At 70.3% G+C, this 55,672-nt stretch carries 56 protein-coding genes, 2 tRNA genes, 1 other RNA gene and 1 pseudogene (2 of these 60 only partly in view); 19 read left to right on the forward strand and 41 right to left on the reverse strand.

The annotated features are described in order from the left end of the window. On the forward strand, window positions 1–75 hold the final stretch of the coding sequence (locus AB0C66_RS12975) for a metallophosphoesterase (RefSeq protein ID WP_362436498.1). It extends 855 nt beyond the left edge of the window; 75 of the gene's 930 nt are visible here — the last part of the coding sequence; its start codon lies off the left edge, out of view; it ends in the stop codon at window positions 73–75. 88 nt (window positions 76–163) lie between these two features. After that, window positions 164–237 (forward strand) — tRNA-Pro (locus AB0C66_RS12980). Between the two features lie 83 nt (window positions 238–320). Here AB0C66_RS12980 and AB0C66_RS12985 read toward each other — a convergent pair. From AB0C66_RS12985 to AB0C66_RS13050, 14 genes are all read right to left on the reverse strand, one after another. Then, complete coding sequence (locus tag AB0C66_RS12985) at window positions 321–1,526, reverse strand: site-specific integrase (protein ID WP_362436499.1); 1,206 nt, start codon at window positions 1,524–1,526, stop codon at window positions 321–323. Between the two features lie 74 nt (window positions 1,527–1,600). Then, complete coding sequence (locus AB0C66_RS12990; protein ID WP_362436501.1) at window positions 1,601–1,810, reverse strand: helix-turn-helix domain-containing protein; 210 nt, start codon at window positions 1,808–1,810, stop codon at window positions 1,601–1,603. 459 nt (window positions 1,811–2,269) lie between these two features. Next, complete coding sequence (locus AB0C66_RS12995; RefSeq protein WP_362436503.1) at window positions 2,270–3,745, reverse strand: ATP-binding protein; 1,476 nt, start codon at window positions 3,743–3,745, stop codon at window positions 2,270–2,272. Window positions 3,746–3,747: 2 nt separating this feature from the next. Next, window positions 3,748–4,593 carry a bifunctional DNA primase/polymerase gene (locus AB0C66_RS13000; protein ID WP_362436505.1) on the reverse strand — a complete coding sequence of 282 codons (846 nt, stop codon included), beginning with the start codon at window positions 4,591–4,593 and terminating at the stop codon, window positions 3,748–3,750. A 123-nt stretch (window positions 4,594–4,716) separates the two neighbouring features. Beyond that, complete coding sequence (locus AB0C66_RS13005; protein WP_362436507.1) at window positions 4,717–4,911, reverse strand: hypothetical protein; 195 nt, start codon at window positions 4,909–4,911, stop codon at window positions 4,717–4,719. A gap of 36 nt (window positions 4,912–4,947) precedes the next feature. Next, entirely contained in the window at window positions 4,948–5,190 is a 243-nt protein-coding gene (locus tag AB0C66_RS13010; RefSeq protein ID WP_362436509.1) for a hypothetical protein, read from the reverse strand. Window positions 5,191–5,340: 150 nt separating this feature from the next. Continuing rightward, window positions 5,341–7,443 carry a cell division protein FtsK gene (locus AB0C66_RS13015; protein ID WP_362436511.1) on the reverse strand — a complete coding sequence of 701 codons (2,103 nt, stop codon included), beginning with the start codon at window positions 7,441–7,443 and terminating at the stop codon, window positions 5,341–5,343. 55 nt (window positions 7,444–7,498) lie between these two features. Continuing rightward, a complete protein-coding gene (locus AB0C66_RS13020; protein WP_362436513.1) occupies window positions 7,499–7,669 on the reverse strand; it encodes a hypothetical protein in 171 nt (56 codons plus the stop codon). 81 nt (window positions 7,670–7,750) lie between these two features. Continuing rightward, window positions 7,751–8,083: a hypothetical protein gene (locus tag AB0C66_RS13025; RefSeq protein ID WP_362436515.1), complete on the reverse strand. Its 333-nt coding sequence runs from the start codon at window positions 8,081–8,083 to the stop codon at window positions 7,751–7,753. Between the two features lie 13 nt (window positions 8,084–8,096). After that, window positions 8,097–8,588: a hypothetical protein gene (locus tag AB0C66_RS13030; RefSeq protein WP_362436517.1), complete on the reverse strand. Its 492-nt coding sequence runs from the start codon at window positions 8,586–8,588 to the stop codon at window positions 8,097–8,099. Then, the gene (locus tag AB0C66_RS13035; protein WP_362436519.1) at window positions 8,585–9,454 is read right to left on the reverse strand and encodes a DUF2637 domain-containing protein; all 870 of its coding nucleotides are present in this window, start codon (window positions 9,452–9,454) and stop codon (window positions 8,585–8,587) included. The genes AB0C66_RS13030 and AB0C66_RS13035 overlap by 4 nt, the downstream gene beginning before the upstream one ends. After that, a complete protein-coding gene (locus tag AB0C66_RS13040) occupies window positions 9,451–9,756 on the reverse strand; it encodes a hypothetical protein (RefSeq protein WP_362436521.1) in 306 nt (101 codons plus the stop codon). Before AB0C66_RS13040 ends, AB0C66_RS13035 begins: the two co-directional genes overlap by 4 nt. Continuing rightward, window positions 9,753–10,022 (reverse strand): DUF6284 family protein, encoded by a 270-nt coding sequence (locus tag AB0C66_RS13045; protein WP_362436523.1) that lies wholly within the window; start codon window positions 10,020–10,022, stop codon window positions 9,753–9,755. The genes AB0C66_RS13040 and AB0C66_RS13045 overlap by 4 nt, the downstream gene beginning before the upstream one ends. Window positions 10,023–10,112: 90 nt before the next feature. Then, entirely contained in the window at window positions 10,113–10,589 is a 477-nt protein-coding gene (locus AB0C66_RS13050; protein ID WP_362436525.1) for a transcriptional regulator, read from the reverse strand. 624 nt (window positions 10,590–11,213) lie between these two features. On the opposite strand from AB0C66_RS13050, the gene AB0C66_RS13055 reads away from it, so the two are divergent. The 4 genes and pseudogenes from AB0C66_RS13055 to AB0C66_RS13070 all read left to right on the forward strand — a co-directional run. Continuing rightward, window positions 11,214–11,570, forward strand: a complete 357-nt coding sequence (locus AB0C66_RS13055; protein ID WP_362436684.1) for a GntR family transcriptional regulator — start codon at window positions 11,214–11,216, stop codon at window positions 11,568–11,570. Between the two features lie 233 nt (window positions 11,571–11,803). Continuing rightward, the gene (locus tag AB0C66_RS13060) at window positions 11,804–12,820 is read left to right on the forward strand and encodes an AAA family ATPase (protein WP_362436527.1); all 1,017 of its coding nucleotides are present in this window, start codon (window positions 11,804–11,806) and stop codon (window positions 12,818–12,820) included. Further along, a complete protein-coding gene (locus AB0C66_RS13065; RefSeq protein WP_362436529.1) occupies window positions 12,820–13,404 on the forward strand; it encodes a guanylate kinase in 585 nt (194 codons plus the stop codon). Before AB0C66_RS13060 ends, AB0C66_RS13065 begins: the two co-directional genes overlap by 1 nt. Continuing rightward, a pseudogene (locus tag AB0C66_RS13070) lies at window positions 13,395–14,252 on the forward strand (DUF1932 domain-containing protein); the annotation flags it as partial. The gene AB0C66_RS13065 and the pseudogene AB0C66_RS13070, both read left to right, overlap by 10 nt. On the opposite strand, the gene AB0C66_RS13075 reads toward AB0C66_RS13070, so the two are convergent. Further along, window positions 14,249–14,893, reverse strand: a complete 645-nt coding sequence (locus AB0C66_RS13075) for an HAD family hydrolase (protein WP_362436531.1) — start codon at window positions 14,891–14,893, stop codon at window positions 14,249–14,251. The pseudogene AB0C66_RS13070 and the gene AB0C66_RS13075 sit on opposite strands and share 4 nt — an antisense overlap. Window positions 14,894–15,358: 465 nt before the next feature. On the opposite strand from AB0C66_RS13075, the gene AB0C66_RS13080 reads away from it, so the two are divergent. Beyond that, window positions 15,359–16,192 (forward strand): PIG-L family deacetylase, encoded by an 834-nt coding sequence (locus AB0C66_RS13080; RefSeq protein WP_362436533.1) that lies wholly within the window; start codon window positions 15,359–15,361, stop codon window positions 16,190–16,192. Window positions 16,193–16,486: 294 nt separating this feature from the next. Here AB0C66_RS13080 and AB0C66_RS13085 read toward each other — a convergent pair whose 3' ends face one another. Continuing rightward, window positions 16,487–17,968, reverse strand: coding sequence for a membrane-associated oxidoreductase (locus AB0C66_RS13085; RefSeq protein WP_362436535.1), 1,482 nt, complete (start codon window positions 17,966–17,968; stop codon window positions 16,487–16,489). Window positions 17,969–18,062: 94 nt separating this feature from the next. Further along, complete coding sequence (locus AB0C66_RS13090) at window positions 18,063–18,476, reverse strand: hypothetical protein (protein ID WP_362436537.1); 414 nt, start codon at window positions 18,474–18,476, stop codon at window positions 18,063–18,065. Window positions 18,477–18,737: 261 nt separating this feature from the next. Between AB0C66_RS13090 and AB0C66_RS13095 the strand changes: the two genes are divergently transcribed. Beyond that, the gene (locus AB0C66_RS13095) at window positions 18,738–19,103 is read left to right on the forward strand and encodes a hypothetical protein (protein WP_362436539.1); all 366 of its coding nucleotides are present in this window, start codon (window positions 18,738–18,740) and stop codon (window positions 19,101–19,103) included. A gap of 12 nt (window positions 19,104–19,115) precedes the next feature. On the opposite strand, the gene AB0C66_RS13100 is transcribed toward AB0C66_RS13095, so the two are convergent. The 3 genes from AB0C66_RS13100 to AB0C66_RS13110 all read right to left on the reverse strand — a co-directional run bounded on the left by AB0C66_RS13100 (window position 19,116) and on the right by AB0C66_RS13110 (window position 21,360). Beyond that, window positions 19,116–19,520, reverse strand: coding sequence for a MazG nucleotide pyrophosphohydrolase domain-containing protein (locus AB0C66_RS13100; RefSeq protein ID WP_362436541.1), 405 nt, complete (start codon window positions 19,518–19,520; stop codon window positions 19,116–19,118). Window positions 19,521–19,641: 121 nt separating this feature from the next. Then, a complete protein-coding gene (locus tag AB0C66_RS13105; RefSeq protein WP_362436543.1) occupies window positions 19,642–20,886 on the reverse strand; it encodes a cation:proton antiporter in 1,245 nt (414 codons plus the stop codon). Between the two features lie 3 nt (window positions 20,887–20,889). Next, window positions 20,890–21,360 carry a TrkA C-terminal domain-containing protein gene (locus tag AB0C66_RS13110; RefSeq protein ID WP_362436686.1) on the reverse strand — a complete coding sequence of 157 codons (471 nt, stop codon included), beginning with the start codon at window positions 21,358–21,360 and terminating at the stop codon, window positions 20,890–20,892. Between the two features lie 307 nt (window positions 21,361–21,667). Between AB0C66_RS13110 and AB0C66_RS13115 the strand changes: the two genes are divergently transcribed. The 3 genes from AB0C66_RS13115 (at window position 21,668) to AB0C66_RS13125 (ending at window position 23,288) form a co-directional block, all read left to right on the forward strand. Beyond that, complete coding sequence (locus AB0C66_RS13115; protein ID WP_362436545.1) at window positions 21,668–22,090, forward strand: hypothetical protein; 423 nt, start codon at window positions 21,668–21,670, stop codon at window positions 22,088–22,090. A gap of 138 nt (window positions 22,091–22,228) precedes the next feature. Beyond that, window positions 22,229–22,651, forward strand: a complete 423-nt coding sequence (locus tag AB0C66_RS13120) for a TOBE domain-containing protein (RefSeq protein WP_362436547.1) — start codon at window positions 22,229–22,231, stop codon at window positions 22,649–22,651. A 196-nt stretch (window positions 22,652–22,847) separates the two neighbouring features. After that, the gene (locus tag AB0C66_RS13125) at window positions 22,848–23,288 is read left to right on the forward strand and encodes a DUF1992 domain-containing protein (RefSeq protein WP_362436549.1); all 441 of its coding nucleotides are present in this window, start codon (window positions 22,848–22,850) and stop codon (window positions 23,286–23,288) included. A gap of 19 nt (window positions 23,289–23,307) precedes the next feature. On the opposite strand, the gene AB0C66_RS13130 is transcribed toward AB0C66_RS13125, so the two are convergent. Continuing rightward, complete coding sequence (locus tag AB0C66_RS13130) at window positions 23,308–23,694, reverse strand: VOC family protein (protein WP_362436551.1); 387 nt, start codon at window positions 23,692–23,694, stop codon at window positions 23,308–23,310. Between the two features lie 302 nt (window positions 23,695–23,996). Here AB0C66_RS13130 and AB0C66_RS13135 point away from each other — a divergent pair, with 302 nt between their 5' ends. Both AB0C66_RS13135 and AB0C66_RS13140 read left to right on the forward strand, forming a co-directional pair. Continuing rightward, window positions 23,997–24,974, forward strand: a complete 978-nt coding sequence (locus AB0C66_RS13135) for an ATP-binding cassette domain-containing protein (protein WP_362436553.1) — start codon at window positions 23,997–23,999, stop codon at window positions 24,972–24,974. Further along, complete coding sequence (locus AB0C66_RS13140; RefSeq protein ID WP_362436555.1) at window positions 24,971–25,870, forward strand: ABC transporter permease; 900 nt, start codon at window positions 24,971–24,973, stop codon at window positions 25,868–25,870. Before AB0C66_RS13135 ends, AB0C66_RS13140 begins: the two co-directional genes overlap by 4 nt. A 35-nt stretch (window positions 25,871–25,905) precedes the next feature. Here AB0C66_RS13140 and AB0C66_RS13145 read toward each other — a convergent pair whose 3' ends face one another. After that, window positions 25,906–26,703 (reverse strand): VOC family protein, encoded by a 798-nt coding sequence (locus tag AB0C66_RS13145; protein WP_362436557.1) that lies wholly within the window; start codon window positions 26,701–26,703, stop codon window positions 25,906–25,908. A gap of 239 nt (window positions 26,704–26,942) precedes the next feature. On the opposite strand from AB0C66_RS13145, the gene AB0C66_RS13150 reads away from it, so the two are divergent. Next, window positions 26,943–28,220, forward strand: a complete 1,278-nt coding sequence (locus tag AB0C66_RS13150; protein WP_362436559.1) for a cytochrome P450 — start codon at window positions 26,943–26,945, stop codon at window positions 28,218–28,220. A gap of 58 nt (window positions 28,221–28,278) precedes the next feature. Here the strand turns inward: AB0C66_RS13150 and AB0C66_RS13155 are convergent, their stop codons facing one another. Further along, complete coding sequence (locus AB0C66_RS13155) at window positions 28,279–28,653, reverse strand: nuclear transport factor 2 family protein (protein ID WP_362436561.1); 375 nt, start codon at window positions 28,651–28,653, stop codon at window positions 28,279–28,281. Between the two features lie 127 nt (window positions 28,654–28,780). Here AB0C66_RS13155 and AB0C66_RS13160 point away from each other — a divergent pair, with 127 nt between their 5' ends. Further along, the gene (locus AB0C66_RS13160) at window positions 28,781–30,634 is read left to right on the forward strand and encodes a prolyl oligopeptidase family serine peptidase (protein ID WP_362436687.1); all 1,854 of its coding nucleotides are present in this window, start codon (window positions 28,781–28,783) and stop codon (window positions 30,632–30,634) included. On the opposite strand, the gene AB0C66_RS13165 is transcribed toward AB0C66_RS13160, so the two are convergent. From AB0C66_RS13165 to ffs, 10 genes are all read right to left on the reverse strand, one after another. Continuing rightward, on the reverse strand, window positions 30,631–31,527 hold the full coding sequence (locus tag AB0C66_RS13165; protein ID WP_362436563.1) for an SURF1 family protein: 897 nt from the start codon (window positions 31,525–31,527) through the stop codon (window positions 30,631–30,633). The genes AB0C66_RS13160 and AB0C66_RS13165 overlap by 4 nt on opposite strands. A gap of 68 nt (window positions 31,528–31,595) precedes the next feature. Next, complete coding sequence (locus AB0C66_RS13170) at window positions 31,596–32,834, reverse strand: hypothetical protein (protein ID WP_362436565.1); 1,239 nt, start codon at window positions 32,832–32,834, stop codon at window positions 31,596–31,598. Next, window positions 32,831–33,406, reverse strand: a complete 576-nt coding sequence (locus AB0C66_RS13175) for a SigE family RNA polymerase sigma factor (protein WP_362436567.1) — start codon at window positions 33,404–33,406, stop codon at window positions 32,831–32,833. The genes AB0C66_RS13170 and AB0C66_RS13175 overlap by 4 nt, the downstream gene beginning before the upstream one ends. A 509-nt stretch (window positions 33,407–33,915) precedes the next feature. Further along, a complete protein-coding gene (locus AB0C66_RS13180; protein ID WP_362436569.1) occupies window positions 33,916–34,995 on the reverse strand; it encodes an aspartate-semialdehyde dehydrogenase in 1,080 nt (359 codons plus the stop codon). Then, window positions 34,992–36,269 carry an aspartate kinase gene (locus tag AB0C66_RS13185; protein ID WP_362436571.1) on the reverse strand — a complete coding sequence of 426 codons (1,278 nt, stop codon included), beginning with the start codon at window positions 36,267–36,269 and terminating at the stop codon, window positions 34,992–34,994. The genes AB0C66_RS13180 and AB0C66_RS13185 overlap by 4 nt, the downstream gene beginning before the upstream one ends. Window positions 36,270–36,672: 403 nt before the next feature. Then, window positions 36,673–37,341 carry a DUF5063 domain-containing protein gene (locus AB0C66_RS13190; protein ID WP_362436573.1) on the reverse strand — a complete coding sequence of 223 codons (669 nt, stop codon included), beginning with the start codon at window positions 37,339–37,341 and terminating at the stop codon, window positions 36,673–36,675. Beyond that, on the reverse strand, window positions 37,334–37,933 hold the full coding sequence (recR, locus tag AB0C66_RS13195; protein ID WP_362436575.1) for a recombination mediator RecR: 600 nt from the start codon (window positions 37,931–37,933) through the stop codon (window positions 37,334–37,336). Before recR ends, AB0C66_RS13190 begins: the two co-directional genes overlap by 8 nt. Window positions 37,934–38,144: 211 nt before the next feature. After that, the gene (locus AB0C66_RS13200) at window positions 38,145–38,480 is read right to left on the reverse strand and encodes a YbaB/EbfC family nucleoid-associated protein (RefSeq protein ID WP_201870403.1); all 336 of its coding nucleotides are present in this window, start codon (window positions 38,478–38,480) and stop codon (window positions 38,145–38,147) included. 315 nt (window positions 38,481–38,795) lie between these two features. Then, the gene (locus tag AB0C66_RS13205) at window positions 38,796–41,183 is read right to left on the reverse strand and encodes a DNA polymerase III subunit gamma and tau (protein ID WP_362436578.1); all 2,388 of its coding nucleotides are present in this window, start codon (window positions 41,181–41,183) and stop codon (window positions 38,796–38,798) included. Between the two features lie 61 nt (window positions 41,184–41,244). Continuing rightward, window positions 41,245–41,341, reverse strand: an RNA gene (ffs, locus tag AB0C66_RS13210) — signal recognition particle sRNA small type. A gap of 73 nt (window positions 41,342–41,414) precedes the next feature. On the opposite strand from ffs, the gene AB0C66_RS13215 reads away from it, so the two are divergent. Further along, a tRNA-Ser gene (locus AB0C66_RS13215) sits at window positions 41,415–41,499 on the forward strand. Between the two features lie 626 nt (window positions 41,500–42,125). Beyond that, window positions 42,126–42,461, forward strand: a complete 336-nt coding sequence (locus AB0C66_RS13220) for a beta/gamma crystallin domain-containing protein (protein ID WP_362436580.1) — start codon at window positions 42,126–42,128, stop codon at window positions 42,459–42,461. Window positions 42,462–42,596: 135 nt separating this feature from the next. On the opposite strand, the gene AB0C66_RS13225 is transcribed toward AB0C66_RS13220, so the two are convergent. Then, complete coding sequence (locus tag AB0C66_RS13225; RefSeq protein WP_362436582.1) at window positions 42,597–43,550, reverse strand: hypothetical protein; 954 nt, start codon at window positions 43,548–43,550, stop codon at window positions 42,597–42,599. A gap of 93 nt (window positions 43,551–43,643) precedes the next feature. Continuing rightward, window positions 43,644–45,209 (reverse strand): amino acid permease, encoded by a 1,566-nt coding sequence (locus AB0C66_RS13230; protein WP_362436584.1) that lies wholly within the window; start codon window positions 45,207–45,209, stop codon window positions 43,644–43,646. Window positions 45,210–45,794: 585 nt separating this feature from the next. Between AB0C66_RS13230 and AB0C66_RS13235 the strand changes: the two genes are divergently transcribed. Further along, the gene (locus tag AB0C66_RS13235; protein WP_362436586.1) at window positions 45,795–47,195 is read left to right on the forward strand and encodes an NAD-binding protein; all 1,401 of its coding nucleotides are present in this window, start codon (window positions 45,795–45,797) and stop codon (window positions 47,193–47,195) included. Between the two features lie 323 nt (window positions 47,196–47,518). Here the strand turns inward: AB0C66_RS13235 and AB0C66_RS13240 are convergent, their stop codons facing one another. Together AB0C66_RS13240 and AB0C66_RS13245 are read right to left on the reverse strand one after the other, a co-directional pair. Beyond that, a complete protein-coding gene (locus tag AB0C66_RS13240; protein WP_362436588.1) occupies window positions 47,519–49,159 on the reverse strand; it encodes a helix-turn-helix domain-containing protein in 1,641 nt (546 codons plus the stop codon). A gap of 250 nt (window positions 49,160–49,409) precedes the next feature. Continuing rightward, complete coding sequence (locus tag AB0C66_RS13245) at window positions 49,410–50,123, reverse strand: TetR/AcrR family transcriptional regulator (protein WP_362436590.1); 714 nt, start codon at window positions 50,121–50,123, stop codon at window positions 49,410–49,412. 121 nt (window positions 50,124–50,244) lie between these two features. Between AB0C66_RS13245 and AB0C66_RS13250 the strand changes: the two genes are divergently transcribed. After that, the gene (locus tag AB0C66_RS13250; RefSeq protein ID WP_362436592.1) at window positions 50,245–51,015 is read left to right on the forward strand and encodes a siderophore-interacting protein; all 771 of its coding nucleotides are present in this window, start codon (window positions 50,245–50,247) and stop codon (window positions 51,013–51,015) included. Between the two features lie 29 nt (window positions 51,016–51,044). Here AB0C66_RS13250 and AB0C66_RS13255 read toward each other — a convergent pair whose 3' ends face one another. The 4 genes from AB0C66_RS13255 to AB0C66_RS13270 form a co-directional block, all read right to left on the reverse strand. Further along, window positions 51,045–52,160: a PP2C family protein-serine/threonine phosphatase gene (locus AB0C66_RS13255; RefSeq protein ID WP_362436594.1), complete on the reverse strand. Its 1,116-nt coding sequence runs from the start codon at window positions 52,158–52,160 to the stop codon at window positions 51,045–51,047. A 119-nt stretch (window positions 52,161–52,279) separates the two neighbouring features. Further along, window positions 52,280–53,062: an IclR family transcriptional regulator C-terminal domain-containing protein gene (locus tag AB0C66_RS13260; protein ID WP_362436596.1), complete on the reverse strand. Its 783-nt coding sequence runs from the start codon at window positions 53,060–53,062 to the stop codon at window positions 52,280–52,282. Window positions 53,063–53,146: 84 nt separating this feature from the next. Beyond that, the gene (locus tag AB0C66_RS13265) at window positions 53,147–55,414 is read right to left on the reverse strand and encodes a terpene synthase family protein (protein WP_362436598.1); all 2,268 of its coding nucleotides are present in this window, start codon (window positions 55,412–55,414) and stop codon (window positions 53,147–53,149) included. A 90-nt stretch (window positions 55,415–55,504) separates the two neighbouring features. Next, window positions 55,505–55,672, reverse strand: the final stretch of a protein-coding gene (locus AB0C66_RS13270; RefSeq protein WP_362436600.1) for an acyltransferase family protein. 954 nt of this gene lie beyond the right edge of the window; the window shows 168 of its 1,122 coding nt (coding positions 955–1,122); its start codon lies beyond the right edge, outside the window; the stop codon is at window positions 55,505–55,507.

Here is a 55,672-nt window from a genome sequence, read left to right on the forward strand (position 1 = left end):
AACCGCTACACCCCCGTCCGCTTCGCCTGCCCCCCGGAAGCCACCCTTCTCACCCTCACCCCCCAGACCCCCTGAAACCGGACACCCCCGCCCCCACCTGCGAGAGCCTCGAAACCGGATTTCGTCTCTGGCCAGCGGTCCGCTAAAGTAGAGCTCGTTGCTTCGGGGTGTAGCGCAGCTTGGCAGCGCGCTTCGTTCGGGACGAAGAGGTCGTGGGTTCAAATCCCGCCACCCCGACACAGGTCAGAGGGCCAATCGCATGAACGCGATTGGCCCTCTGTCATGCTCGGGGGGCCAAACAGGGGGCCAAACGAATTTGATCAGGCCACCGCGTCGCCCTCTTCCTGCTCCTCCGTGTCCTCCCCTTCCTGATCTTCGGCGAAGATGTCGTCCATCGCTTCAGCTCCCTGCGTGATCACCGGACGGAGCTGCTTGCGGTAGACCGCTTCTGTGGTCGCCTGGCTGCTGTGACCGACCAACAGCGCGATCCGCTCCAACGGGATGCCGTGATCTGAGAGCAGGGACACGAAGCTGTGCCGCAGCTCCCGCGGCGTCCACTCCGGCTTCAGCCCTGCCTTCTTCACGATGGCCTTGAAGTCGCGCCGGACGTTGGCCGCGTCAAGCGGCTCGCCGCTCCGCGTCGTGAAGACACAGCCGGTTGGGATCCACTCCATCCCATGGGATGCGCGCTCCTGCTTCTGCCACCTCACGTGCTCTTCGAGCACGTCGACTACCTGCTTCGGCAGTGCAATGGTCCGGCGGCTCTTCCTGGTCTTGGTCTCGCCGTGCTTGCGCACCGAGCGCCACACGGCGACGTACGGCGGAATGCCGTCCTTCGGCTCCAGGAAGACGTGGTCCCAGGTGAGGGGCCGCGCCTCTTCCGTCCGCACGCCACTGAGGAGCGAGAGCACGAGATAGGCGTACAGCCGTGACGGTCGTGCGGCGATCAGCACAGCTTTCGCCTGCTCCAGGTTCAATGCCTTGCTGGGACGGCCGGGGCGCCCCTCCGGCGCGGTGACGAGTAGGGCGACGTTCCGCGCGGCCTTGTCCCTGCGCTGTGCGTGCGCGATGGAGCGGCGCAGGATGGCGAGCAGGTCACGCAGGCTTCGCGTCGCGAGGAATTCGGCCCTGTCGTCCAACCAGTCGTCGACATCGTCCGCGCTGAGTTCCTTCAGTTTGGCCTTCCCGATGAACGGGATGAGGTGCTTGTTCGCCATCGAGCGGTTCTTGCCGATGGTGCCCTTCTCGTCGCGCCCCTTCAGCCCCCGCTCCAACCAATCGTTAACCGCGTCGGCCACGGTGTAGTTGGCCGGAGCCTTGACGCCCGTCTGCACCTCCTTCTTCAAGTCCCGGATCTTGTTGCGCACTTCGGTCTTCGTCTTGCCGTACACCTTCGGTCGACGGCGCTTCCCGTTCGGGGCGTACCCCAGGGAGACGGCCCCCACGTAGCTCTTCTTGGCGGGGTCCCAATAGATCGTGTCCGCACCGTGACCAGCCTTTTGGGCGCGCTTCGGGGTCTCGGTCATGTTCTGTTGTGCCTCCATAGGACAGGGCCGCGCCCTGATGGACGCGGCCCTGCGGAACTGCGGTGATGAAAAGCTCAGGCGGTGGCTTCCGCCTCGCGCTTGAGGAGTTCGACGTACTGCGCGACATACTCGGGTGGCACGAGACGGCGACGGCCGATGCGGACGGTTCGAAGTCGTCCGAGGCGTATCTCCTCGTAGACCATCGAGCGTCCGATCCTGAGAGCCTTGGCCGCCTCTTCGGGGCGATAGAGGAGCTGTTCGGCGGGTTCAGCAACCGTGGTCATGCGGCGGTGCCTCCTCTCGGCGGGGTTCCGGGGACCGTGTGTGTCCGAGGTGCGGATTTCTGCGTCATGGCGTCACGCACGTCATTTGCGGCTCTGGCCTGCGGTTATAAGGTGACGCGGGCAGCTCGGGGCGTGTCACAGGGCGGGGCGGGGTTCTGTCACCCGTGACGCGGGTGACGCGGGATGACGCAGGTTTGGCCGTCTGCGTCACCGCTGTAGCCGCTGGTCAGGGTCCGGGTTCGGGTGGCTGGTGACGTGGGTGACGCAAGGTCTCTCCTCTTAGGAAAAGAAGAGGGGGTGGTGTCTGTGGTGGTGCGGTGCTGCTCAGGACGTGAAGAAGGAGCCGCTTCGCGGCGCGTCTTGTGGGGCGGCGGCAAGCCGCCGGACCAACAAGAGGAGCAACCCGGGCGCGCGGGTTGCTCCTCTTGCTTGTTCGGTGTGGCGCCGTGGCGGCGCGGGTCAGAACGCCGGTTCCTGCTCGTTCGGGGGCGGGAGCGGGGGTCGGGTCATCTCGATGTAGCGGGCGGCGCTGGTACGGCCCCAGTCGATGAGGACGCCACGCGCGGCGAGGGTCGGCTGTAGCCGCTTGAGCCGGTCGGAGAGGACCTTGCCGGTGGTGGGCCAGCCCTTGGGCAGGGGACGACACTCCTCGCCGCTGTAGAGGCCGGTGAGGCAGTGCAGCCACTCCGAGGACGACATACGGACCTCCGCGCCCGCATCGAGCCCGGCCGCGTGCTTCAGAACCGTCTGCGCCAGCAGGTCTCCTTCGATGACGTCGTCGTTGAGGTCATCGAGACTTGCCCGGTACGCGGCCAGCGAGCCGAACCCGGTAGCCGTGTCAAGTTGCGCGCACAGGTGGGCGAAGTCGGCCATCCGCAGGTCGGTGGGGGTCTCCGCCTGCGCGGCCCGCACCTTGACTGTCAGGTCCAGCAGGGAGCCGAGAACGACCGGCAGGATCTCCGCGTACTCCGTCCACAGCTCCGCCTCGGTCCGGCGCACCCGGGGCCGCACCAGGCGGAGCGGGAGGAGACGTTCAGCGAGGTCGGGCCTGATGACGCCGACGTCGATACCGGTCAGCAGCATGGGGCGTCGGTAACGGGAGCGGACGACGTCCCCGTCAGTGAAGAGCGCGCGCTTGATGCTCTCGGCGCCGGTCACGATGCAGCACATGAGGTCGGACAGGTCCGGGGGCAGGTGGGAGAGGTTGTCCAGAGCGGTGACCCATCCGGCGGCGACAGCCGTGATCATGTTCTCCTCATCCTTCGGCGCCCGGCGCAGGTCACCGCTCATCCCCTCGATGATCCGCACCAGCATCCGGCCGCCCGTGGACTTGCCCGCCCCCTGAGGGCCGGTGAGGAACGGCGCGGGCACCGGCACGGACGGCTCCAGGCAGCCGATCAGCCAGGCGATGGCCAGGCACTCGGTCTCGGCACTGGCGAAGTTGCACAGACGGAGCAGGAGATCAATGCCCTTGCCGTTGGTGTCCTGGGCGGGCAAGGGGAGTTCGCCGGTGAGCTGGGTACGCCGCCAGCAGACTTCCTGCGGGTCGGGGGTGAGGATGTCCCAGCCGGTGGGGTGGATGCGGACGGACTTGCCGTCGTCGCGGCCCAGGTCGAGCCAGGTCGCACCGTCGAACCCGGGCGCTACGCGGATGTGGGTGGGCTGTACGTCCTCGGTCAGCGCGAGTGCTTCGATCAAGTCCAACGCCTCCTTGAGTGCGGTCCCGTTGAACACGCCGACCCCGTCCCTGAAGAGGCCGACCATGAGTTCCTGCCGGTGGCTCCCCGTGGTGCCCTGGGAGCGGATCGGCCGGGCTACGGGGTGGCCGTTCTTCTGCGCGTACACGGTCCCGTCGGCGGTGCGGAAGTACCGGAAGTGCGCCTGCGCGTAGTCGGTGATGACCTCGCGGGCAGGATTCTTCTCGTCCTCGGACATGGCTACAGTCCCAACGTGGTGCGGGCGTTGGTCCACCCGTCGGTGCAGTGCCGGGGGGATTCGCCCTTGGCCTGCGCGGCGGTGAACAGTCGCGCGATGTGGGCCTCGGTGAGGCAGCCGCACCGGCCGTGAGTGGAGAGCACGGCGAGGAAAGTCCGGTAGACGGTGGCGTGGACCGCGCTGCGGGCCCCGGTGATGCGCTGCTCGGCCATAGCGATGCCGCGTTCCAGGTAGACGGGCGTGCGGTGGCGGCATTCCCCGCCACGGCCCAACGCGGCCGCGGTGACGACGTGCAGGCGCCGGGCCGGGGAGGGTTCTTTCACGGCAAGTGCGCGCACCTCGTCGGGCAGGGTGGTCATGGTGCCGGTGCCGGGGCCGAGCCAGCGGGCGTAGGACATGGACGACTTGATGTCGACTCCGGAGCGGACCGCGTTGCGCGAGGTCATGGCGCCGCGGTAGATCCAGTGCTCACCGCGCGTCGTCTCCACAATCCTGGTGGCGGGCAGGGTCTCACGGGCCCATGCCACGGCCGCCGCGTCGTCCAGGTCCACCACGGTCAGCCCGGCGGCGCCGGGGTGGTAGGCGACGCAGACGGCCCGGCGCCAGGCGTGGGCCCATGCGAGGGATGTGATCGCTGCGGGGTCGGTGGTGGCGGCGGCCCACGCGTGGCAGACGCCGGGGCAGCGGCACGGCCCGGCGGTCTTCATGTTCGGCCGACCGCCGCACGCGTTGTTCGCGCACTGGTGGCAGTTGCCGAAGGGTGCCTTGCCCGCGCGCAGGGGCAACACTGGGAGACCGGTGGCGGCCAGGGTGAGGGCCACTCGCCCAAGGGGGGTCTGTTGGGTCATGCTGGGGGACCTCCAACAGGTCAGTTCACGGCAGGTTGGACAAGGGCGGCCCCGCGACTTTGGCGAGACGAAGGGGCCGCCCTTGGCGTGTCTAGTCGTGGGGATCGGTCACGGCACCGGTGTTCAGGTGCCGATGTCGGTCAGGGCATTGGTGAGCGAGGTGACGGTGTCGTTCACGGAGGGAGCGGCGTCGGTCCGGGCGAGGTAGAAGCCGAAGAGGACGGCGATGATGACCGCCCCGGTCGTCGCGGAGCGCAGCTTGATGGCGAAGAACAGCAGCAGGCCGAGGATGGCTATCAGAGAGACGGTTATGGACACGCGATGCCCTTTCCGGTGCGTAAGGCGGGGAGGCGGTTAGCGGGCGCCGTCGTGGTGGAGGCGGCGGGCGTGGTTGTGCAGGCGGCGGCCGATCCGGAGGCGACGGCCGTGGCCGCGGCAGCGTCGGCAGGTCTTGCCGACCTTGACCCGGCCGCGGCGGTTGACGCGGACGGCGCGGCCCGCTCCGGAGCACTTGCGGCAGGTGCCGAACGGCTGGGCGGCACACAACGCTGCGTAACCGGCGATGGCAAGGAATATGGCCGCGCTAGCGGTGAGCATGCGGGGGTCACTCCCATCTGAGGGCGGGTTTTCGGGGGTTGTGGCAGGTCAAGCGCTAGACGCTAGACCGCTGGTCAGATGCCTGATGGGCCGCTAGTGGGGCTGCTAGACCTAGCAGCGCGGGGTGCTAGGTCTAGCAGCGGTGCGGGGTCAGGCTGCGGCGCGGTCGGCGTTACGGCGTGTGATGGCTGCGGTGATGTCGGCGCGGTCGATGCCGCGCCGGTTCTTGCCTTCGCCGGTGTCGGTCTGGCCCCAGACCTGGCCGGGCTTGATGCCCCAGGGCTTGAGCGCGGTGGTGACGTTCTCGCCCTTCCAGCCCGCGTACACCTCGGGCCGCAAGGTGGTGAGGCGGGTGGCGATGCGCTCGCACCACACGGCCTTCTCGTCGGCGTTGATGACGTCGAGGACGTCGGCGAGGACGTCAGTGCCGGCGGTCCTCTCCGGGCCCTGGCCGATGGCGTGGCCGGTAACGTTGCCGTACTCCTCGCGCATCTTGCGGGCGCGGGCGGCGATCTGCTCGGCGGCGACCGCGTCCACGAACGCGCTCGCGACGATGCGCGGGTCGTCGCTTTCACCAGCCATCCAGCAGATGCCGCGGTCGGAGCGGGAGAACATGGTGGCCCGGTATCCGGCCTTGTACATGCTGGTGCCCAGCACCATGTCGTTGGCGGGCTGGCCCATGACCTTGAGGCAGAACCGCAGCACCGCGTTGGCAGAGATGCCGGTGGGCAGGGACTTGGCGTCCGGGCGCTGGGTGCCGAAGAGTGCGACGATGCCCAGGGCCGGACCGCGTTTGGTCAAGTCCTCACTGATCGCCTCGATCTCCTTGCCGTATTCCTCGTGCTCGAAGGGGACCTGGCACTCATCGAACCCGGCGACGATCGGGTGCAGCCCCAGGCTGCGGTCATTGGCCAGTTCCGGGGTGACCTTGGATTCGGGGCAGCGGGAGCGCGGCAGGGACTTGATGACCTTCGCCCGGCGGCGCAGTTCCTCCCTCAGCTCACGCAGCGCGTTGAGGACGTATTCGATGTCCTCGTCCTCGTCACCGGCGCGGTAGCGGTGGCAGACCGGTTCCAGGGCGCCGAAGTCGCCGGTGCCCTTGAAGTCGAACGCGTGGAGTTCGGCGCGCGGGTCGAGGGCGGCGATCAGCAGGAACAGCCGCATCAGGAACGTCTTGCCCATGCGGGGGATGGAGCCGACCACGACCGAAGCGAACATCAAGGTCACGGCGACGTCGCGCATGCGCTGGTCGTTGCCAAAGACGACCGGCTTGAACAGGTCGACCTGACCGGACTTGGCCAGCGGCCACGCGGGCTTGGTGGTCTCGTTCATGGGCTTGTCGCCGATCCACAGCACCAACCGGCCCTCGTGCTCGGCCGGGTCGGGGGCGGGCCACACGCAGCCGACCTTGCGCCGCAGGCCGGAGGCGAGCGGTTCGCGTTCCTTCATCACGTCGTCGGGTGTAACGCCGTACGGCAGGTCGAGGTCCGCCCGGTAGCCGGGGCCATCGCGGCAGATCTCCGAGGTGAAGCGCAGCCCGTTCATGTCGCCGCCCTTCTTGATGGCGGCCGAGATCTTCGCGTTGCCGATGCTGTCCAGCCCCCGCAGCACGATGCTGCCGGTGAGCTTCTGGACCTCGGTCTTCAGCACCGCGGGGCCGACGACCGGGGAGTCGGGCTGCTGACCGCCCATACCGAGCAGCAGCACCCCGCCCGCGGCGAACGCATACAGGAACGCGGGGGCCAGGACGTACAGCCACAGCGCGAACCCGGTACCGAACACGGCCGCGACCAGGGTCACCAGGCCGCGCAGCCGTACCCGTCCGGCCCGCAGCCGGGCCAGGCGCATGTACTCTTCCACGTCCTCGGTGCGCACCGCGTAGTCCCGCAAGGGCGCGGCTTCGCGGTCCCACACCCACCTGCCCGTGGAGGCAACGAAGCGGCAGGCGCCGCGCGGGGACATCAGGGTCAGGCGCGCGGCGTACACCGGGAGGCGCACCCCGTGAAACATGGCTGCGTAGCCGAGGTTGGCCGCCGTGTGGCGGGCGGTGGCGGTGAAGCCGCGCCGGTTGGTCAGCCACCCGGCCAGCACCGGCTTGCGCTTCTCCGTGCGCACGTTGGGCTTGGGCAGGGCCGGGTTATCGACCGGAACGGCCACCGCAGGGGCGCCGTCACCGGGCTCACGATCGTCGGTGTCGGCCGCCAGAGAAGGGACCAACCGCAGGTGGCCTGGAGGGGGATTGGTGCCTGTCATGCTGGGTCTCTCCTACTGCTTGATGAGCGGTCGGCAAGGTCTTGGCTCGGCCGTGTCAGCGGCGGTACCAGGGGATGCGCTTCTCGGCCTCGACCACGCGGTCGTGGTCGGCCAGGTACGCGGAGCTGTCCGCGTCGGTGTGCTGGGCCAGTGAGCGCTTCGCGGACTTGTAGTCGGCCACCGCCTTCTTCGCCGCTGCCTTCTGTTCCGGGGTCTTCCGGGCCATCGCGTGTCCTTTCCCATGCGGGCCGGTCTGTCCGGTCCCACCGCACCCCCACGGGAAGCCCGCAGGGGACGGAAGGACCGGTCAGAGACCAGCGCGGCGAAGGGCCTGTTCAGTGGCCCGCGCCCGCTTCTCCGCCCGCTTGCGGGCATCGCGGGCTGCGGTCCGGTCCTCACGTGAGGCGGCGCGCTCAGCAGCCTTGGCGGCGGCCAGCTCGGCCCTGGCCCTGTCGTTCTGGCGGTGCAGGGCCAGGGCCTCCAGCTGGCCGCGCTCCTCGGCACGGGCGTCGATCTGCTCGATCCTCCGGTCGAGCCTCGGGTCCACGGAGTCCGCGAAAGCCTGCTTGGCTCCGCGCACGACCAGCCAGGCTCGCTTGCGCTTCTCGGCCGGGGTGTAGGAGCGGTAGATGTCAGTCACTTGAGGTGTCCCTTCAGCGGTTGCGGATCGAGGTATGCGAGCGGCCCCACCAGCGGTTCGTGACGTGGTGGTGGGTGATGAAGGTGTCGCCTTCACGCACGCGGCGGGCAGAGGGGGCTAGGCGGGAGGCGAGCAGGAGGATGGCCAGCCACATCAGCCCGCCCCCGCTGATCCCGGCGATGCCGCTTGCGGCTTCGCTGATGCCCCAGCCGACCCCGGCGGACAGGGCTCCCCCGCCGAGCCCGGCGGCGGCCATGCGCTGCGCGACCGGATCCATGCCGACCGGCGCGGGCAGAGGAGCGGGGGCGTGGACGGTGGGCAGATCGTCGCGGCGTACGGCCACGAACCCGCCGTGAGCGCCCGGGATGTAGACCACAGGGCCACGCTCGGCCGCGAGTTCCACGGCCCCACTCAGCGGTTGCTGAGCGGGGCCGTAAGAGTCGAGGGCGGGCCAGCCGGGCAGCGGTTCACCCGGCGGCGGACGGTAAGGCTGGGGCTCACTCATGCCGCCACCTCTTCAGCGGCCCCGGAAGACGACTCGGCCCGCTCGGCCCGCAGCGTGTCCCGCAGACCGCGCGCCTTCTCCGCCGACGTACGGACCGCCTTGCGGAGGCGTTCGGCCGTCAGCTCCTTGTCGGACCAGTCGTCCGTGACCGACCGCGCTTCGTCGAGGAGTTCGGCGGCGGTGCGCTTGGGGCGGGCGGCGCGGGCCGACTGGGGCACCCGACCGGTCGCCCGGCGGGGCCGGACCGACTCAGCCGCCACCGCCACAACGACCGGGGCCGACTGGTCTGGCACCGGCTGGGCGACCGGACCGGGGGGCGGGAGGGGCAGCGGGTCGGCGACCGGCGCGGGCGGTTCGGGGGCCGACTTCTCCTGCTCAGACGTAGACCGATTGATGGTGGTCTCATCCGATTTCATGGTGTCTGTGGTGGTGTCCGGTCGGTGGTGAAGCACCTTGGCGACCAGATCGGAGCCGAAGTAGATCGAGCCGACCGGGAGCGAGGTGGCCAGCAGCACCAGCAGCCAACCCGCCTTGCTCAAGTCGGCCAGTCCGCCGGGGCCGACCGACCCACCGTGCAGCTCCGGCACGAGTCCGTGAACGAAATTCAGGACGAGGGAGGCGCTGGTGTAGGCGGCCAGCACCCGCAGCGCGAAGATACGGTCCCGACCGGTCAGGACGAGCGCGGCGACCAGCGCCAGCGCCATCAGCCCATCCACCACATACCCGTACAGAGTCGCGGCCGTCGCGTCCGCGCCGATGGCCGTAGCCACGTCCCGCAACGCGTTCCACGAGACCCGGAACGCCATCCCGACCACGGCAACGAGCGCGACGACGAGAAGAGCTTTGGCCTTGTCCTGGCGGGTCACTGGTCTACCTCCCCGCCGTCGTGCTCCGCCTCGCGGGCGGCGCGGTAACCGGTCGGCGGGTTCTTGGCGAGCTGCTGGCGGAGGTAGGGGGTGATCCACCCGATGGCCCAGCCTGTGGGATCGGAGAGAACGCCCTCGATCGCGACGACCACGTCCATGGCCCGGTTGTCGAGGACTTCACGGAACCGGTCGGTGTCGCCGAACGTGGCGGGGTCCGGGATGCGGAGCGCTTCGAGGACGGCACGCAGCAGGTCGGCAACGTCCTCGGGCAGCGGGCCGGGGTTGGCATCCAGCGTGCTCACGCTCCCACCCCCGACGCGCCCTGGTCGGCGGTGCGGTTCGAGAGCTCCCGGCGGGCGGCCAGCACCCGGCGCCGAGCCCGGCGGATACGGCGGACGTCCAGCTCGGACACCGGCCGGTCAAGCGTCATGATCTGCACGTCCAGCAACTCGACTTCCGCCGAGATGACCGGCATCTCCGCCTCGATCGCGTCCAGCTCGGCCGCCGTGGGCTCAACGCCCGGCGTGAACGCGGTAACGGCTTCCTGAACAGTGACGATGTGACTCATTGGGTTGTCTCCCTGCTGAAGATGACGGCCCAACAGCGGCCCCGGTGCTCGAACACCGGGGCCGCGCCGTCATATATGGGGGGGGTGTGGTCAGACAGTGGCGATGAGGAGCGCAGCGACCAGCAGCCACAGGTGGTGGAAGGACTGGTCCAGCGCGTAGGCGCCGGTGCCGAGGTGGGCGGCCGGGCTGCCCGTTGCTGTGACAGGGTGCGCGGGGTGGGCGGGGGTACCGAGGCTGTAGAACTCGCCCTTGCCGGTGACCTTGGCCAGCCACGCGAGGGTGCTACGGCGATCCGCCCACCAGTGCGTGACGGCATCCACACCCATGCCCGCCACCAGGCCGAGGGCGGAAAGGTGCAGCCCGAGCAGCGCGGCTACCAGGGCGAGTAAGGCGAGCTTGGTGGCAGTCAGAGTGGCAACGTGCCGGGCACCGGCCAGACGGCCGGTCCAGCCGGGCTTGCCCTTGTCGGCGGACTGGCAGGAGGTCTGAACCCAATGGTCACCCACGCTATGAGCGACGTACAGGGCGACGAAGACGGCGGCGAAGGTGGCTGCGGTTTCGGTCATGATGGTGCCTCTCCTGGTCTGTGACGGATCGGGGAGAGAGGGCGGCCGTGCGCCTGGCAGTGGACGGCCGCCCGTCGGTTACTTCGGGCCCGTGACGTAGATCGGACGCCCGTCAGGGGTCCGGTCCAGCAGGGTCGGGCGGCTGTCGTTGCCGTCATAGCGGGTCATGGTTTCTCCCTCTCTCGCGTCGCGAGATCGTCTGTGGAACCAGCGGGTATCCGGCTCCCCTCAACCCCGCCCGTACGACCACGCAGGCCGGACGGGCGGAGGAGGCAACCGGCCGCCGCGGTAGCGGCGGAGGTCGGGTCATGCGATGCGCGGACCTCAGCCGCGCTGGCCGCCTTCTCGGAGAGGCGGCAACTCCGTCCACTGTTCAGTTCTCAAAGACCGAGCGCTTCCTTTCACCCCCTTGTGAAGGGCTTCCGGGCGCTGTTATTGCAGGTCAAACAGGTCGATCGAGTGCTCTGCCCTTCTGGGCTGAGCCGCTTTTTCAACTCTGCCTCAGAGTGCACTGTGAGGCAGAGTGCGTCAAGTCCCCTCACGGAACAAGCGGCGCGGGGTGCTGGTTCTACCTGTGAGGCACGGGCACTATGAGGCAGAGACCGAACAAGACTTGGGGTGCAGATGGTCGAGTGGACCGGCAAGCAGTTCGCCTATCAGCAGGTGGCCGATGACCTGCGGCGACGCATCGCGGGTGACGAGTTCGCCGACTCCGGCCAGCTCCCCTCGTACGGGGACCTCCAGAAGGCATACGGAGTCACGGTGACCGTGGCTCGCACCGCCATCAATCAGCTGAAGGCCGACGGGCTCGTCGTGAGCCATCAGGGCAAGGGCGTGTTCCTGACTGCTGACGCTGGCCGCTCCGCCGCACAGCTCGCCAACCCGGCCGGGGCCGTAGCCGAATTGCGCGAAGAAGTTGCCAGCCTGCGGGCCGAAGTTGGAGAGCTGCGTCATCGCGTTGCGGCCCTGGAAGGCAACTGACCTTCCAGCAAGCTGAGATGTGGCCTGAACAGCCGCGCCGTGGGACATCTGAACCTCCTCGTTCGATGTGCCACAAGTTCACCGCCAAGGCGAAAAAACCGGTATCACGTCCCACTACCCGAGAAAGACCAAGCGGTTTTATACATCCGCTTACACATGCGCTATCACGAATTTCCACGGCGCTAGTCGGGCCGCTACACTCGCGTCTCCGACCAGCTATCTAGGAGGGGCAGATGGCTCGGAAGCACCCGGATTGGAAGCCGGATCTCCTGCGGATGCACCGCGAGGAGATAGGGCTCACCCTGGAAGACACGGGGGAGAAGCTCCGCGAAATCGCGGAGCGGCATGGCTTCAACATTGCCGCGAACTTCCAGACGATCTGGGGCCACGAAAAGGGTTCGGTGTATCCCGGCCCGCATTATCGCCGGGCATACTGCCGCCTCTATCGTCGCAATGAGGCCCAACTCGGCTTCCGTAAAGCCCTGCCCGGAGAGGATGCCCCTGTGGAATCCGTACCGGCGCCCGCTTCCGCTGAGCGAAAGCTCCCCAACCAGCCGGACGCAGTACGTAGAGCGCTGGGCAGCATCCGCGAAGGTACCGACGATGTGGACAGCGAGGCTCTGCGCAATCGTGTGCTCAACGCTTGGAGCCGCCACACAGCAGCGGCAATCACCGACGGGCCGACCGTGATCCTGGTCGGGGGGTACGCCGGGTCTGGGAAGTCGGAGTTCGCGAAGTTCCTCGGAGGGCTCACCGGTTGGCCGATCCTCGATAAGGACTCACTGACGCGCCCGCTGGTAGACCAGCTTCTTGTTTCACTGGGCGGGGAGGCGCACGACCGGAGTTCGGAGCTATACCGGGAGAAGGTCCGGCCACTGGAATACCGATGCCTCATGGAAGCCGCTTGGGACAACTTGGATTGCGGAATCTCGGCCATCCTTGACGCCCCATTCATCGCCGAATTCGCTCAAGCCGACTGGATGCAGCGCTTCCAGAACCGTTGCCGGTCCAAGAGGGTTTCGGTCGCCACCATATGGGTTGAGTGCGACGTCGAATCGATGCGTGAGTACATCGAATTCCGTGGCGCGGCACGCGACGCATGGAAGATGGAAGCGTGGGACGAATATACGCTGGGGCTCGATCTGAAGTTCCGTCCGCAAGGCCCGCACTACGTCGTCGACAACCGTCTTGGCGCCGCTGTCGCCCTGGTCGACGAAGCACGCGACGTACTGAGCGGCGGTGGGCTGTGATGCCGTCCGGCGTGATCCTTTACGGGCCGCCTGGCTCCGGTAAGGACACCATCACAGGCGAACTGACCCGGCTGCGACCGGAGTTCGTGCTGTTCGAGCGGCTTAAGGCCGGTCCCGGGCGTACGACGGGATACCGGCTCACGACCGTTGACCGCATCGAAGAGCTGTCGCGCGCGGGAGGACTCCTCTACCGCAACGCCCGCTATGACGCTGAGTACGCCATCGACCGGCAGGGCGTCGCGGCCCTGGTTGACGCCGACCGCATCCCCGTTCTGCACATGGGGCAGGTCGTGGGGGCCAGCGCGGTAGTTGCCTTCCCCCTGCACTGGATTCGCGTGCTCCTGTGGTGCCCCCTGGACGTCACGGAGTCGCGTTCCACCGGTCGCGGGGACAAGGACGTAGAGGCTCGGGTAAGAGTCTGGCACGAGACCCGAGAGGATCTGTTGGCCCACGAAACCGAGCCATGGACCCTCACCCTCCGAACCGACCAGCTCAGCCCCACCGAGTCCGCCAACGCCATCATCGACGCCCTCGAGGCCACCGCCTCAGCCGAGAGCCGGAACATCCGGGAGCTTGTCGGATGACGACGCTTGGCATCCTGCACCCGGGCAGTATGGGAGCCGCCGTTGCCGCTCAGGCGCGACGCTTCGGTGCTGAGGTTCTGTGGTGTCCGGCCGGTCGCAGCGCGAGCAGCAGGGAACGAGCCGAGCGACACGGCCTCACGCCAGTACACGCGCTGAGCGAGATGGCCGAGCGGGCCGACATCATCCTGAGCCTGTGCCCGCCGGCCGCCGCCGAAGCCGTGGCGCGGGACGTCGCGGCTTGCTCATACGCCGGGATCTACGTCGATGGGAACGCCGTCTCCCCTTCGACGATGGCCGCCATCAGCGCCATCGTGGAGCGCTCCGGAGCGACCGCAGTGGACGGTTCCGTGATCGGGTCCCCGCCGTCGGATACCAAGAGCCCGCGCCTCTATCTATCCGGACCGGCCGACACCGTACCGCTGGTCGTCCGCCTCTTCGATGGAAGCTCCGTCCAGGCACGGCCCTTGCCCGGCGGGATCGGGCAGGCATCCGCACTCAAGCTGTCGTACAGCAGCTACCAGAAGGCCAGCCGTGTTCTGGCCGCGGTTGCCTACGCTCTCGCCAGTGATCACGGAGTTGAGGCGGAATTACTCGATATTGCCCAGGGGCGGACGACCAGCTACCTGACAGAGACCGCGTACTTCCCGAAGGTCGCCGCCCGGTCATGGCGCTGGGGCCCGGAGATGGAGGAGGCGGCTCATGCCCTCGAAGAGGCAGACCTCCCCTCCGACCTTGCTAAGGCCGCAGCGGCAGTCATGGAGCGATGGTCCGGTCTAAAGGACGCGTCGCCTGATCTGGCGCTCGCACTGGATGAGCTGCACACGGACCCGCACAGCGATTCCGGCTAGCCCTTCACCTCTCGCAGTAGCTCGATGGCCTCCGCGACGCGCTGCACCACGGCGTCGGGCTCGCGGGGGCCACTGGCCCACTCACGACCGTTGGCCACCCACACTGTCCGCAGTCCCGCCGCGCTCGCCCCACCCATGTCCGTGTCGGGGTTGTCCCCGACCATCCACCCACCGGCGCTGAGTCGGACGCCGCACAGCGCGGCGGCAGCATCGAAGTGCTCGTACGCCGGTTTCCTGGCTCCGATCTCCTCCGAGACACAGATGCCGTCGAAGTGCGATGCGAGCCCGGTCGCGGCGAGCTTGGCCCGTTGAATGTCCCCCGCCCCGTTCGTCGCGATGCCGAGCGTCCACCCCGCACCCCGCAGCGCTTCGAGTCCTTCCCGCACCCCTGGGAGGCAGCGCACCGACCGCGCGACGCCGTCGACGTACTCGTGCCAGAGGTCGCCCGGATCGTCGCCGAGCCCGAATGCCTCCCGCAGATGGACGAAGTCCGCCGGATAGGCTCGCTCCCGGAGCCGTTCACAGATGACGGACTCCGAGCCCTCCGGCAGTCGCCGTGATCGGGCGAAGCCACGGGCCCAGTCCTCCAGGCCCCCGCGTCGGTCGATCAGGGTGTTGTCGAGGTCGAAGAATGCCAGCACACTGAGACGCTACGCGGCCGATGGCGGGCGCCTCACAGCCGCTCCAGGAAGCTCCCACGGGGGGCCAAACGGGGGGCCAAACGCAACAGCCCGCACCGGACCGTCGCGGACAACCACGGACGGAACACGGGCCGTCGATCCTGGCCATTCGCTCGCCCCACAAGGTCAGCTACCCCCGAAATCCCGTTCGGGACGAAGAGGTCGTGGGTTCAAATCCCGCCACCCCGACTGAAGAAACACAGGTCAGGCCCGGTGCTGAGAGATCAGCACCGGGCCTGATTCTTGTGCGCGCCGGGAACAGCCGGTCCGGCTGGCACTGTTGCATCCGTCGAGGGCCCGGCGCCGCACGGGCGGGGGACGCGGAGACCACAAGATCGTCGCTCAGACAGGACCCGGGCCCTCGGGATCGCGGTACGCCCGCCGCGCACTCGGACCGAGACGTATTTCCCGCAGGAGGACTGTTTCATGACCGACCGCCCCTTGACGCTCATGGCAGTGCACGCGCACCCCGACGACGAGGCCACCGGGACCGGCGGGGTCCTCGCGCGGTACGCGGCGGAGGGCATCCGTACGGTTCTCGTGACGTGTACCGACGGCGGTTGCGGTGACGGACCGGGGGGTGCCAAGCCGGGCGACCCCGGGCACGATCCGGCGGCTGTCGCCTTGATGCGCCGTCAGGAACTTGAGGCGAGCTGCGCAGCCCTGAAGATCAGCGATCTGGAAATGCTGGACTATGCCGACTCCGGAATGATGGGCTGGCCGAGCAACGACGCCCCTGCGTCCTTCTGGCAGACCCCCGTGGAGGAAGGCGCCGCCCGACTCGCGGAACTCATGCGGCACTACCGGCCCGATGTGGTCGTCACCTATGACGAGAACGGCTTCTACGGTCACCCCGACCACATCCAGGCCCACCGCATCACGATGGCGGCTCTGGAGATGACCGAGCTGACGCCGAAGGTGTACTGGACGACGATGCCCCGCTCGATGATGCGGCGGTTCGGCGAGACCATGCGCGAATTTCATGAGGACATGCCGGAGCCGGACCCTGCCGAGGCCGCCGCGCTGGCCGAGATCGGCCTCCCCGACGATGAGATCACCACGTGGGTGGACACCACCGCGTTCAGCGGTCAGAAGTTCGACGCGCTGGCCGCGCACGCCAGCCAGGGCGAGAACATCTTCTTCCTCAAGATGGGCAAGGAGAGGTTCGGCGAGCTGATGGGCATGGAGACCTTCCTGCGAGTCCAGGACTCCACCGGCGCGCCCGTACCCGAGAACGATCTCTTCGCCGGACTGCGCTGATCCACTCCCTGGCAGACGGCCGCTCGGCGGGATCGTGTCGCGCGCCCGGAGGCTTGTTCACGCGGGGGTTCGGCTCCGGCGTCCGCGACCAGGCCGACAGGCTCTCGCCGACGGCCGGCGCGTGCCCGCGCGCCGACCGGGCATCGGCGGGCTCGTCCCCCAGTAACCCGGCAACCGCGCGGGTGGGAGGCGCACCGTCCGCCGATTCGGAAGGTGCGCGACAGCCGGCCGAACGGCGACCGGCCCCGATGGCCGCTCGGGGAGGGTTTCGGCATGCGGCCACCACTACTGCGTCTATTGACGGCTCAGGGAACGAGTGACGCCCGCTGCGATGGTGGTGGCCAGGATCCAGCCGGTGACGATCAGGGTGTAGGAGAGCCATTGGTACCAACCCTCGGGGGCGAAGGCTTCCTCCTGACCGAAGCCGATGATCGGGAGGAGGAGGTCGACGGTGTAGAAGAGGGGGTTGAAGTCGGGGGCCTCGTCGAGCTTCAGGGCGTGAGGGTGGTGAAGGGCGAAGGCGAGGGCGCCGGTGAGGAGGAGGGCGAGGAGCCATCCGGCGGCGCGCATGGGGCGGAAGCCGTAGCCGACGGTGAGGTCCTGGAGGTGGCCCCAGAGGCGGGCGTGGCGAGGCAGAGTGCGGCGGTGGCGGCGGAGTTTGGCCAGTTGCACGGTGCGGGCGGCCGCGTCGTCGCCCGCGGTCCGATAGGCGGTGGTCAACTGCTCGTACGCGTAGGGGAGATAGCCGCCCTCCTCGTGTTCGAGCAGGGGCAGGCGCCGCTCGGCGGGGAGATGTGGGGTCAGGCTGCGGTAGCTGAGGCCATCGATCCGGACGCGGTCCGGCCAGACCTCCGGCGCGATGTGGAGCAGGTCGAGCTGGGCGCCGCGCAGGTTCAGGGCGCCCTCGATCGGGGCGGCTTCGCGGAGCCACAGCTCGCCGATGGTGGCGCTGCTGGCGCGCAGAGCCTGTCCTCCGGGGTGGGAGAGCCGGCAGTAGGCGAGGTTCAGATGGCGCGGGATCCTGGCGCCACGCAGGTTGAGCCGGCCCTCGGCTCGCAGGCGCATGCCGCGAAGATCGGTGCCGACAGTCAGGTTCTCGGCGTGCAGGGCGGTGTGCCCGGGGGCCAGGAGGCGGGCGTCATCGAAGTTCACCTCGCCGTCCACGGTGGCTCCGTTCAGCTGGATCCGGCCGTGGCAGACGAGCCCGCGAGCGACGATGTCATGGCCGATTAGGGCCTGGTTGAGTTGCAGCAGGGGTTCGAGAGGCTCATCGGGATCCGGGGTGACCGGGGGCTCCAGGTGGGCTCCGTCGAGGAAGACCGCTCCTGCGACATGTGCGCCTCCGAGCCGCACCCGGCCGGTGACACGGCAGCCGGTCATCCGCAGAGCCCCGTCCACACGGAGCGTCCCGGCAGTGAGTCCGGGTAATACGGAATGGCTGAGCACCAGGGTGCGGAATTGGGCTCCGTACAGGGCCGGAGCACTCTCGAAAAGGCAATGCCGCAAGCGGACGGCGTGCTCGACCGTCGCATAGCGGAGATCCAACCGACCGGCGATGTGTGCACCCAGCACCTTCAGAGCCGGTATCTCACCTTCCTGAAGCGGGCCGTCGAGCAGGAGTGCCCGCAACACCGTGGCCCGCAGGGTGCGTTCGGGCCCGCATGAGGTACCGGGTCGGGAATCGTCCTCGCCGTCGGCGCGGAAGTCGACGGTTTCGCCCAGTGGGAACGCTTCCCATACACGGCGTTCAGCAGGGGTCAGATCGGTGGTCTCCATCGGCGGGATCGTGTCGCGCGCCCGTTCGGGGTGTCAACCGTCCTCTGGGACAAGGGGAATGGGCCCCGGCCGGGTAGTGGCCGGGGCTCAGGGGTTACGCGGTGGGCAGCTTGCCGCTGCGGGTGTGGACCTCGCCCATGAAGTCCGAGTCATGGGAATTGAGCCGGTAGACGTTGATGCGGACCTTGTGGCCGTCCGCCACGTTCACCTCACAGCTCTTGTAGGAGCTGGTCTCGCAGGTGCCCTTCTTGCCGCCCGAGGTGGCGTCGTAGACCTCGGCGTAGATGTAGTGGCCGTCCTTGCTGAGGTCGTCCACGTTGACGATCTCGGGGCCGCCGGAGGAGTTCCGGGGCTCGAAGACCACCATCGCGCGCTTCTTCCCGCCCGACGAGAAGTAATCGACCGTGTTTCCCTCGGCGTGGGCGGTGCCGACGCCTGTCGCGAGCGCGAGGCCGATGGCCACCGCCGCGGTGCCGCCGATGCGGACGAACGAGGGAAGGTGCTTCATTTCTCTCCTACGGATGTGTTCCAGCGAATGCAGGCGCCAGCGGATCACATGGGCCCTGCGGCCGCCAACCTCATTTCGGTGAATCCGAGTTGGGGAGAGGCTGCTGTTACAGAACCGGAGTCGCGGTGTAGCCGTTCCATGAATCCACACGTCCGAAAGGTGGCTGTCCCAGGACCGAGCGCGCCGGATAGAAAGGCGCAGCGCCTGGCCGGATGCCGACGACCGTCGGCGCGGACACCGGCGCCGACAAGGAGACCCGACGTGATCCGTACGCGCATCGCCTGTCTCGCCCTCCTGACCGCCGCGGTGACCGCCATCGGTATGGGGACCGCGAGCGCCGCCCCCGGCGACACCATGACCATGTGCGGCAGCCAGCTGACCCCCAGCGGCTATGTGGACACCCAGTGGTGGAACAGCGCGGGCTGTGGCTCCGGCACCTTCAGCCCCAATACCAAGCAGATCAAGCAGCTCACCGGCTATCCGGTCGGTACCCAGGTGAACGCGTGCGCCTCCACCTGGCCGCCGGCGGGCTGGACGATCACCAACACCTTCTACAACAGCGCCTGCCGCTATTCGGTCGTGCCCAGCTTCGACCCCAACAGCTGGACGCTGCGCCGTACGTCCTGAGCGCGGACGGGGTCAGTCGTCCGCGGCCCGCCAGCCCTGCTGGTGCAGGACCGCCGATACGTCCGGGGCCCGGTAGTTGTCGCCCTTGAGGACCTTGCCGTCGGCGCGGAGGGTGGGGCGGCCGTCGGGGCCCAGTTTGGTCATATTGGCCCGGTGGATCTCGGTGATCACCGCGTCGAGGTCGATCCCGTGCACCAGGGCGGTGCCGTACGCGACATAGACCACATCGGCCAGTTCATGGGCGAGGTGGGCGAGAGTGCCCTCGGCGGACGCCTCGGCGACTTCGGCGACCTCCTCGGCCAGCAGATCCTGGCGGTGCGCGGCGAGTTCGGAAGAGACCGCGGTGGGTGTCGTCCGGACGTCGAGACCGAAGGCCAGATGGAATGCGCGGACCAGGTCGGCGGGGGAACGATGCACCCGACGATCGTACGCGGCGGGGCCGGAACGGGCGCTGGGTCAGCCCCCGTTCCGGCCCCGCCCGCTCCGCTCCGTTCGCTCCGCTCCGTTCCGGCGTCTTCGGGGCAGCGGCCGTCTCCGTTCAGGAGCGGCCGAGCGAGTCGTACGCGTCCGTCGAGGCCGCCGAGACGTCCTCCCGGGGCTTCTCCGCCGCCGGCCGTCGCGCCGCGCGGCGGGCGATCAGACGCGAGACGACGGGTTCGGTACCGCGTGCGGTGAGCGGGCCGAGGACGACCAGGATCAGTACGTACGCGGTGGCCAGCGGCCCCAGCGACGGTTCGATCCCGGCGGTGACGGCGAGCCCGGCGATCACGATGGAGAACTCGCCGCGGGCGACCAGCGTGCCACCGGCCCGCCAGCGGCCCCGGGACGAGATCCCCGCGCGCCGTGCCGCCCAGTACCCGGTGGCGATCTTCGTGCAGGCGGTCACCACGGCCAGCAGCAGGGCGGGCAGCAGCACCGGCGGAATGCTGGCGGGATCGGTGTGCAGCCCGAAGAAGACGAAGAAGACCGCGGCGAACAGATCCCGCAACGGACTGAGCAGAATGTGCGCTCCTTCGGCCACCTCCCCGGACAGCGCGATACCGACGAGGAACGCCCCCACCGCCGCCGACACCTGGAGCTGCTGGGCGATTCCGGCCACCAGCAGGGTCAGACCCAACACCACGAGCAGCAGCTTCTCGGGATCGTCGCTGGAGACGAAGCGGGAGATGACCCGGCCGTACCGGACGGCCAGGAAGAGCACCAGCCCGGCGACGCCGAGGGCGACGGCCAGGGTCGCGCTGCCCGCCGCCAGGCCCACCCCGGCCAGCAGGGCGGTGACGATCGGCAGATAGACGGCCATGGCCAGGTCCTCGAGGACCAGAATGCTGAGGATCACCGGGGTTTCGCGGTTGCCGAGACGGCCCAGGTCCCCGAGGACCTTGGCGATCACGCCCGAGGACGAGATCCAGGTGACTCCGGCCAGCACCACCGCGGCCACCGGTCCCCAGCCCAGCAGCAGGGCCATGGCGGCGCCGGGCAGCGCGTTGAGCGCGGCGTCGACCAGCCCGGCCGGGTACTGCGTCTTGAGATTGCTGACCAGATCACTGGCGGTGTACTCAAGGCCGAGCATCAGCAGGAGCAGGATGACGCCGATCTCGGCGCCGATCGCGACGAACTCCTCGCTCGCGCCGAGCGGCAGCAGTCCGCCCTTGCCGAAGGCCAGACCGGCGAGCAGATAGAGCGGGATAGGAGAGAACTGGAGCCGTCCGGCCAGCCGTCCCAGCAGGCCGAGGCCCAGGATGACCGCACCGAACTCGATGAGGAAGACGGCGGAGGAGTGCACGGATCAGTCCCGTCCGAGTATCGCCGCGGCCGTCTCCACGCCTTCGCGGGTACCGATCACGATCAGGATGTCCCCGCCCGCCAGCCGGAAGTCGGGGGTGGGGGACGGAATCGCGCCGGAGCGGCGCAGCACCGCCACGATCGAGGCGCCCGTCTCGGTCCGCATCCGGGTCTCGCCGAGCACTCGGCCGTTCCAGTACGAGGCCGAGGCCAGCTCGATCCGCTCGGCCACCAGGCCCAGTTCGGTGGTGGAGAGGAGGTTCGGGCTGTGGTGGGACGGCATCAGGGCATCGACGAGAGCCTCCGATTCCTCCGCCGTCAGTCGGGTGGACAGGGCACAGGCGTCCGGGTCCTCCTTCCGGTACGCGCTGAGGGTGCGTCCGCCGTCGCGGTGTGCGATCACGGACAGACGGCGTCGCTCGCGCGTCGTCAGGTCATAGCGCACACCGATCCCCGGCAACGGCGTACTGCTCATCCGCGGAACGCCCACAGCTGATCCTCCTTGCCGCGCCTTCGCGCGTAGCGGTCTCCGTCATCCTTATGAATGGTAAAGAATGGGTAATGGCAGGTCGTCGGCCAGGGGCGGACGGACGGTGCCCGCCCCGCGGAACCGGCCGGGGCGCCACCCCGCCCGCCGGCCACCGGTCGGCGGCCGGGCCGCGGCAGTGGACGGGTTTCGGGCGCGGCCGGGCCCCGGGAATGGTTGGCTGTCGAGGGCGGCCGAGTGACGGGAGCGGCCCGGTGGCGAGCCAGGACGGCGGCGAGCCAGGAGGAGGACGGACATGATCGAGTGGAGGCATCTCAGCTCCGGTGTACGGCCCGTCCCCCAGCCCGTTGCCACCCCGGTGATCTGGGTTGCCGCCTTCGTCGGCGCGCTGCTGCTGGTGGCGGCGGTCAACTTCCTCGGGGGCCACGGCCGCCCGGGCTTCGCACTGATCGCGCTGTCGCTGCTGGCCGCGCTGCTGGGGCTGTGTGCGCGCTTTGTGGCGGCCCCGGGCACGGCGGCCCTGTGCTGGCTGTTCCTCAACGCCTTCGCCATCCCGCCGTCGGGGGAGCTGACCTGGGCGCAGGGCCGTGACACCGGATGGCTCGCGTGTCTGCTCGCCGCGGCAGTCGCCGGAACGGCCCTCGCGCGGGTCGTCAACGCCCGCGCCGGGTACCGCCGGATCACCCCGCACGGGCACGGGACCTGGCCGTCGGACTGAGTCCGGACCGGGCCGGGCCGACCCGGTCCCGGGCGTGCGCCTCCCGCCGTACGCCCGGGCGGATGTCTAGGGTGGGGACGTCGGCGGAGATCGCCACGGAGGTCCCGGCCTTCGGCTCCGCTTCCGGAGTGGTGACCCATGAGCCTCAGCATCCGCAATCAACTCCCCGCCACCGTGATCGCCGTGAACCCCGGCGAGGCCATGGCCGCGGTCCAGGGCCGGCTGGCCGGTGGCCAGATCGTGACGGCCGCGGTGACCCTGGGCGCAGTCGAGGAGCTGGGCCTTGCCGAGGGATCCCGGGTGACGGCCTTGGCCAAGGCCACCGAGGTCGCGTTGGCGACGGGTGAGGTCTCGGGGCTGAGCATTCGCAACCGGCTGCCGGGGACGGTCGCCCGGCTCGCCCTCGGGGCGGCCATGGCCACCGTTGTGGTCACGCTCGACGGCGGCGGGGAGCTGACGGCTGCCATCACCCAGGACGCGGTGCGGGACCTCGAACTCACCGAGGGCACGCGGGTCACCGCCTTGATCAAGTCGACCGAGCTCTCGCTCGCCACCGCGTAGTCCCTGCCCCGGCCCCTGAGCTCCGGGCACCCCTGCCGCCGGGCGATCGGGGTCCCTCACAGCGCGCGGCACCCGGCGGGTCCCTCGCCCGGCCACCCAGCCGCGCCTCTCCACCCGTCGCAAAGCCGCGTCCGGCAGGGGCCGTGGCGCAGGGGGCCATGGCGCATGGCGGGGTGCGCGAGGGACAATTGCGGATGTGACTGAGCGCAAGCCACCAGGCATCAGCTTCGAGACATGGGCGGACCGACAGATCCGCGAGGCGGAGGAGCGCGGCGACTTCTCCGATCTGCCGGGATTCGGAAAGCCACTCGCCAACCTCAACCGCCCCTATGACGAGTTGTGGTGGGTCAAGGAGAAGATGAACCGCGAGAACCTCTCCTTCCTCCCGCCGACGCTCGTACTGCGCAAGGAGGCGGAGGACGCGCTCGCGGCGGCCGCCGAGGCCCCGTCGGAACGCGCGGTGCGGGAGTCGCTCTCGGAGGTCAACGAAAAGATCCGGGAGGCGATCCGCCGACCGCCGCCGGGCCCACCGCTCAATCTGGCGCCCATCGACATCGATGAGGTCGTCAAGGAGTGGCGGGAGCGGCACGCGGCCGACGGAACGGGCGACCGGCAGGGCGACGAGACCGCCGACTAGTCCTCCGCCCCGCTCTCCGTTATCCCTCGGTGCCGTACGGCCGGGTCATGATCTCCATCGCATGACCGGACGGATCCATGAAGTACAGCCCGCGCCCGCCGTGATGGCGGTTGATCTCGCCCGGCTGCTTCCGCTGCGGATCGGCGTAATAGGTGATGCCCTGGTCCTGTATCCGGGCGAACGCCGCGTCGAACTCCTCGTCGGAGATGAGGAACGCGTAGTGCTGCATGGTGATCGACTCGGCCGGAATGCTGGCGAAGTCCAGGGTGACGCTGTTACTCGTCTGCACCGGGATGAACGGGCCCCATTCGGCCCCGACCTCGAGATCCAGGATGGTCGCCAGGAATTCGGCGGATTCCCGCTTGTCGCGGGCGTGGATGATCGTGTGATTCAGCTCGACTGACACGGTGGAATGCCTCCGTAAGGCAATCTCACGGGCACCTCCATGCCTCACCCGGCCGGTGACCGACACGCGATGCCGTGTCTTCGATCGTAGGCGGCCTCGATCTCCGGCGTCGAGGCCGTAACCACTGGTGACCGTTTTCTGCGCTCCGTAGCCCGCGACGGGCCCTTCGCCAGGCACACAGGCCCACCGCCGCGCCCTCTACCAGGCCCTCCCCCACACCCCCGCCATCTCGGCGCGTGAGCGCGCCTCGCCCGGGTACTCCCGAAGAGTCCGCTCGTCCCTTCACGCCCATGGGGAGCACCATGGCGACGATCGAGAACACCCGTCGCCCCGAGACGGTCATCCATACCGCCGGGCTGACCAAGATCTATCCCCATACGGATTTCGCCGCCGTGGACCGGCTGGATCTCGAGGTGTACCACGGCGAGATCTTCGGGCTGCTCGGCCCCAACGGAGCGGGCAAGACCACCACGGTAGGGATGCTCACCACCCGGGTCGTCCCCACGGCCGGTTCGGCCTTCATCGGCGATATCGACGTGATCGCGCACCCCGCGCTGGCCAAACAGGTCATCGCCGTGGTGACCCAGCAGAACACCCTGGACCGTTCGCTCACCGTCTGGGAGAACCTCTACTTCCACGGGCTGCTGTTCGGGATGTCCGGTAAGCGGGCGCGCCGTGTGGCGGACCGGCTGCTGGAGCAGTTCCGGCTCTCGAGGTGGGCCTCGTCCTCGGTGTACGCGCTGTCCGGCGGGATGGCGCAGCGGCTGATGGTGGCGCGCGCGATCTTTCACCGCCCGGCCGTGCTCTTCCTCGACGAGCCGAGCGCCGGTCTCGATCCACAGAGCAGGCTGGCCCTGTGGGAGATCCTGGACCGGCTGATCGCAGACGGTCAGACCATCCTGCTGACCACGCACAACATGGACGAGGCCGATCAGCTCTGTGATCGGGTGGCCATCATCGATCATGGCCAGATCCTCGCCCTGGGCACCCCGGCGGCCCTCAAGCAGAGCGTGGACGCCGACACCGTCGTGACGGTGCTGGCGCACGGCGGCCCGGACGCGCTCGGTGAGCTGCTGACCCGTGAGATCGCCGAGGTGGTCCGGGTCCGGCCGGTCAAGGGCGGGGTCGAGCTCCAGGTCAAGGGCAATGACCGGCTACTGCCCCGGATCGTCAACGCGGCGGAGAACGGCGGCTTCCGGCTGATCGACCTGTCCGTGAGCGCGTCCACGCTGGAGACCGTGTTCATCTCGCTGACCGGGAAGGAGCTGAGGGAGGAATGACCGCGGCGGGCGACCGTCCCCGCTCCACCGCCGGTCCGCCGGAGGGCCACATCACCGTATGCCCCACCCGGTCCGCGGCGGCGGCCAGCCGTTCCGCCCTGGCCGCGCTCATCCGCCGGGACCTCACCGTCCTGATGAAGAACTTCGGCGAATTCGTGGGCCGCACCTTGATGCAGCCCTTCCTCCTCGTCTTTGTCTTCCTCTACGTCTTCCCCACCATCGGACAGGGCATCGGTTCGGGCGGCGGCACGGCCGGGGAATCCGCGTTCGCCACCGTTCTCGTCCCGGGCGTGGTCTCGATCGCGATCATGTTCCAGGGGATTCAGTCGGTGGCGATCCAGATGTCACAGGAATTCGGCTTCACCCGGGAGATAGAGGACCGGGTGCAGGCCCCCTGCCCGATCTGGCTGGTGGCGGTCGCGCGGGTGCTCTCCGGTGCGACCCAGGGGCTGATCTCGGCGGTCCTGGTCTTTCCGATCGCGGCGGTGGTGCACGCGCCCGGGGTTCACGCCGACCTACAGGTCCACTGGTGGGTCGTGGTCACCCTGATCCCGCTGGCCTGTATCGCCATGACGTCGCTCGGGCTGCTGCTCGGCACCTCGTTCGCGCCGCAGAACATCGGGGTCATGTTCGGGTTCATCGTGCTGCCGCTGGTGTTTCTCGGGGGGACGTACTACCAGTGGACCAAGCTCTCCCTGGTCCATGTCGGCGGATTCCACTGGCTTCAGATCCTGGTGCTCGTGAATCCGCTGATCTACATCACCGAGGGAATGCGGGCGGGCCTCACCCATGCTTCGCATATGCCGCTCTACATCGTCTATCCGGTCCTGGTGGGATTCTGTGTGGCCTTTCTCGGCTTCGGCCTCCGGAACTTCCGCCACCGGGTGCTCTCGTGAACGCGAGACGCCTACGCGGTGGGTGGGTCGGCGGTTCAGGTGCGCGGGACCGCCGCCACGCTGAAGATCCCGCCCTCCGGGTCCCGTAGCGCCGCGACCCGCCCGTAGGGGGTGTCGGCCGGTGGGGAGATCACCTCGCCCCCGAGTTCCAGGGTGCGGGTGGCCACCGCGTCAACGTCCACCACCTGGAAGTAGACATGCCAGCGCGGCCGGACGGTCGGGTCGGGCGCGGTCTCCAGGGCACCGCCGCGCAGCCCCGCCACCGACTTGCCGTCGATATGCAGCACCACCCGGTCGTGCTCGAACCGTACGTCGACCCGCTCCCGATCCTGCGCGTCCCAGCCGAAGACCTGGCCGTAGAAGAGCGCGGCGTCGAAGGCGTCCCGGGTGCGCAGTTCCAGCCATACGGGGGCGCCCGGCCGCCGCTCGCCCCACCAGGCGGAGGTGAGGTCGCCCTCCCAGATGCCGAAGACCGCGCCCGCCGGATCGGCCGCCCAGGCGACCCGGCCGCTGCCGAACTCCAGCGGACCGACCGCGAGCGTGCCGCCGCGTTCCTGGGCGCGCCGGGCCACCTCGTCCGCGCTGTCCGCCGCGAAGTACGTGGTCCAGGTGACCGGAAGGGTCATCCCTGTGGACGGTGAGGACGCTCCGATGCCGACGGTCGGTACGCCGCCCTCGGTGTACGCGATGGTGTAGCGGCCGTGGCCCTGCCGGGTGGGCCGGAAGCCCCAGCCGAAGAGATCTCCGTAGAAGGCGTGCGCGCGGTCCATATCCGCCGACAGCAGACTGACCCAGCACGGCGCCCCCTGGACAGCGCGGAATCGCTCCCGCAAGGCCGTTCACCTCACTCCGCCGTCTCCGCTGTTTCCGTTACGCGGTCCGCGCAGCCCTCATCGCACGGGCAGTGCGCCCGCTATCTCCACTTTCCTCCGGATCGCCGGACCTCGCCACCGAGGCGCCCGGGAGCCGGACGCCAGGGCCGAACGGGCACCCCGGATTTGTGGCGCATCACACCGGTAGGGGCCGGGTGCCCGGGACGGTCCCCCAGCGGCGGCAGGGCAGTATTGCGCCCATGTCGAATCTCCGCTCAAACATCGCCGCCTGGCTGGGTCGCAAGTATTTCTCGAGGATTCAGAGGAACGGCTTCGACCTGTCCAAGATGTCGTTTCTCCCGGACGCCACTCTGGCCCCGCTGAGGCGCGATGGACTCGACCCCATTGCCGATCTGTCCCGAACGAGGGCAAAGGAGCCCATCAGCAAGCTGCCATTGCCATTTGGGATAAATGCCTGGCTTGTCACCGGATATGACGAGAGCAAGGCCGTGCTGGGGAAGGCGAAAGGGTTCAGCTCCGATTTCACCAACCTCGCGGACAAGAACATCGGGGTCGCTCCACAGCAGAATCCGGGCGGTCTCGGCTTCAGCGATCCACCCGTGCATACGAGACTGCGACGCCTGCTGACGCCGGAGTTCACCATGCGGCGGCTCAGCAGGCTCACCCCGCGCATCCACGCCATCGTGGAGGAGCGCCTCGACGAGATGGCCGCGGCGGAGGGCCCCGTCGACCTGGTGGAGGCGTTCGCGCTGCCCATCCCGGCGCTGGTCATCTGTGAGTTGCTGGGCGTTCCGTACGAGGACCGGGAGGACTTCCAGCGGCACAGCACGGCGCGCTTCGACCTGTTCGGCGGGGCGAACGCCTCCTTCGGCGCGATGTCCGACCAGCTTTCGTATCTGCACGGCATTGTCCAAAAGCAGCGCGAGACGCCGGGCGACGGACTGCTCGGCATGCTGGTGAAGGAGCACGGTGACGACCTCGACGACCAGGAGCTCGCGGGGCTGGCGGACGGTGTGCTGACCGGTGGTCTGGAGACCACCGCGAGCATGCTGGCGCTCGGCACCCTCGTTCTGCTCCAGGCGCCCGACCAGTTCGCCGCGGTGCGTGACCAGGACGAGATGGTCGACAAGTTCGTGGAGGAGCTGCTGCGCTATCTCACCGTGGTGCAGGTCGCGTTCCCACGCTTCGCCCGCGAGGACATGGAGATCGGGGGCACAAAGATATCCACAGGCGATCTGGTGCTGTGCTCGCTCAGCGGGGCCAACCGTGACGAGAAGCTGGGCCCGGACATGGAACGGGTCGATCCGCACCGGCAGACCCCGTCCCACCTGGCCTTCGGCTATGGCATCCACCGCTGCATAGGCGCCGAGCTGGCCCGGATGGAACTCCGCGCGGCCTACCCCGCCTTGGTGCGGCGCTTCCCGCAGATGCGGCTGGCGGTCCCGGCGGAGGAGCTCTCGTTCCGGAAGCTGTCCATCGTGTACGGCGTGGACGAACTGCCGGTGGTGCTGCGGTAGTCGGCGCGGTGGGTCGTCGAGAGGAAGGGAACGGGGAGGGCGAGGGCGGCGACGCCGGTCAGTAGCGCTCGGCCAACTGCTCGCGCTCCAGTGGGGGTTCGTAGGGCGCCGCCCAGAAGTCGGTGATGGTCTGGATCCGGCCGTCCGGTGCGGAGGTGAAGAAGCTGATGCTCGTCGTCTCCTCCTCGTCCACGGTGAAGCGGACCCAGGAGACCGCCTGGGTGCTGTCGGCGACGACGCGCTCGACCTCCAGGCTCCACTCGCCCAAGTGCTCGGCGTTGAAGCGGACGACACCCTCCCGGCCGGCCACCCGCTCGCGGGTCTGCGGCAGCTCGTAGCGGACGTCGTCGGCGAGCGTGGCCCCGAACGCCCGCCAGTCCCTGGCCTGGGCCGTCGCCCAGAACGTCTCGACGGTCGCGCTTATGTCGCCCATCAGTCCCCCTCTATGTGTGCAGGCCGTGCGTCCCCGTCGCGAACGTTATCCACAGGCGCGGGGGGACGCCAGCGCGAAAGGCTCGGTGCGTCGCAGAATGGGGGACATGACTGAGAGCACGGAGTCCATGCCGGACTGGGAGAAGCGCTTCCGGGCGCCGCGAGTGAGCCTGCCCGACTGGGCGGAGGACGCTCCGGACCGCTCATTGTTCGTGTCGAACGCCACCGGGACGTACGAGCTGTACGCGTGGGACCGGACCACCGGCACCCAGCGGCAGGTGACGGACCGGCCGAACGGGACGACGGAAGGGGTGCTGACCCCCGACGGGCAGTGGATCTGGTGGTTCTCGGACACCGACGGCGATGAGTTCGGGGTGTGGCTGCGGCAGCCGTTCGACGGGGGCGCCGCGGGCGGGGAGCGGGCCGACGAGCCCGCGGCGCCCGGGCTGGAGCCCTCCTATCCGGCCGGTCTGGTGCTCGGCCGGGACGGTACGGCGGTCATCGGCCGGTCCACCGATGAAGAGGGCTCCACGATCCATGTGGTGCGGCCGGGGGCACCGCCGGAGGAGATCTACCGGCACCGGGAGTCGGCCGGGTTGGGTGATCTCTCCCACGACGGCTCGCTGATCGCGATCGAGCACACCGAGCACGGTGACGCGATGCACTCGGCGATCCGGGTCGTGCGGCGGGACGGCACACCCGTCGCCGAGCTGGATGACACCAAGGGCGGCACCGAGGAGCTGGGGCTGTCCGTGATGGGGTTCGCGCCGGTCGAGGGCGACACCCGGCTGCTGGTCGGGCACCAGCGGCGCGGCCGCTGGGAGCCGGTGGTGTGGGATCCGCTGACCGGTGCGGAGACGGCGCTGGCGATCGATCTGCCGGGGGATGTCGGGGCCGACTGGTTCCCGGATGGTTCCGCGCTGCTGGTCGACCACAGCCACCAGGCACGCAGCGAGCTCTGGCGGTACGACCTGGGCTCCGATGAGCTGACCCGGATCGAGACGCCCGCGGGCACGATCTCGGGTGCCTCGGCGCGGCCGGACGGCGCGGTGGAGTTCCTGTGGTCGTCGGCCGAGCAGCCGCCGCGGGTGCGCTCCACGAGCGGGCGGACCGTGCTGGACCCGCCGGGATTCCGGGCCCCGGCCTCCGTGGCGGTCACCGACGCGTGGGTGGACGGACCGGGCGGGCCGGTGCACGCGCTGGTGCAGACGCCCGTGGGCGAGGGTCCCTTCCCCACCGTCTTCGACATCCACGGCGGGCCGACCTGGCACGACAGCGACGCGTTCGCGGCCGGTCCGGCGGCCTGGGTGGACCACGGCTTCGCCGTGGTCCGGGTCAACTACCGCGGTTCGACCGGCTACGGACGGGCGTGGACGGACGCCCTCAAGCACCGGGTCGGACTGATCGAGCTGGAGGACATCGCGGCGGTCCGGGAGTGGGCGGTGGCCTCCGGTCTCGCCGACCCCGGGCGGCTGGTGCTGGCGGGCGGCTCCTGGGGCGGCTATCTCACCCTGCTCGGGCTGGGCACCCAGCCCGAGGCATGGGCGCTGGGCCTCGCCGCGGTCCCGGTCGCCGACTATGTCGCGGCCTACCACGACGAGATGGAGGCCCTGAAGGCGATGGACCGCACCCTGCTCGGGGGCACCCCGGAGGAGGTGCCGGAGCGGTTCCGGGCGTCCTCCCCGCTGACCTATGTCGACGAGGTGCGGGCGCCGGTCTATATCTCCGCGGGGGTGAACGACCCGCGCTGTCCGATACGGCAGATCGACAACTATGTGGAGCGGCTGGCCCGGCGCGGCGCCCCGCATGAGGTGTACCGCTATGACGCGGGACACGGCTCACTGGTCGTCGAGGAGCGGATCAAGCAGCTGCGGCTGGAGATCGAGTTCGCCCAGCGCCATCTGGCGCCCGGCGCGGGTTCTGGCTCGGGTTCTGGCGAGGTCTCCAGCGCGGCTTCCGGCTCGGCCTCCGGCGGGCGTTAGCGCGCCGGGTTCTCTGCCGGAGTCTGCTCAGGACGGTCCGACGGGGTCTGTTCGGGCAGCCCCGTCGGGGACGGCCGGGTCGGCGACGTCGGCGTGGGGGACGTCGGCGTCGGCTCCGACGGGATGAGGCCGAGCGCGAGGTCGCGCGCCGTCTCGACCTCCCGCCGGAACAGCCGGAACCACATGAAGACCACAAAGCCCGCGAAGACGAACCACTGACCGGTGTAGCCCAGATTCTGGAACGCCTTGAGGTCCAGCCCGGTGCCCGCCGCCACCACGGGGGGCACCGGCTTCAGGGCCCCGGGCGCCTCGGAGGAGGTGACCCAGGCGTCGTACACCCCATACGGCACCAGATTGACCAGGGAGGCGGCGCTGATCATGCCCAGCTGGCCCTTCGGAAGAGCGCCGCCGGGGGCCGGCCCGCCGCCGTTCTGGTGCTCGGTCGCCTGGAGCGCCCCGGTGACCGTCACCTCACCGGCCGGTGGCGCGGGCACCTTCGCCGTGGCGGCCTTGCTGTCGGCGTCACCGGGGAGCCAGCCGCGGACCACGGGCAGCGCCTTGCCCCCGTCGGTGCGCAGCAGGGTCAGTACGTAGAAGCCGTCGCGGTCGTCCAGCCGCCGGTCGGGCACGAGGAGTTGGTGCTCGGTGTCGTATCGGCCAGTGGCGGTCGCCCGCCGCCCGGCGGTCTTCTCGCTGACCGGCAGCAGCTCGCTCAGCGGCCGGGCCGCGGCGCGCTTGGCGCCGGACGCCTGGTCCCGCTGCTGCTGATGCGTGTCGACGCGCGCCTCGAAACGGCCGAGCTGCCAGCTGCCCATGAACAGGCAGAACGGGATCGCCAGCACGGTGAACACGTTGATCACCCACCAGCGGGGCGTCAGCAGAAACCGATACACACCACCACGGTACGGGCCCCTGCGGACGCGTCCGGCGCCGCCCCCGGTACTGGGGCGCTCTGGTGCCGCTACGAGGCGGCCAGCAGACCGGTGCGGTAGATCGTCCCCGCGCAGGCACCGCTGACGGTCACGGACCCGGCCGACGGGTCGCCCGCCTCCGGCGTATGGCTGACCAGCACACTCGCGGCCGGTGGCTCACCGCCGCCCGAAGTGCCGCCCGGATCGCCGTCACCGGGGTCGCCCTGAGGCGAACCGTCCGGGTCCGAGCTCGGTTCGGAGCTCGGGGGGTCGACACTGGAGCAGCCGCTCGTCCCTCCGCCCGACGCCGGGATCCACGCGAACCGCACCTCGTACGCCTGGCCCGGCTGAAGGATCAGGGTGCCCGGCTGGGTGGCGGGGTCGGGCAGATCGGAGGCCGCGTCACCCGCCGTGTGGTCGACCACGAAGATGCGCGCGGTGTCCGCGCCGCCCTGCGCGCTCGCGTTGACGGCGCCGCCGCCCTCCACCGTGCACGCCCGGTCCGAGACGTTCGAGACGCGGAACGAGCCGTAGACCCGGCCCTCGGCGTCCGCGGTCCCGGCCGACCCCGCGCCACTGCTGAGCTGGGTGCGGGCGCAGGTGGGCGAGGTGGCGTTCAGCGTGCTCGAGGGGTCGGGCGCGGGACCGCCCGAGCCGCCCTCGTCGTCATCGGCCGGCTTGTCCTTCTTGTCGTCGTGGCGCCGGTCGTGCTTGCCCGTCTCGACGCGGTCGGAGGGCCGCTCGGTGCCCTGGCCGCCGCTGCCGCCGCCGTGCTGGCCGCCGGCGGTCCCCGGGGTGCGGTGGCTGCTGGCCGCGTTGGCCGGGCGCTGGTCCGTGCCGCCGCCGGTGGTCGCGACATGCACCAGCGCCGGAAGGGCGGCACCGCCGAGCACGACGGCCGCCACGGCCCCCACGAGGGCCTGACGGCGCCGGGTGCGGCGGACGGGCACGGCACGCCGCAGATGCTCAAGGGAGTCGGGCGAGGGCGCGAGGTCGTCGACCGCGCGGCGCATCAGCAGCCGCAGCGCTTCCTCGTCGACTTCCTCGGAGTCCTCGGCGTCCTCGGCGTCCGTATCGGCCGTACTAGTGGGCTCGGTATCGGCCGTACCAGTGGGCTCGGTCGCGTCGGCCGTACCCTCCGTGCCGTCGCGGGGCGTGTCGTCGCCCGGCGCGGTCTCGTCCGCCGTGTCCGCCGTGTCCGCCGTCACGTCGTCGGGTTCGGGCTCGGGCCCGTGGCCGTCCCGCCGGTCGGGGTTCCCCGGGCCCGGCTGCTGTGTGCTGTCGTTCATGCCGGAGCCTCCATGGCGACGCGAAGCGCCGCGATGCCACGCGAACCGTACGCCTTGACCGAGCCGAGCGATATCCCCAGCGTCTCCGCCACCTGGGCCTCGGTCATATCGGCGAAGTAGCGCAGCACGAGGACCTCGCGCTGGCGGCGCTGTAGTCCCCTCATCGCCTTGATCAGTTGGTCGCGCTCAAGTTGTTCGTACGCCCCTTCCTCGGCACTGGCCATATCGGGCATCGGCTTCGAGAGGAGCTTCAGCCCGAGGATGCGGCGGCGCAGCGCGGAGCGGGAGAGATTGACGACCGTCTGTCTCAGATAGGCGAGGGTCTTCTCGGGATCCCGCACTCTCTTGCGCGCCGAGTGCACACGGATGAACGCCTCCTGTACGACATCCTCACAGGACGCGGTGTCGTCGAGCAGGAGTGCGGCGAGACCCAGCAGCGACCGGTAATGGGCGCGGTAGGTCTCGGTGAGGTGATCGACTGTGGTGCCCGCTGCCATCGCGTCGTCAGTGTCCTCGCGCCCTGTCGTGATGGGCGCGGGGCGGGCGGCCGGCCATGGCGCGATCACCGGCATACCGCCTGGCGAGCGCCGCCGCGGGGGCTGTATCGCCGCGCCGCCGCGCCCAGGAACCGTTGCGATGCCGAATGCTTCTGCCACGCCTGTTGGACACGCTGCCCCCTGTCAGGGTTGTACGCGAGAGGCACGGCTTTTGACGATGCATCGAATGCCCCCATGCACACCAACTCTTCCCCTATGCCCCATTTTCCACAGCGCCCGGCCGAAGGGCGGATGGAAAGACGCTCCCCACACGCCGCGGGTTGCGGTATGCGGGGAACGAATTCGCCTGGCATGTCATCGACCCAGGTCATCGGAGCCCGGTCGGTCACATGCGCACAGGATATTCACATCTTGCCGGAGGTGCGCTGCGGAACCCTCACTCTACGCCGCCGCCTCACGACGGTGCGCGGCGGTATCGGCGTAGGCGATGCTGTCGGCGTACGCCGTGCCGCTGTGGCGTAGTTGGCGTCCGCCTGGGGTCCGGCGGCGTCGCGGAGCGGCCGAACGGCCAAGCCGCGAGAGCTCTACGCCCCGGTCAGCTCCGCCGCCACGACCTCCGCGATCTGCGCGGTATTGAGCGCGGCGCCCTTCCTCAGGTTGTCGCCGCAGACGAACAGCTCCAGCGCCTTGGGGTCGTCCAGCGAACGCCGCACCCGGCCCACCCACGTCGGGTCGGTGCCCACCACATCGGCCGGGGTGGGGAATTCGCCCTCCGCCGGGTTGTCGCACAGCACCACGCCCGGCGCGGCCGCCAGGATCTCGTGCGCCGCCGCCACCGTCACCTCGTTCTCGAACCGCGCGTGCACCGCGAGCGAATGCGTGGTGATGACGGGAACGCGTACACAGGTCGCGGTGACCCGCAGCTCCGGCAGGCCCAGGATCTTGCGGGACTCGTTGCGTACCTTCAGCTCCTCGGAGGACCAGCCGTCCTCCTTCAGCGAGCCCGCGAACGGCACCACGTTGAGCGCCATCGGCGCCGGGAACGGCCCGGTCTCGCCGACCGCGCGCCGCACATCACCGGGGTGGGTGCCCAGATCCGTACCGGCGACCAGCGCCAGCTGCTCGCGCAGGGTGTCGACGCCCTCCTTGCCCGCGCCGGAGACCGCCTGGTACGAGGAGACGATCAGCTCGCTCAGCCCGAACTCGGCATGCAGCGCGCCCATCGCCACGATCATCGACAGGGTGGTGCAGTTGGGGTTGGCGATGATGCCGCGCGGGCGGACCCGTGCCGCGTGCGCGTTCACCTCCGGGACGACCAGGGGGACGTCCGGATCCATCCGGAAGGCACCGGAGTTGTCGACGGCGACCGCGCCCTTGGTGGCCGCGATCGGCGCCCACTGCGCCGAGACCTCGTCCGGTACGTCGAACATCGCGACGTCGACGCCGTCGAACGCCTCCTCGCTCAGCGCGACGACCTCGACCTGCTCTCCCCGGACGGTCAGCTTCCGGCCGGCCGAGCGCGGTGAGGCGATCAGCCGGATCTCGCCCCAGACATCGGCGCGCTCGGAGAGGATCGAGAGCATGACGGTGCCGACGGCGCCGGTCGCGCCGACGACAGCGAGCGTCGGCTTCCGGCCATCGGCTCCACCGCCAGCTCGAGTCATCGGCCGGTCCCTCCGTACACGACGGCCTCGACGCTGTCGCTGTCCAGGCCGAACGCGCTGTGCACGGCGACGACCGCGTCCTTCACATCATCGGCGCGGGTGACGACCGAGATGCGGATCTCGGAGGTCGAGATCAGCTCGATGTTGACCCCGGCGTTCGACAGCGCCTCGAAGAAGGTCGCGGTGACGCCCGGGTTGGTGCGCATCCCGGCACCGACGAGCGAGATCTTGGCGACCTGGTCGTCGTAGCGCAGCGAGTCGAAGCCGATCACGGCCTTCGCCTTGGTCAGCGCCTCCATCGCCTTGTGGCCGTCCGTCTTGGGCAGCGTGAAGGAGATGTCGGTCAGACCGGTCGACGCGGCGGAGACGTTCTGCACCACCATGTCGATGTTGATCTCCGCGTCGGAGATGGTGCGGAAGATGGCCGCGGCCTCACCCGGCTTGTCCGGCACGCCGACGACCGTGACCTTTGCCTCGGACGTGTCGTGCGCGACCCCGGAGATGATCGCCTGCTCCATGCCTTCTTCTCCTTCTGGCGCTTCCGGCCTGCGCACCCAGGTGCCGACATGACCGGAGAAAGACGACCGTACGTGGATGGGGATGTCGTAACGGCGCGCGTACTCGACACAGCGCAGATGCAACACCTTGGAGCCGCTCGCCGCGAGCTCCAGCATGTCCTCGTACGGAATCTCGTTGATCTTGCGAGCCTTCTTCACCACGCGCGGATCGGCGGTGAACACGCCGTCCACGTCGGTGTAGATCTCGCACACCTCGGCGTCCAGGGCCGCGGCAAGGGCCACCGCGGTGGTGTCCGAGCCGCCCCGGCCGAGAGTGGTGATGTCCTTGCTCTCCTGGGACACGCCCTGGAAGCCCGCGACGATCGCGACGGCGCCCTGCTCGACCGCGTCACGGATACGGCCGGGGGTGACGTCGATGATCCGCGCTTTGTTGTGGACCGCGTCGGTGATGACTCCCGCCTGGCTGCCGGTGAACGACAGCGCCTCGTGACCCAGGTTTTTGATCGCCATCGCCAGCAGGGCCATGGAGATCCGCTCACCCGCGGTCAGCAGCATGTCGAACTCGCGGCCGGTGGGGATCGGGGATACCTGCTCGGCGAGATCGATCAGCTCGTCCGTCGTGTCGCCCATGGCGGAAACCACGACAACGACCTGGTGGCCGTTCTTCTTGGCTTCCACGATTCGCTTGGCGACCCGCTTGATGCCCTCGGCATCGGCAACGGAGGAGCCTCCGTACTTCTGCACGACAAGGCCCACGTGCGCTCCTCGCAGCTCTCAATAATGCGGTCGGCTCATTTTAACGAGCGGCCGTAATTTGCCGTTCCAATGTCACATAGCGAGACACACGCCTCACCCAGTGATCAGCAGGACCAGGGGGACCAGGAGAATCAGGCGGTACAACGTCCAGGTACCGCTGTCTCTCCTCGCGTCCCACACCACTCGCTCAGCGACGAACCCTGCCCGCTTCCGGGCGATGCATACAGGAACGTAATTCAGCTCACAGAGCGGGACGGCCGTGGGACGGTGGGCGAGACCCTCCTGGGCACGGGCTCGGGCAGCGACTCGCGCACCGCGCCGGAGCCTTCTCGGAAACCCGGGGTCCCCGGTCCCGGCCCGGCCGGACCCGGTCACCGGCCCGGCCTGGCCTGGCCCGGTCGCCTCAGCTCTGGGCGGAACGGATCCCGAGCGGAGCGGCGATCTCGGCCGCCATGACCCGCCCGGCCTCCTCGGCGAGCTCCTCGTCACCACCCGTGACGGCACTGTCCGTGTCCAGGCCGTCCAGCTCGTCGAGCGGGCTGTCCAGCCGGACGTGCGCGACGAGCGACTGGAGTGCGCGCAGCGCGGCGGAGGCCATCGTGCCCCAGTTGGACAGGTACGAGAACTGCCACCACCACAGCGCCTCGTTGATCCGGCCCTCGCGGTAGTGGGCCATACCGTGCCGCAGGTCCGTGATGATCCCGGCCAGATCGTCGGAGATCCGGCTGGCGACGGGCTCGGCGCGCGGTACGTACGGGTCGAAGACCTCCGAGTAGACGTCGACCGGCTCCAGCAGCTGGGCGAACCGCTCCCGCAACTCGTCGACGTCCGGCTCGGGACCGGTGTCGGGCTCGTACCGCTCGTCCGGGACGAAGTCCTCGTGCGCCCCGAGCCGCCCGCCCGCCAGCAGCAGCTGGGACAGTTCGAGCAGCAGGAACGGCACGGCGCTGTCCGGTTCGTCGCCTCTGGCGACCTCGGTGACCGCGACGATGAAACTCTCGATCTGGTCGGAGATCTGGACCGAGAAGTCGTCCGGATCCGGATGGGCGTCATGCAACGTTGCGTCAGACATCGAGAAGTCTTCTCCCTTCGAAGGCACGACCCAGCGTGACCTCGTCGGCATACTCCAGGTCTCCCCCGACAGGGAGACCACTGGCCAGGCGTGTGACCTTCAAACCCATGGGTTTGATCATGCGCGCGAGGTATGTGGCCGTGGCTTCGCCCTCCAGGTTCGGATCGGTGGCCAGGATGAGCTCGGTGACCGTCCCGTCCGCGAGCCGGGCCAGCAGCTCCCTGATCCGCAGATCGTCCGGTCCCACACCCTCGATCGGGCTGATGGCTCCACCGAGCACGTGGTAGCGACCGCGGAACTCGCGGGTCCGCTCGATCGCCACCACGTCCTTCGGCTCCTCGACCACGCAGATGACCGCCGGGTCGCGGCGCGGGTCCTGGCAGACCCGGCACTGCTCGGCCTCGGCGACGTTCCCGCACACCGCGCAGAACCGCACCTTGTCCTTGACCTCGATCAGCGCGTGAGCGAGGCGGCGGACATCGGTCGGCTCGGACTGGAGGATGTGGAAGGCGATCCGCTGAGCGCTCTTGGGACCGACGCCGGGCAGCCTGCCCAACTCGTCGATGAGGTCCTGGACCACGCCCTCGTACACGCCTTCATCCAATCTCGCGCCGCCGCGCGGTGGCTGTACTTCACATGAATATTCGCGATATTCAGCTTCACTGCCGGGCCGGAACCAGGCAGTGGCCGGACCGGGGCCATAAGGCCCCGGGGGCACCCCGGGCCGACCCCCGATTCGACCCCCCGAGCCCGCCCCCTGGAGAGACCCCCGCGGAAGCCCCCTGAAGAGGCCCCCCGGAGCCTCAGAAGGGGAGGCCCGGCATTCCGCCCAGCCCCTGGGCGAGCGGGCCGAGCTTCTGCTGCTGGAGCTCCTGCGCGGCGTGGTTCGCGTCGCGGACGGCCGCGACGACGAGATCCGCGAGGGTCTCCGTGTCCTCAGGATCCACGGCCTTGGGATCGATGACCAGGCCCTGGAGCTCACCGGCACCGGTCACCGTCGCCTTGACCAGGCCGCCGCCCGAGGAACCCTCGACGGGGGTCCGGGCAAGCTCCTCCTGGGCCGCGGCGAGATCCTGCTGCATCTTCTGAGCCTGCTGCAACAACTGCTGCATATTCGGCTGGCCACCACCGGGGATCACGACTTCGCTCCTGGCTGTCGACGGTCGTTCTGTCGTTCCTTCGATAGCCCGAGCCTACGTGTTCGGAGGGCACCTCGCTCTACGCCGTACGGAGGAGAGCGGGGAGTACGGGTGGGAGGCCCAGGGGCTCCGCCGGGGCCGTACCGGGGCCCGGCGAAGGGCGGTGCCGGGGCCCGGCGAAGGGCGGTGCCGGGGCCCGGCGAAGGGCGGTGCCGGGGCCCGGCGAAGACCTGTATCGGGACCTGCCGAAGAGCCGTGCCGCGAGCCGTCGCCCACTCGTTCACGATCACTCGTTAAGTGATCACTCGTTAACGACTACTCGTTCACGATCTCTTCGACGACCGTGGCGCCCAGCTCGCGCACGATGAGGTCATGGCCGCTCAGCGCGGTGTCGTCGAGATCCGGATCGTCCTCGGACGGGGCGTCGTCCTCGGGCGAGAGGGGCGGCGGCTCGGGCTCCCGGTACGCCGGTGCCTCGGCGGGCGGGCCCCCGGCGCCCGGCCGCGGGGCGGGCTCGGGGGCGGAGGGCGCGGGGGTGGCCGGCCGGGGGGCGGACTGCTGCGGTGCCGCGGGCTGGCCTCCGCCGAAGCCGCCGCTCCCGGAACCACCGGATCCGCCATATCCGCTACCGGAACCACCGCTGCCGAAGCCACCGGAACCTCCCGGACCGCCTGCTCCCCCGGCACCGCCACCGCCGGACGGATCGACGATGGCCTCGATCCGCCACTGCACGCCGATGGAGTCGCTGAGGGCCTGCCGGAGCACGTCCTCACTGCCGCCGCTGACGAAACTGTCACGCGCGCCGGCGTTGGAGAAGCCGATCTGGAGGGTGGCGCCGTCGAACCCGGACACCGTCGCGTTCTGACTCAGCAGGATCCAGGTGAAACGGCGGCGGTTCTTGACCGCCTCCAGGATTTCCGGCCACATCTGACGGACCTGTACGGCGCCCTGTGCCATGTTCGGCGCGCTCTGCGGAGGCTGCTGCGCGGGGGTCGCGGGCGCCGGGGGTGCGGAGGGCTGCTGGGCCGGGGCGGCGGACGGTGCGGACGGGGTGCCACCGGCCGCGGCCGCCGTGGGCCAGCCCCCGGGCTGACGGCCCGCGCCCGCGGCATCCGCGCCGGGGCGGGCCTGGGCCCCACCGGAACCGGGTGCCGAAGCGGTGGGCCAGGCCCCGGGCCGGGCCTCCGCACCGCCGCTCTCGGTGGCGGTGGGGGGCGGGGGAGCCGCGGGTGGCTGCTGGGCGCCGGAAGGCCAGGTGCCCGGCCGGGCCCCGGCACCGCCACCGGCACCGCCACCGGCGGCGGGCGCTGACGGCTCCTCCGGAGCAGTGGGAACGGGGGCCGTGGGAACGGGGGCGTCCTGGGCCGGGGCCGGAGCCGGACCCCGCCCGCCCATCGCCGCGCGCGCGGCGGCGGGACCGGCCGGGTCCGCCGGAACATGCCCCTCGGGCCCGGGTACGTACCCCATCGCGGGCGAAGCGGCCCCCGTCGCGCCGGCAGCGCCCATACCGCCGCCACCGCCGCCACCGCCGAGGCCGCCCGCCAGGGCCCCCCGCTCCAGCCGTTCGAGCCGCGACTGAACCGACCGCTCATCGTCGAAGGCGGCGGGCAGCAGCACCCGCGCGCAGATCAACTCCAGCTGGAGCCGCGGCGAAGTGGCACCGCGCATCTCCGTAAGCCCCTCGTTGACGAGGTCGGCCGCACGGCTCAGCTCGGCACCGCCGAAGACCGACGCCTGCGCCTGCATCCGCTCGACCACATCGACCGGGGCGTCGATGAGCCCCTTCTCCGCCGCGTCCGGCACGGCCGCGAGGATCACCAGATCGCGCAGCCGCTCCAGCAGGTCGGCGACAAAGCGCCGCGGGTCGTTGCCCCCCTCGATCACACGGTTGACGACCTCGAAGGCGGCCGCGCCGTCCGCCGCCGCGAAGGCGTCGACGGTCGCGTCCAGCAACGAGCCCTCCGTATAACCGAGCAGCGAGGTGGCCATGGCGTACGTCACACCGTCATCGCTCGCGCCCGCGAGGAGCTGGTCCATGACCGACATCGAGTCCCGCACGGAACCCGCCCCGGCCCGCACCACCAGCGGCAGCACACCCTCCTCGACCGGGATGGCCTCCTGCCCGCAGACCTCCCCGAGGTAGTCGCGGAGCGTCCCGGGCGGCACGAGCCGGAAGGGGTAGTGGTGGGTACGCGACCGGATCGTGCCGATGACCTTCTCGGGCTCGGTGGTCGCGAAGATGAACTTGAGGTGCTCCGGGGGCTCCTCGACCACCTTCAGCAGGGCGTTGAACCCCGCCGAGGTGACCATGTGGGCCTCGTCGATGATGTAGATCTTGTAACGACTGGACGCGGGCCCGAAGAACGCCTTCTCGCGGAGGTCCCGCGCATCGTCCACACCACCGTGGGACGCGGCGTCGATCTCGATGACGTCGATCGACCCCGGACCGTTCCGCGCGAGGTCCTGACACGACTGACACTCCCCGCACGGCGCCGGGGTGGGGCCCTTCTCACAGTTCAGACAGCGGGCCAGGATGCGCGCGCTGGTCGTCTTGCCGCAGCCCCGCGGGCCGCTGAACAGATACGCGTGATTGACCCGGTTGTTGCGCAGCGCCTGCTGCAACGGGCCGGTGACATGCTCCTGCCCGATGACCTCCGCGAAGGTCTCGGGGCGGTAGCGGCGGTACAGCGCGAGGGACGACACGCTTACGACGATATCGGGGCCCACCGACAACCGAAGCCGCCCCGCTCCCCCACCCCACCAACGCAAGGGCCCCCCACGCACCCGCCAGAGCCCACTTACCCTTGCTGCCTTCCGGCCCTGGGGGAGTTCGGTGAGATAGCGCCACGTGAGGGGCTGGCCCCCACCCTAGCGGATGGACCGGGGTGGGAACGAGTTCGCGAGCACGGCATCCGGTCTTGTATTGTTCTCGGCGGAGGATTCGCCTAGAGGCCTAGGGCGCACGCTTGGAAAGCGTGTTGGGGGCAACCCCTCACGAGTTCGAATCTCGTATCCTCCGCACCCGCCCGCCAGGGCAGACGAAGGGCCCCGACCGGTTCGCCGGTCGGGGCCCTTCGTCTTGGCCGCCTCGAGTGACGTACGGGTCGCCGGTGTGACCCGCGCCACCCGGACGCATGAGCGGTGTTGGTGGGTGCCCGGGGCTGCCGCTCGTCGCGCGGCTGGTGGCTTCTCGGGGGAACGGCCGCGCCCTAGTTGGGGTGGCTTCGGCATCAGTGGGGCGTGTGTGGGGGCAGTTGGCGGCCGGGGCGGATGAGGGCATCCGGAATCGTGTCGCGAAAGCGCTTCGGGTACGTCGTGGATATATCCGCAGCCTTCTGGTGGGAGCCTTTCCATTATCGCGATGCGGGCGGTGCCGATGTGGTGGATGTGGGCGCCCAACAGGGGAAGACGATGAAAAAGCGGCGGAGGTTCCATCCTGTTGATTACCGCGCGGCTCTGGTCGCTCCCGATGGATTTGCCATCGCGCCCGCGCCTTACTCCACGGACCATCCACGGCCATGGCCCGATATTCGTTTGCTAGGAGTTTCCCCAGTACCTCCGGCGATAAGCACGGGCTGAGCCATGGGACGAGAAAGGCGCGGCTAGCCTGGGAGCGCCCAATTGGCCAGAGGATAGGAGCGCTTAATGAAGAACACGCTCAAGAGGATTGCGGTCACCGCCGCCGCGGCAGCGGCTGTGACCGCGCTCGCGCCCATGAGCTCGGCCTCGGCGATCAGCCGTACGGACTGCGGAAATCGCACGGACTTCGTGAAGATCTCGAACTATGGCGGCACCCAGTCGCTCTGCTATGCCAACGCAGGCGAGCGGAGCGTCCACATCTACAAAGTGAACCGCTTGAGTTCAGGGAACAACCGGGTCGAGTTCATACTTGGCGGCAAGAGGTACTACCTTGACAAGAACCGGTCGATAGTCGACGTCGAGGGCCTCGACCAAGAGCTGACCTGGATCAAAATCTACTAAAGACTTCCCGCTCCCACAGGGCGCCCATGGCCTCCGCGATATCCCGCAGCACGATGTCGGGTTCGCGGGGGCCATAAAGCATTCGCATTTCTGCCGGGCTCGAAAAAGCGGTATGTCGTAAACGCCTTCGCCGGGCTACGGGGGCGCGGTCGCCAGGCGCTCGTATTGCTGCGAGAAGCGTTCCAGCGGGTCGCCGTCGGCGTTCCAGGGCCAGGGGGTCGCCACGCCCGTGGTGGCGCGGAGGGCGGTCGCGGCCTCTTCCGTACGGGCGGATTTCACCAGGGCGAAGGCCAGGACGTTGATATCGGCCAGGGCCGCCGCGTGGCGGAAGAAGCCGGGGCGGGGCCAGTCCTGGGCGGCGCGGTCGAGGACCGAGGCCACCTCGGGGCGGCGCCAGTGGTCTCCGGCGCTGATGGCGGCCAGGCCGCCGGTGGCCACCGCGCGTTGGTGGCCGCGGACGATCGAGGTCATCTCCAGCCCGGCGGCGGGAGCGTCGTCGGGCATGCCGTAGCGGATCGAGTCGAGCAGATCGACGATCTGCACCGTGGATCCGCATTCGTCCGGGGAGAGATAGCCCAGCGCCTGGAGGTGCGCCTCGCGGTTCCAGGGGTCGCGGGCCTTGATCTCCCGCCAGACCGCGGACAGTTCCTGGTAGGGCCGTCGCTCATGGCGCAGCGTGGCCAGGTACACCACCCATGGGGTGGGGTCGGCGGGGAGCAGGTCGGCGGCCTGGTGGCAGGTGGCGCGGGCCTCGCCGAGGTCGGCCGGGGCGCCCTGCCTGCCCGCCTGGACCAGCTCCGACCACGCGTGCAGCAGCAGGGCGTTCTGGTCGCGCGGCTGGTGACGCCGCCAGATCCCGGGGAGCGCCCGCCCCGCGGCCGAGGCAAGCACACCGAGCCGGTGCGCCTTGCGGTCCCAGTCCTCCCCGGCGTCCTCGACCACCCGGGACACCTGGGCCACCACCGTGGTGTCGAGTTCACCGCGGGCCCAACTCGCCCCGAGGCGCTGCCGGACGCGGCCGAGGGGGACGTCGTCGAGTTCGGGGACCAGACGGGGACGGCTGCCCTTGCGGCGTCTGAAGACGGGCATCTCGGTCGGCGACCTTCCGGTGGGTGGGGGAGGCCGGCGGTGTGCCCCCGCACACCGCCGGCCCTCTGCGTTCACCCGGCCGCCACGCTTCGGCTACCGGGCCCTGGTGGTGCCCTCCTCGGCGGCGGTGTGCGAAGCGGTGCCCGCGGCGTGCGGAGTCGTGCCCGCGGCGGGCGGAGTCGTGCCCGCGGCGTGCGATGTCGTGCCCGCGGCGTGCGGGCGTACGCGCTCACGGACCAGGGCGACGGCCACCACCAGGGCGGCGACCAACACGGACAGCAGCACCTGGATCCTTCCTCCGCCCTCACTGTCGTCGGTGAGCATGTAGACGAGCACAAACGAGATCATCCCGATCGTCACCCAGGTGAGATAGGGGAACAACCACATCCGCACCAAGAGCTTCTCAGGATTCTCGCGAAGGATGATCCCGCGCATCCTCAGCTGGGAGAAGCAGATGGCCAGCCATACGAACAGCGCGACGGCGCCGGAGGAGTTGAGCAGGAACTGGAAGACGGTCTCCGGCCACAGGTAGTTGAAGCCGACGGCGACGAAGCCGAAGACGACGGAGGCGAGGATCGCGACCTGCGGTACGCCGCGGGAGTTGGTCCGGGCGAAGGCGGCGGGGGCATCGGCGCGCTGGCCGAGCGAGAAGGCCATCCGGGAGGCGGTGTAGAGGCCGGAGTTGAGACAGGAGAGCACCGCGGTCAGCACGATGACGTTCATGACCTGCCCGGCGTGCGGAATGCCCATCACATCCATGGCGGCGACATAACTGCCCTTGTCGGCGATGGCCTTGGAGTCCCACGGCAGTACGGACACCACCACCAGGATCGAGCCGAGGTAGAAGACGCCCACCCGCCAGATCACGCTGTTGGTGGCCTTGGTGACGGCGCGGCGCGGGTTCTCGGACTCACCGGCGGCCAGGGTGACGATCTCGCTGCCCATGAAGGAGAAGACGACCAGCAGCACACCGTTGAGGATCGCGTTCGGTCCGTTCGGCAGGAAGCCACCGTGTTCGGTGAGGTTGCCGAAACCGGTCGCGGCGCCGTCGGAGCCGGGCAGCACACCGGCGATCGCCAGCGAGCCCAGGATGATGAAGGCGGCGATGGCCACGACCTTGATGCCCGCGAACCAGAACTCGAACTCGCCGAAGGAGGCGACCGAGGCCAGGTTGGTGGCGGTGAGCACGAACATCACGATCAGTGCCCAGGCCCACTGCGGTACGGACGGTACCCAGCCCTCGAGGATGACCGCGCCCGCGGTCGCCTCCACGGCCAGCACCACGACCCAGAAGAACCAGTACAGCCAGCCGATCGAGAAGCCCGCCCAGCGGCCGAGCGCCCGGTCCGCGTAGGCGGAGAAGGAGCCGGAGGTGGGATTGGCCGCGGCCATCTCGCCCAGCATCCGCATCACCAGGACGACCATCAGGCCGACCAGGGCGTACGACAGCAGGATGCCGGGGCCCACGGCGGCGATGCCGGACGCGGAGCCGACGAAGAGGCCCGCGCCGATGACACCGCCGACGGCGATCATCGACAGATGCCGGTTCTTGAGACCGCTCTGGAGCTGCGAGTTGGGCGGGGCGCCACCGCCTGGGGGCTCGGCTGGGGCGCCGGGTACGGAGGGAGGGGCCACGGAAGCAGGGGGACGTGTAGTCATCTCGACATCCATTGCGTGGTGGGTGAGAGGTTTCGGCGGATCCGGCGGCCGGGATTCGCGTCATCGGCGGTGCGCACGGGGGAAGTGGGGGGTGCGCGGGTGTCGGTGGTGAGATCGGCCGGTCGTGGCCGCCGCGGGCAGGGGCCCGCGGCCCGCGGCCCGAGACCCGGGGCCCGAAGCCCGAGGACAGAGCGGTGCGTCCACGGGTCGCTCCGTCTCCTTGTGGGAGATCAACCGCAGCGACCCGTGGATGAATGTGCGCAAGCGTAGGCAGGGGGTCACGGCGGCGTACCTGTGAAGTTCGCCAATATCCCGGCCGAGAACTGTGCGAACGGCCAATGCGGTCGCCGGACGACCGGACATCCGGACTCCCGGCTCCCGGCTCCCGGCTCCCGGCTCCCGGCCATCCGGACTCGCGGGCTCCCGGATTCGCGGCGCGCGTACGTTCCGGCCGGGGCGGCGGCAACGTACGTCCGCACAACGCGACGACCCCCACGTTGGCCCGCCGCACAGCCTCTCGGCCCCCGCCGCCGTCCTAGCGTGAGTGCCCCGAGCCGACCGGAGGAGCCCGAGGGAGCGCACGCCATGGACACGGACGAGGGAGTGGCCGGGAGCGACCGGATCGTGGTCATCGGCGCGACGACCCTGGCCCGGCGGGTCTGCGCGGCCATCTCGGAGAACGGCCGCCCTGTCCAGCACCTCGCCGCCCCCGACGACCAGGACCTGCGGCGCGCGCTCGCCGTACCGCCCGCCGGGGTCGCGGTGCTCGTCGGGGACGACCTGTCCGCGCTGCGCTACGCCCTGGCCGTACGGCATGTCCGCGACACCGTCCGGATCGTCGCCACGGTCTTCGACCGGACCGTGGCACGGCAGCTCCAGTCGCTGCTGCGGCACTGTGTGACGGTCTCCCCCGCCGATCTGCTGGCGCCGTCCCTGGCCGGGCCGTGCGTGGCACGCGGTGTGCTGGCCGTATGGGACGACGGGCGGGGCGGTCCGGTCGCGGTCGTCCGCCGGACCGACGGCAGCCTGGCGGAGACGGCCTGGCGGCCGAGCGCGGCGGCGCGGCGGCGGGCCCTGTTCGGGCGGCTGCGCGGCCAGTTGCAGCCCCATGACGCGGACGCCCGGCTGCTGCTCATCGGGCTCCTCGGCATCGCGGCGGTGCTGGCGCTGGACTGGCTGTGGCTGGTGACCGCCTTCCACAAGCCCGCCAGTACGGCCTTCCTGGAGGCCGCCCGGGTCGTCGCCGGGGTCGGGCCCGCCGCGCCGCACGAGGGCCATCCGGGATACGAGGTGATGTCAGGGGTGGCGATGCTGGTGACGGTCGGTTTCACCGCCCTGCTCACGGCGGGCATCGTGGACCGGCTGCTCGGCGCCCGGCTGGTCGGCGTCCTGGGCCGACGGGTGTTGCCGCGCGCGGGGCATGTGATCGTCGTGGGGCTCGGGCAGGTGGGGCTGCGGCTGTGCCAGACGCTGCGTCAGGTGGGGGTGCCCGTCGTGGGGGTGGAACGGGAGCCAGCCGCGCCCCACCTCCGTCTCGCGCGCTCGATGCGGATCCCCGTGGTGCTCGCGCACGGCGAGGACCGCGAGGTGCTCGCCCGGCTCGGCCTGGCCCGCGCGGACGCGCTCGCCGCGGTCGGCTCCGAGGAGCTGGACAACATCGCCGTCGCCGTGGCCGCCCACGGGGTGGCGCCGGAGGTCCGGGTGGTCCTGCGGGCCGGTGAGGACGAGGCCATCGCCGAGACCCGCGCCCTGCTCCCCCTCGGCCTGACCCGCGACATCACCCGTACCAGCGCCGCCTATGTCACCGCCCACCTGACCGGTCTCGCCCCGCGCCGCGTCATCGCCGACGCGGACTGCGACTACGTCGACCTGCCGGACCGTGGCCTGACCGCCTGGCCGGTCCCCGCCCGGGACGACTGCGACCACGTCGCGGCGGAGCCGTCCGCCCCGCCGGCCGACGTGCCCGCGACGCTCCCCAGAAGCTGACGGACGTGCCATCGCCCGCACGGCCTGCGCCCGATCCGCGCCCGATCCGCGCCCGATCCGCGCCCGATCCGCGCCCGATCCGCGCCCGATCCGCGCCCGATCCGCGCCCGACGACGGTCCCCTCGGCGCGCGACCTACGAACCGGCCCTCCGGCCCCGCCCTGCACCGCGTCGCAACCCCAACGCGGCAACGGGGTGCGGAAGTTGTCCATACCCCGCGCCCCGGCCACAGCCCTCCGGCATACGGCATACGGGCAGGCCCCCGGCCGCGGGCCGACGGACGGCCGGTGGGCGTACCCCGCACCCGCCACCGTCCCGGGAGGGTCAGGCTTCGGTTGGGGGGAGGCGGAGTTGGAGCATTGCCAGGAGGCGCTGGTCGGCGCGGGTGAGGTCGAGGCCGGTGAGTTCCTCGGCGCGACGGATACGGTAGCGGAGGGTGTTGGGGTGCACGTGGAGTTCGGCGGCGGCCGCCCGGACGTCGCCGAACGCGTTCAGAAAGGCCAGGATCGACACGGCCAACTGTCCCCGGTGGCGGGTGTCGTGGGCGACCACGGCGGTCAGCCGGGGGTCGCGCATACCGGGGCGTTCCGCGAGCAGCCCCAGCACCTCGCTGACCAGCACCTCCGCCTGGATGTCCGGCAGGGCCGCGACCGTCGTGGGCACCCCGGCGCGCACCATCGCGTCGAGGATGCGGTCCGCCTCGCGGCGTGAGGCGGGGACGTCGGCGAGCCCCGGAACGATGCGGCCGACGGAGCCGCGCAGCGGCAGGCTCAGGTGCCGTTGCGCCGCCTCGACGATCTCCTCGCCCCAACTCCTCAGCGTGCCGAGGTCGATACTGCGCGGAAGCTGCGGCAGCAGGACGTAGATGCGCTGGTCGAGCGGGGTGACCAGGGCGCTGCGGTGGCGGGCGGCGGTGTGGACGGAGATCAGGTTGGTGACCTCGGCGCGGGCCAGTTCCGGTCCGGTGGCCCCGGCGGTGCCGTAGGAGAAGCCGAGCACGGCGGCCGGGCGGGCCGGGTCCACGCCGACGTGGGTGGCGAGGGGCTGCGGGCCGGTGCTGCCCTCCAGGAGTCCGGCCGAGAGGGTCGCGGTGAGCGTGACGTCGGCGGACAGCTCCCGGCGGCGCCGTACCAGGTGGAGCGCGGCGACGCGGGCCGCGCCGGTGAGCGCCTGTTCGGAGCGCTCGGTCAGCGGCACCGCGCCCTCTTGCACCCAGATGGTGCCCAGCTGCCGGTCACCGGAGCGCACCGCCACCGCGAGACGGCGGCGGATGCCCAGCTCCGGGTGGCTGTCGATGGAGATGACTTCGTCGGAGGCGCGCAGCCGCTGGAACACGCCCCAGCGGCGCAGCCGGGACAGATACGCCTCCGGGCCCTGCCAGCCGAGGATGGACAGCCGCCGCAGATCGTCGACCTCGTCGGAGTCGGTGGAGCGGGAGTAGGCGAGGACCCGGTTGGCGGTGTCCTCGATGCTGACGATGCCTCCGGTGAGGACGGCGGTGGTCTGGGCGAGCGAGAAGAGGTCGCCCTCGCCCTCCTCGAACCCCTCCCCGTCGCGGTCGAGCGGTACGTCCTCGAGGGCCGCGCGGGCCAGGGCGTCCACCTGCTCCCAGCGCGCGTCCCGCCGTACGGAGAGCAGGGCGACCCCGGCCTCGGCGGCGGCCTCGGTGAGGGCTCCGGCCTGGCCGGGGGTGTCGACCTTGACCGCGACGGCGGCGGCTCCGCCGCGTCCACCGGCGCGTAGCGCGGGCAGGGCGGCACGGCCGCGGACGCCGATCGCGAGGACCAGTTCCCCGGGGTGGGTGACCGGTTCGTCCTCGGGGTCGAGCAGCGCGACACCGCGGATGGGGACGTCGAGCCCGGCGGGGGCGGCCTGGAGCTCGACCAGGGGTTCACCGAGGGACATCAGCAGCTGGCGGAGGCTGATGCCGCCGCCGGAGTGGGGCGCCTCGGCCGTTGGGTCCATTTTCGACGCCTCTTGACGCTGGGGTCGGTGGGTCGGTGGCCCGCGCTCGTACGGCGATGCCCTGGTGCCACGGCACCGTGGGCGCGGCACCGCTCGGCCGCGCTGGGGAACGAGGCCCACAGTACTGATGTTTTCGGCCAGGGCAACCGCCAATGGCGATCCCGGCCCGCCGCAGGTCAGCACGGGTGCGAACGGGGCCGGTGGGCTACCGGGGAGTAGGGCCGGGCAGCCGTACGCGCGACCGGCCCGCCTACCGCGTGTACGCCAGCCCCAGCCGCTCGCACACCTCCCGCAGACACTCCTCGAAGACCGGCTCCATATCGGTGTACGCGAAGTCCAGTTGGTGGAGGACCTCCAGGCACAGCAGCCCGTAGAGCCGGGCCCAGCAGGAGAGACAGACGTGGACGGCCTCGAGCGGCAGCCGTCCGTCGAGTGCCTTCGTGTAGGCGGCCAACTGCTCGCGCAGCGAGGGGTCGAGGTCCTCGGGGCCGGGGACGGGGAAGGGGCGGGTCTCCCAGAGGGCGGCCACCTGGTCGAGCAGTACTCGCTCGAAGCGCTGTCCGGCCTGATGGCGCGCCGAGTCCTGCCGCCTGTCGGACGGCGGGAGGGGGCTGGTGAAGATCCAGCCGAACTCGGCGGGGTGCTCGGTCGCCCAGCTCCGCATGGCACGGCAGACGGCCAGCAGCCGGGGGGCGGGCGGGCCGTCGGCGTGGCGGTCGCGGGCGGTCTCCATCCGCTCCGTGAGCTCCTGGAAGAAGTCCGCGGTCACCGCGGAGACCAGCGCTTCACGGCTGGAGAAGTAGTGATAGAGCGCGGGGCCGCTCATCCCCACCTCGCGCGCCACGGCGTTGATCGTGACCGCCTCGGACCCCTGGGCCGTCAGCAGTCCGCGCGCGGCGGTGCGGATCTCCTCCAGGGTGGCCCGGCGAAGCCGTTCCCGACGGGTCCCGGTCTGCGCAGCCATCGAATCGGCCCTTCTCTCCGTGTGGTTGGCGTCATGTCGCCGTTGACAGTCTAGGGCATCTATGTTTACTTAATGCCTCTAGAAACACCTAGAAGTCATAGACAGAGAAGGGGCGGCGAGGATGACCGAGAACTCGGACGGGGGCCGCAGGAGGCGCAATCCGCTGGCCGGAGCGCTGGCCAAGTACACGCTGGACACGGTCGTCACGGAGACCGGACCGGTCACCCCGAGCATGCGGCGGATCCTGCTGCGCGCCGACGGGCCCGTCCCGTTCGCCTGGACACCGGGCCAGCACGTCCGGGCGCAGATCAACGACCCGCTGTCGATGGCCGGGATCCTGCGCCCGGGAGAGACCCTGCGCACGTACACCATCTGGGAGTTCGACGCCCAGGAGCGCACGCTCGAACTGCGGGTCCACCTCTACGGGGGTGAGGGCATCGGCCTGCGCTGGGCGCGGACGGCGGCCCCCGGGGACCGGGTCACGCTGTGGTGGCCGCAGGGGGATTTCGTCCTCCAGGAGGCGCCGTACCACCTGTTCGCCGGAGAGGAGACCGCGAGCGTGGCCTTCGGCCCGATGCTCCGGGCGGTGGGCCCCTCGGCCCGGGTGTACGGCGTACTGGAGAGCGAGGGACCCGAGCACGATCCCCCGATGCCCGTTCCGGACCCGCTGCGCCGGGTGCACCGCGACGGCGCCTCCGCCGCCTCCTCCACCACCCTGCTCAACGCGGTCACCGCGCTCGAACTACCCGCGGCGGCCGGGTTCGCGTATCTGGCGGGGGAGGCCAGGACCTGCCGCATGGTCCGCGACCATCTGATGCGGGACCGCGGCTGGCCGAAGGCCGCGATCAAGCTCAAGCCGTTCTGGGCACCGGGCAAGCGCGGCCTCCACTGACAGACACCGGGTACCGCGATGGAGACCGGTCAGCTCAGCGGCACCTCGGCCGCGGCGGGCATCCCGCTGGTGACCGGTTTGCGGAGCAGCAGCAGCGCGGCGTCGTCGTGCAGCCGTCCGCCCACATGGGCCAGCAGATCGTCGTGGAGGCTGGCGAGGGTCCGGGACGGCTCCTCGCAGATATGCCGCGGCACCCGCTCCATCAGGGGGAAGTACTCCCGCCCCCGGTCCCGCGCCTCGATGACCCCGTCGGTGTAGAGGAGCATCTGGTCCCCGTCGTCGAACGGCACCAGCTGGAGGCTGGGCAGCTCCCCGCCCAGGGACGCCAGCCCCAGCGGCGGGGCCGGGCGGGTCGGCTCGACGGCCACCACACCGGACCGGTTGACCAGCAGCGGCGGGGCGTGGCCGCAGTTGACGAGCTCCATCCGGCCGGACCCCGGGTATCCGGCGACCACGGCGGTGACGAAGTCGTCGGGGGCGAGGTTGCGCGCCAGGCTGCGTTCGATCCGGCCGACCACATCCAGCAGATCCGGTTCGTCGTAGGCGGCCTCGCGGAAGACACCGAGCACCAGGGCCGCGGTGGACACCGCGGGCAGCCCCTTGCCCCGGACATCGCCGACGATCAGCCGGACCCCGTAGGGGCTGGACACCAGAGCGTAGAGATCGCCGCCGACCCGGGCCTCGGCCGCGGCGGCGCTGTAGCGGACCGCCACCTGGAACTGGCCGACCTCCGCGGGCACCGGCCTGAGCAGGGCGTTCTGGGCGGCCTCGGCGACCGAGCGGACGGCCGCCAGCACCCGTTCCCGGCGCCGTCGCAGCAGACTGGCCAGACAGCTCGCCAGCGTGACGGCGGCCACCGCGGCCAGCATGATCGCCCGGCCGCGTACCGGGGTGTCGGTCTGGGCGCTGAGGAAGCCGCCGACGGCCACGGCGAGCAGACCGATCCGCAGAACCGACCACGGCCCGCAGAGCGCGGCGGCCAGCGCCGGGCCGACGGCGAGCAGCGGCAGCCAGCTCATCCCGGCACCGGTGAGGAGGTCCAGCAGGGCGACACCGCAGATGATCAGCACGGGCACCACGGCGCCACGTTGTACGGGGGCACAGGGCCGGTCCGGGTCAGACAAGGGGAATCGGGCCTGGATCATGTCCTGTTTCGCTGCTCTCTTTTCCCACGCGGGCTCTACACGGTCAGGGGGGAACGGACAGCTTTGTCCGTTTCATCCAGGGAAACAGCGATTCCATACTCGCGGCAAGGGCCACGTTTTCAGATAGTGAGCGAAAGGCTCCTGGTCACCCGGTCCGCGGTGGGCACCAGCCGCCGCCGGACCCGTTGCAGCCGCTCATCGCCCCGGTGACTGAGCGGAGCCGCCCGGTCCGCCCGTAGCGAGACCCCGAGCGAGCCGAGCCGGTCCCCGCTGTAGACCGGCACCGCGAAGCAGACCGTGCCGAGCGCGTACTCCTCCAGGTCGACCATGAGCGGGGGCCGCGGTCTGACGTCGAGGCGGCGCAGCAGCTCGGCGGGGCGGGTGACGGTCCGGGGGGTGAGATCGGCGAGCGGATGGCGGGAGAGGTAGTCGTGGCGGGCGTCGTCGTCCAGCTCGCGCAGGACGCATTTGCCCAGCGCGGTGGCGTGCCCGGCGTCCTCGAACCCCACCCAGAGATCGACTCGCGGCGCCCGCGGGCCGTCCACGATCTCCGCGACCCGGATCTCGCCGTCCTCGTAGAAGGTGAGGTACGCGGCGGCCGACAGCTCGTCGCGCAGCGCGGCGAGGGCGGGCCGGACACGGGCCAGGAGCGCCTGGTCCTGGGCGCCGCTCTGGAGGGAGTGCAGCTTGTCGCCTATCACGAACCCGCCGTCGGGCAGCCGACAGATGTAGCCGTCGTGCACCAGGGTCCGCAGCAGGTGGTAGGTGGTGGCCAGGGGCAGCCCCACTTCACGTGCCAGCTGCTTCGCCGGCGCACCGCCCTCGTGTGCGCCGACGGCTTCCATCAAGCGGAAGGCCCGCTGTACGGAGGTGATGAGCGTAGGGCCCGCCTGAGCACCCATATCACCAGCTTGCGCCCCTCGCACCGGCCAGGCAAGGGCCGCCCGCCGCCGCGACCCTGCCGCCGGAGCCACGGACGCGGGAGGCTACGGACGCGCCCCCACAGCCAGCGGGATCCTCGCGGCCGAGGTGCCCAGGCCCGTCGGACCGCGCCAGGAAGACGGCCCCACCATCGCACCCCCGGCCGGAGGCGCCAGCCGGTGGCCCAGCTCCTCGTCCCGGTAGCGCGGGACCTCCCGGTGCCAGTTGTGGATCCCGGTCATCCAGTGGCGCAGATCGCGGACATAGCCGTCCAGGGCGGCCCGGGCCTCCCGCCCCAGCCCGAAGTCGTCGCGGAGCACCGGGAGTTCATACGCGGCGACGTGCTGGAACTGCCGCATCCGGGAGGTCAGCAGATCGTGGACGATGGCGAGCCCGGCCGGGTAGTCGCAGTCGAAGAAGTTCCGCACGACCAGGATGCCGTTGTGGAGCTCGCCCTCGGCCTCGATCTCCTTCTGGTACGAGAAGACGTCGTTCAGCAGGGTCGCGTAGTCGATGGCCGCGTTCTCCAGGGACCGGACCGGACCGCTGCGGTAGATCTCGTCCGGCAGCCGCTGCCCGTGGGCCAGCCGGCACAGGCTCATGGTGAGGTCGGAACCGAAGGTGTGCCGCCGCATCTCGATGTAGTCGACCGGGTCGGGGATCCGGTGCTGCGCCTGGTTGGCCAGCTCCCACAGCCAGCTCGCGAGCATGTCCTCGATCGCCTCGCGGAACGTCCGGCGCGCGGTGTCCGTCATCGGCCCCGCGGTACGGCCCCAGAGGTCCCCGAGCGCCCGCTCCAGCGCGTTCGCCGGGACCGCGGTGGGGGCGGCGGCCGCGTCCAGCGGCATGAAGGCGCCGAGCCGCTCGTTGCACGCCGCGGCCCCGGCCAGATCGTGGGTGCGGCCGAAGACCGCCGGGTAGTAGTCGTCCGCGTAGGTGCCCCAGGCCAGCCAGCCGGACGCCAGGTCGACCTCCTCGGGCGTACCGTCCGGATGGATCCCGGCCGCGCACAGCGGGAGGTCGGCGGCGAGCAGCCGGTGCTCGTCCCAGACGTAGGAGCCGGGGATACCGGGCTGCGGCTGGAGGATGCCCATCCGGTGCGACCAGTCGACCAGATGGCGTCGCGCCCCGTTCAGATGCGGACTGAGCCGGAGGGTGAACGGCATGGGGATGTCAGGGATCCGGGACGGCCCGACCTTCTGGAACGGGACATGGCTGAAGCCGCGGCTGCGGGCCGCCTCCGCCCGCCCGGTGGTCAGCCGCAGATCCGCGGCCGAGGTCCCGAGGCCGCCGCCGCCGATGCCGATCAGCCCGAACGGGGCCGCGGGGGCGGCACCCGCCCCGCCGCCGTTCATATAGCGGCTGGACCGCAGATGCCATTCATGGCCGCCGGACTGCCAGTCCTGGAGCCCCTTGACGTAGGCCAGGACGCGCGAGCGGCCCTCCGGGTCCAGCTCGTGCTCGGCAAAGAGCGGGCCGAGTTCGGTGAGCGCGGTGTTCTCGAACTGCTGGAGCCGCGAGGTGAGCAGGTCGTTCACGGCCTCCGCGGCCTGCTGGGTGGAGCAGCCGAGGAAGGTCTCCAGCACCAGGACGCCATTGCTCAACTCGCCCTCCTCCTCGATCTCGCGCTGATAGGAGAAGAGGTCGTTACGGAGATGGACGCCGTCGGAGAAGGCGTCCCGCAGCACCCGCAGCGGCCGGGACCCGGCGACGGCCGCCGGGACCTCGGCGCCCGCCGCGTACTCCACCAGCCCGGCCGACCACGGCGCGCCGCCGACCTTGCGGCGCATCTCGATGTACTCGACCGGATTGGGGATCCGGTCCGCGTTGATGTTGGACAGCTCCCAGAGCGACTCGTTGAGCAGGTTCTCCGTCGACTCCCGGAACCGCGCCCGCCACTCCCGCGACATGGCGGGCACGGTGCGCGCCCACAGGTCGGCGAGACCCGCCTCCACCGGATTGACCGGCTCGGGGGTGTCCGTGGCGGCGTCCATCGGCATGAAGGCGGGCAGCCGGTCCAGGTACGCCTTGCCGCCCGCGCGGTCCTGGGAACGCTTGAAGGTCTCCAGGAAGTGGTCGTCGAAGAAGAAGACCCATACGTACCAGTCCGTGACCAGGGACAGGTCCGCGGCGGAGCAGTCGGGGTGGGTGTAGGCGCACAGCAGGGCGTAGTCATGGGCGTCGAGGTCCCGCTGTTCCCAGATGCCGGAGCCCTCGAGCATGCCCATCTCGCGGGCCCACCGGGTGGAGTGCTCCCGCGCCTCCTGGACACAGGGGTTCAGCCGCGCCGGATACGGCAGGTAGAAGTCGGGGAGTTGGAAGGGCTGTGTCACTGGTGCGCCGGCGCCTCTCGGTGCGAGGAATGCCCGGGACCGTACGGCGTCCGGGCGGAACGGCTGCGCACTACCCGCGGCCCGGACCAGCTATCCGACAGGCCCATTAGTCACATGAACGGCCGGTGCTTTTCGGCCCGTCTGGCGCGGTACCGTCCGCGCCCGGACCGGTGGCGTCTCGGGGGCGGCGCGGCGGAAGGCCCACTCCATTCTGGGCTCCATCGCGAACCGGAACAGCCGCCGCACGGGCGGCGCGCA

This window comes from Streptomyces sp. NPDC048636 (assembly GCF_040650655.1).
In the GTDB taxonomy this organism is placed as follows: Bacteria; Actinomycetota; Actinomycetes; order Streptomycetales; family Streptomycetaceae; genus Streptomyces.

Coding starts and splice junctions, on each gene's coding strand:
- AB0C66_RS12985 (WP_362436499.1), bottom strand. CDS start 1,526: ATGACCGAGACCCCGAAGCGCGCCCAAAAGGCTGGTCACGGTGCGGAC.
- AB0C66_RS12990 (WP_362436501.1), bottom strand. CDS start 1,810: ATGACCACGGTTGCTGAACCCGCCGAACAGCTCCTCTATCGCCCCGAA.
- AB0C66_RS12995 (WP_362436503.1), bottom strand. CDS start 3,745: ATGTCCGAGGACGAGAAGAATCCTGCCCGCGAGGTCATCACCGACTAC.
- AB0C66_RS13000 (WP_362436505.1), bottom strand. CDS start 4,593: ATGACCCAACAGACCCCCCTTGGGCGAGTGGCCCTCACCCTGGCCGCC.
- AB0C66_RS13010 (WP_362436509.1), bottom strand. CDS start 5,190: ATGCTCACCGCTAGCGCGGCCATATTCCTTGCCATCGCCGGTTACGCA.
- AB0C66_RS13015 (WP_362436511.1), bottom strand. CDS start 7,443: ATGACAGGCACCAATCCCCCTCCAGGCCACCTGCGGTTGGTCCCTTCT.
- AB0C66_RS13020 (WP_362436513.1), bottom strand. CDS start 7,669: ATGGCCCGGAAGACCCCGGAACAGAAGGCAGCGGCGAAGAAGGCGGTG.
- AB0C66_RS13030 (WP_362436517.1), bottom strand. CDS start 8,588: ATGAGTGAGCCCCAGCCTTACCGTCCGCCGCCGGGTGAACCGCTGCCC.
- AB0C66_RS13045 (WP_362436523.1), bottom strand. CDS start 10,022: ATGAGTCACATCGTCACTGTTCAGGAAGCCGTTACCGCGTTCACGCCG.
- AB0C66_RS13050 (WP_362436525.1), bottom strand. CDS start 10,589: ATGACCGAAACCGCAGCCACCTTCGCCGCCGTCTTCGTCGCCCTGTAC.
- AB0C66_RS13055 (WP_362436684.1), top strand. CDS start 11,214: ATGGTCGAGTGGACCGGCAAGCAGTTCGCCTATCAGCAGGTGGCCGAT.
- AB0C66_RS13060 (WP_362436527.1), top strand. CDS start 11,804: ATGGCTCGGAAGCACCCGGATTGGAAGCCGGATCTCCTGCGGATGCAC.
- AB0C66_RS13065 (WP_362436529.1), top strand. CDS start 12,820: ATGCCGTCCGGCGTGATCCTTTACGGGCCGCCTGGCTCCGGTAAGGAC.
- AB0C66_RS13080 (WP_362436533.1), top strand. CDS start 15,359: ATGACCGACCGCCCCTTGACGCTCATGGCAGTGCACGCGCACCCCGAC.
- AB0C66_RS13085 (WP_362436535.1), bottom strand. CDS start 17,968: ATGGAGACCACCGATCTGACCCCTGCTGAACGCCGTGTATGGGAAGCG.
- AB0C66_RS13090 (WP_362436537.1), bottom strand. CDS start 18,476: ATGAAGCACCTTCCCTCGTTCGTCCGCATCGGCGGCACCGCGGCGGTG.
- AB0C66_RS13110 (WP_362436686.1), bottom strand. CDS start 21,360: ATGAGCAGTACGCCGTTGCCGGGGATCGGTGTGCGCTATGACCTGACG.
- AB0C66_RS13115 (WP_362436545.1), top strand. CDS start 21,668: ATGATCGAGTGGAGGCATCTCAGCTCCGGTGTACGGCCCGTCCCCCAG.
- AB0C66_RS13120 (WP_362436547.1), top strand. CDS start 22,229: ATGAGCCTCAGCATCCGCAATCAACTCCCCGCCACCGTGATCGCCGTG.
- AB0C66_RS13135 (WP_362436553.1), top strand. CDS start 23,997: ATGGCGACGATCGAGAACACCCGTCGCCCCGAGACGGTCATCCATACC.
- AB0C66_RS13140 (WP_362436555.1), top strand. CDS start 24,971: ATGACCGCGGCGGGCGACCGTCCCCGCTCCACCGCCGGTCCGCCGGAG.
- AB0C66_RS13150 (WP_362436559.1), top strand. CDS start 26,943: ATGTCGAATCTCCGCTCAAACATCGCCGCCTGGCTGGGTCGCAAGTAT.
- AB0C66_RS13155 (WP_362436561.1), bottom strand. CDS start 28,653: ATGGGCGACATAAGCGCGACCGTCGAGACGTTCTGGGCGACGGCCCAG.
- AB0C66_RS13160 (WP_362436687.1), top strand. CDS start 28,781: ATGCCGGACTGGGAGAAGCGCTTCCGGGCGCCGCGAGTGAGCCTGCCC.
- AB0C66_RS13170 (WP_362436565.1), bottom strand. CDS start 32,834: ATGAACGACAGCACACAGCAGCCGGGCCCGGGGAACCCCGACCGGCGG.
- AB0C66_RS13175 (WP_362436567.1), bottom strand. CDS start 33,406: ATGCCGGTGATCGCGCCATGGCCGGCCGCCCGCCCCGCGCCCATCACG.
- AB0C66_RS13180 (WP_362436569.1), bottom strand. CDS start 34,995: ATGACTCGAGCTGGCGGTGGAGCCGATGGCCGGAAGCCGACGCTCGCT.
- AB0C66_RS13190 (WP_362436573.1), bottom strand. CDS start 37,341: ATGTCTGACGCAACGTTGCATGACGCCCATCCGGATCCGGACGACTTC.
- AB0C66_RS13220 (WP_362436580.1), top strand. CDS start 42,126: ATGAAGAACACGCTCAAGAGGATTGCGGTCACCGCCGCCGCGGCAGCG.
- AB0C66_RS13225 (WP_362436582.1), bottom strand. CDS start 43,550: ATGCCCGTCTTCAGACGCCGCAAGGGCAGCCGTCCCCGTCTGGTCCCC.
- AB0C66_RS13230 (WP_362436584.1), bottom strand. CDS start 45,209: ATGACTACACGTCCCCCTGCTTCCGTGGCCCCTCCCTCCGTACCCGGC.
- AB0C66_RS13235 (WP_362436586.1), top strand. CDS start 45,795: ATGGACACGGACGAGGGAGTGGCCGGGAGCGACCGGATCGTGGTCATC.
- AB0C66_RS13240 (WP_362436588.1), bottom strand. CDS start 49,159: ATGGACCCAACGGCCGAGGCGCCCCACTCCGGCGGCGGCATCAGCCTC.
- AB0C66_RS13245 (WP_362436590.1), bottom strand. CDS start 50,123: ATGGCTGCGCAGACCGGGACCCGTCGGGAACGGCTTCGCCGGGCCACC.
- AB0C66_RS13250 (WP_362436592.1), top strand. CDS start 50,245: ATGACCGAGAACTCGGACGGGGGCCGCAGGAGGCGCAATCCGCTGGCC.
- AB0C66_RS13255 (WP_362436594.1), bottom strand. CDS start 52,160: ATGATCCAGGCCCGATTCCCCTTGTCTGACCCGGACCGGCCCTGTGCC.
- AB0C66_RS13260 (WP_362436596.1), bottom strand. CDS start 53,062: ATGGGTGCTCAGGCGGGCCCTACGCTCATCACCTCCGTACAGCGGGCC.